Below are 57,671 nucleotides of genomic sequence, written 5' to 3' on the forward strand. Positions count from 1 at the left end.
TTTTCGGCAGTTGATTCAGACCATTTGTCTGGGCCGGCATCATGACCATCGAAACACCAATCATAAGGAGGGTATGCATGACGATTACCATAATGATCGTCGTTTCAGTCGTTACGTTCGTCAAAGTCCATAACATGACAATCATGATAATGAAGCCTGGGATCACTAACCCTCTTGGCCCGAACTTATCAAAAATGCTCCCAGTGACTGGAGACATGATACCATTAAGCACTCCACCCGGCAATAGTACCAGCCCAGCAGAAAACGCAGCTAATGCAAGACCGGTTTGCAAGTATAATGGTAAGAGAATCATGGATGACATGATGATCATGAAGGTAATGAAGACGGTTATTAACCCTAACGTGAACATCGGGTATTTAAAAACGCGCAAATCAATCATCGGTTTATCCATGTTGAATTGCCTCACAGCAAACAGGAATAGCGCTATAAGTCCAACAATGATCGAAGATAGAACGATCGCATTGCTCCAACCTTGTTCTCCGACAATACTAAATCCATAAACAATTCCCCCAAAACCGATGGTCGATAAAATAATGGAAGGTACATCGATTTTAGGTTTGGTGATTGTTGAAACGTTTTGCATATACTTGAGACCGAATAGTAAAGCAATCACAAAGAACGGCAAAGACACCCAGAAAATGTAATTCCACTTTAGGTTTTCGATAATCAAACCTGAAACCGTCGGTCCGATGGCCGGGGCAAACATGATCACCAGCCCCATCAATCCCATTGTCGCTCCCCTTTTATGAATAGGGAAAATCACTAAAATGGTATTGAACATGAGAGGTAATAAAAGACCCGTTCCTATTGCCTGGATGACACGGGCTAGCATCAAGATGCCGAACCCAGGTGCAATTGCTGCAATGAGCGTCCCAATGATGGAGAACACCATTGAGGCAATGAATAATTGACGAGTATTGAACCACTGAATCAAGAGCCCCGACACGGGAACCAATATCCCCAATGTTAATAGGTAACCCGTTGTCAGCCATTGCACAGTGGACGGACTTGCATTGAATTCTTGTATTAGATCCCCCAGCGCCATGTTTAATGCCGTCTCGCTGAATAACCCAATGAACCCTGCAATTAAAAATGCAATTAATATAGGGGTCGTTCTAATGGCTGGGTTTTGTTGCTGTGTTGCATCTGCAGACATAAAATAATTCCTCCAATTACTAACTGTTCGACCTAAGCTTAAGATAATTTTTCCGCATGACTTATTTATTTATCAGCAATAATGGGATCTGTTCCGCAATGGCTTGGAGAGGTTCCCCGTTTTTCGCCGTTAAGGATAAAAGGATACCGCCTTCAATTAAAGCATTAATTACGATACTCAATTCTTTTGCCCGTTTCTCACTGAATTCCGCCTCGAGCAATTTTTTCACATATATGGATTGCCAATCTTCTATCGCTTCTTGACAGGCCGTTCTTATCTGCTCACTCGTCGTATATGTTTCCGCTGCAATCGTCCCGATTGGCAGTCCTAATAGATTTTCACTATCACCAAAAACCTCGGATAAATGAAAAATATGAGACTGAATGGCTTTGATGGGGTCATCGATTTCATCAAAGCCCCGTTTAATTTCATCTATCACGAATTCCTTCGTATGAATTATCGCCTCAATCGCCAATTCTTCCTTGCCTTTCGGAAAATAATGATACAGCGAACCTTTTGGGATACCACTTTCCTCAATAATGTCCTTGAGCCCTACACCGTAATATCCACGTATCCGAAAAAGTCGGGAAGCAGCTTCAATAAGAATGTCTTTCGAGTTTCGTTTTTCCGCCATAGCTGGATCACTCCTTGAAATTATATCAACCGGTCTATTAGAGACTATACTCGTATATCATTGTTTTGTCAAAAATGACAAAGCCTATAAATGGAATATGCGATTGAACTGATTGTAAACAAAAAGAACACCTCATGATGGTGTTCTCTGCAAGTTTTAAAAATCGAGGACTCAATACTTACAATCCGCTATTTTTTTTAAAACGCTTCCATTAATAATCGAAATGATCCGCCGGCCATCATTATCTTCAAGGATTCTTGTCATGATTTTTGAAATCAAGAATAGCAATTACAAACATGCCAAAGCTTAGCATTAGGGAAATAACTTCGAAAGTACCCATTCATACATCGCCTCCTTATATCCAGCTTTTCCTGATCAGAGATTGTCCTATACAAGAAAAAGATGGAGCAGTGGCTTTTAAACAAAAAAAGGCAAACCCAATCAGGGTCTGCCCTCGTACTTCCTTCTTATGATTGATCGTTGAACTTCAGGGACCGATTACTTTTTAATAGCCAAGTTTTTTTTCCACAACGTTCATTAGTGGTTTACCGTCAGAATAAAGCTTTAAATTTTTCAGGAATACTTCCATCACACGATCTATGTGTTTGGAAGAGTTGTAAGCATTATGCGGGGAAATCATGACATTTTCCAGCTGCCAGAAAGGGTGGTCCTTAGGTAAAGGTTCTACTTCAAATACATCCAGAGCCGCTCCTGCTATGTGCCCATTGCTTAAGCAATCGATTAAATCTTCATCCACAATCGTATTGCCGCGGCCGACATTAATTACATAGCTGCCTTTTTTCATTTTATTTAAGCGTTCTTTATTAAAAAAGTATGAAGTATCCTTTGTATACGGGAGTGCCAAGATGACAAAATCGGACCTGGAAAGGACTTCATCCACTTGATCCATGCCCATTATCAAATCAGCAGGTTCATATTCTATGTTCCTCTTGGAGGGATTCCGGCGGCACCCGATAACGGTCATGCCTAGTGCTTTACATCTCTTCGCTATTTCATAGCCGATATCACCATACCCAATAATCCCCACTGTCGCATTCTCAAGATCTTTCACAGGAATTTCAACCCAGGTTTTGTTTATTTGATTTCTGATCATTGTCGGTATGCCTCTTGCTAGCGAAGACAGCATCGCAATTGTATGCTCGGCTATCGGGACAGATGTACAGCCTTTGACATTGGTGATGATGACATCGCTGTTTTGTATTTCTTCGTTCAGCATGGCCTCCACTCCAGCACTGTCTGAATGGACCCATTTAACCTTAGGAGCTTTTTTTATTATGTTTAGATTATCATGAAGCCCAAGCGTATAAAGGACATCAAACTTTGATAAATCAACCGTTGGCTCTGGTTCAGGTTTGCCGAATTCCCAAGGCTCGACAACAACGTCTGAACAAATCTCCTTGAACTCATTGATGTATTTTTCCGGTATATCGACCCTGATATAAAGTGAAGGTGCTATTTTCTTAGAACCAGTCATTATAAAACCTCCTCAAGACCCTCCGATTCCCTTTTCCCTCTTTTATGGGAAGGCAATCCGTTGCGATTATACCATGCCGTGCAATATGATCACTTCAAGAAATCCGGTTGTTCTTTTCTGATTCTGTCCCAAAGAGGCTGAAAACTCAGCCATCCCTCATATTCCGTTCCCGTTTGTTCTGCCGTTAACTTTGCATACTCTTCTTCTATAAAAATCGGCTTACCAACAGATTCAGCCATTATCTGTGCTTGACATGAACGTTCCATCGTTATGAACCACCAAGCAGCTGAGTCTACAGATTGGCCGACCGTTAACAATCCATGATTGCGGAGGATGACAGCTTTGTATTGACCTAAAGCCTTAGCAATGCGCTTTCCTTCTTCGGATGCATAAACCACACCGGTAAAATCATCAAATAATGCATGGTCATTGTAAAATTGGCAGGCATCTTGCGTAATCGGATCTAACAGCCTCCCTAAGGAAGACCATGTCTTTCCATAGACCGAATGTGCATGTGCCGCTGCAATCGCATCCGGTCGCGCTTTATGGATTTCAGAATGAATGGCGAAGGCAGCACCATTCACGGAATGTTCACCCTCTACAATATCACCTTTATGATTGACCAATATAAGATCCGAAACGGAAATTTGACTAAAATGCATGCCAAAAGGATTGACCCAGAAATGGTCTGTATATTCAGGATCACGGACCGTAATATGGCCAGCAACCCCTTCATCGAAACCGAACTTTGAAAAAAGGCGGAATGAAGCTGCCAAACGTTCCTTCCTGTGATTGCGTTCCTCTTCCATTGTATTGAATGTTGCGGGCTGCAGGGAAATCGTCTTTGTCATTTTTACTTTCCTCCTCGGTTTTTCTTTTTTTTTGCCGGACCTTTAATTAACCATGGTGTCCATGTCAGCTTTACCCTTTACATCTTGCTTTACTTCACTTTCGTTCTTGTGGTCATTCTTGGAACTTAGGAAGGTAATCGCAGTGATGACGACAAAACTAGTAGCAAGACCGTACAGAATTGGTTGAGTGGAGGAAGGTCCTTTAACCACCAATCCCGCAATAATAACGATCATGCTGGCCAGAATGGAGTAAAATGCCGCTGTGGCCGTGACCCTTTTCCAAAAGAAACCAAGGATGATCGGAAAGAACACAGCACCGGATAAAATTGCGTAAGCTACATCCAATGCAACTAAAATATCTTGAATCCATATCGAAACGATTATGGTCAATACACCAATCGTTAAAGTTGTAATTCGGGATGTTTTTAAAAATTGTCGTTCACTCATTTTTGGACCCATATATTTTTTAATGATGTCATTAACGACTAAAGTGGACGAAGCAAGCAAAGTTCCTGAAGCTGTGGACATTAGGGCAGATACCACACTTGCAATGACAACCCCCAATAGACCAGCAGGTAAAGTTACCAACGCTATGCTGGTAAATGCATTTTGTGGATCGCCTAAATCGGGAAGGATTATAAAAGCGCACATTCCAATGATACTGATTGCAATCGCATAAAAAACACTATAAAGTCCCGCTCCAACCGTTCCGCCACGTGAAACAGCTTTGGTTCGCGCGGTAAAAAGTCGCTGCCAAATATCTTGTCCAACAATCACCCCTAAAGTAAACAATAGGAAATATTGAAAAATTGTCTCACCGCCAATGTTGCCTAACTCGAAATGTGAAGCAGGGAGACTTTCTTTAAGCGAACCCCATCCGCCTGCCTTGGAGATGCTCATCGGAAGCATGATAAAGAAAATACCAATCGTCATGATGACGAATTGCACGACATCAGTCATGGTGACTGACCACATACCTCCTAATATCGTATAAAATAAAACGATTCCACCTCCGACTATCATGGAAACCGTTAAGTTCCAGCCAGCCAAAACATGTAAAATCGTCCCCATCCCGATCACTTGCGTTACTGTCAGCATGAATGTATAGATAACAGAGACAAGGGCACTGATCAATCTAGTCTGAGAATTGTAGCGCTTCTCAAGCATTTCACTGATCGTCAATACTTTTAAACTAAATATCTTATTTGTTAAAAACAACCCGATAGCGATAATGCCGAGACCGATCATCACCACTAGCCAAATACCGGATATCCCAAACTGATAACCTAACTTTGCTGTTCCTAGAGTAGAAGCCCCCCCTAATATCACAGCAGCTAAACAGGATAAATACATAAAATGACCAAGATTGCGTCCTGCCACAATGAAATCATCTGCCGTTTTTGCCCGTTTCGATCCGATTACTCCCACAATGATTAAAACAGAAAAATATAGAATCATGATCGATATATCCAAAATATGCATTTACACATCTCCTTTTGGGCTTATTCTGTTCTTATCGCGTTGTAAAGAAGGAAGGGATTTCACTAATACCTTCCTTCTTCACAGTAAAAAATGAGGAAATTAATTGTTAAGCTGGGTCTCTAAATCTTCGAATCTCTCTTTTTTCTCCAGTTTCCCTTTTTTTGCGAGAGCGATGAGTGTGATGAATTCATAGACAATATTAGCGGCTGCGGCAGCCGTGATTTGTCCGTGATCGTATGATGGTAAAACCTCAACAAGATCGAATCCAACAAAATCTATATCCGTCAATCCCCTCACTAATGCTAAAGCATCATCAATGCTGGCTCCGGAAACTTCAGGGGTACCCGTTCCTGGAGCATAGACCGGATCTAAAAAATCTATGTCAAAAGATAAAAACACCGGACCATCCGCAATACGCTCATGAATGACCCTTAGCATCTTTTCGACCCCGATACGTTTATAATCGTTTGTCGTATAAACGTCCAAACCTAAATCCCGGGCATCCTGAAGATCTTCCGGTCCATACAGACCGCCCCTCATACCAATTTGAAGAGATCGTGATACATCGATGAGACCCTCTTCTATCGCGCGGCGAAAAACGGTTCCATGATTATACTTTTGATCAAAATAACTATCCCAAGTATCAGAGTGAGCATCGAATTGAAGCAGGGCAACTGGACCATGTTTTTTTACGATCGCACGTAACTCCCCTAGCGTAATGGAATGATCGCCCCCCAATGAAATGGGAATGATTCCTTTTTCAATGACTGGGGTAAGTTCTTCTTCGATCTTTTTATATGTTTCAGAAATATACCCCGGAATGATCGGAATATCCCCATAATCAATTCCTGATATATAGTCAAAAATATTAATATCTTGTTCTGGATTATAAGGACGTAATAGGATTGAAAAATCGCGAATCGCTTCCGGTCCGAATCTCGCACCCGTTCTAAATGATTGCCCGGAATCAAAAGGAACTCCCGTAATGACAAAATCCATATGTTCATCTACCCGTTCAACAAATGGGAGCCGCATAAACGTACGCACTCCACAAAAACGGGGTGATTTGAATGAGTCTTTCGGTTGATACTTCATCATGTAACATCCTCCTAAATTCTATTTTGCTATTATTTTTCAATACACTGCGATGGCAGATGTCATACAAACTTCCATCTTTTCAAATAGAATGGACATATATAACACCATGTTTGGAAATTCTCTTCTTACCTTTTACATAAGCAAGATTCAGGCCAAGTATTTCGCTGCGGTATATAGAGCTTTTCATTAATTTTTTTCATCAAATGATTAAAGACTTAATCATTTTCTTGTTTTTTAATTTAATTTTTGATTATTTAGACTATTTGATTTATATTTTAATTAAATAGCATCCCAAAACAGAAAGGAGCGGAACTTATGTACGACGATATGCTGGAGGAAGAACTAAATAAGATCATTGAAACATCGAATAATAACATTCTCATTACCGATCAAGATGGAATCATTTTATATTCCAACCCAAAGCTTTGGGAGATTTATGGTATGAAAAGTGACTCTTATATCGGTACCTCCGTCTATCAATTAGAAAGCGAGGGCCTTCTCGCACCTTCAATCAATGCGATTGTTTTAAAAGAAAAGAAAGCAAAGCGCATAATGCAAGAAACGAAGACGGGTCATGTTGTCATGTCGACTGGCTATCCCATTTTTAATAAGGAAGGACTTCTCGTCAGGGTAATCAGCTATGGTCAGGATCAAACCGAGATTCTGCAATTGCAGGATCAATTTGAGCAATTGCAACGTAAAGTAAAAGGCTATCAAACGGAAGTCGAGGATTTAAGGGAAAAGGAAATGGATTACCATTATATGATTGCGAGAAGTAATGAAACGAAGCATATTTTAAAAACGATCCATAATGTTTCAAAAACCGATGCCACGATTCTCTTATTAGGACCTTCCGGGGTAGGGAAAAGCACTTTTGCCCGTGCTGTTCATGACCAAAGCAATCGAAAGAAAGAACCTTTCATCGAAGTGAATTGCAGCACGATACCTGAAAGTTTGTTTGAATCGGAAATATTCGGCTATGAACCGGGATCATTTACAGGGGCAAATAAACAAGGGAGGCAAGGCCTGATTGAGCAGGCTGACAGCGGAACTCTTTTCTTGGATGAAATCGGGGAACTCCCACTTGCCATGCAAGCTAAATTACTGAAAGTATTACAGGAAAAAAAGATAAAACGCATCGGTGGAAAAAAAGAAAACCATATTAACTTCCGCCTGGTTGCAGCAACTAATCAAGATTTGAAGGAGATGGTAAGTGAAGGTAAGTTTAGATTGGACTTATTTTATCGATTGAATGTGATTCCCATCCAAATTCCGGCATTACATGAACGAAAAGAAGATATCCCTCTCTTAATTCAGCATTACTTACAGAAAACCAGTGATAAATACCAGAAATTCAAAAAAATCCATCCATCGACTTATGAAGTTTTGACTCATTATCATTGGCCCGGAAATATACGGGAATTGGAAAACTTGATTGAACGGTTAATCCTGACCATCGAAGAACCAATTATATTTCCCGAACACCTTCCGCAATCCATTACAGGGCAAATCGAACAGCCTGAAGACTCCACCTTCCTTGCAATCGAACAGGATTGTGAAGAAAATTTCGATTTAAAGAAGACACTGGAAAAGGTTGAAAGGCAACTGATTGCAAAAGCATGGAAAAAGTGTAAAACCACATACGAAATGGCAGAACATTTGGGCATCAGCCAGCCAACAGTCATCTATAAATTAAAGAAATACAAAAAGTATTTATAAATTCCTCTGGACTGGAATCCACTAAAAGTGAAATCTTTGAATCGAAAATAAGGAAAATTATAAAGCCCTAAACATTCAATCAAAAAATCCACATTCAAGATGAATGGGATTCATAACTATCATTTACGTTTTCATATTATTAAGGCTAAAGCTAATTAATCAAACGAATGATCGTCTGTAACACCTGTTAGCGACCATTCACAGGAACGGTAAACACAGTGTTGGCTCCATTCACTGTGAATGATCCTGGAATTTGGTTACTTATAAGCAGAAACCGGTTGCCCCTACTATTCCTGTTGGACCGGTTTCACCTGTTATTCCTATCGCTCCTGTTTTCCTTGCTTTAGACTAATAACTGGAAAAACCCTCTTGGTATGCTTTGTCCCGAATATGGTTTTTTCACATCTTAGCCGACATGCAAAAAGGCTCCCATATAAGGAAGCCCTTCACTTACTAACATAGCGATCTTGCCAAACATTTTAATGTTTTCAAGGTTCTTTCCAATTTGGAACCGCAAGATTCACGGATGGTGAACACCTAACCTGGCTCACGAATCTTCATCTAAATCCCAGTTGGGACCGTTCTTGGTTTCGGATAAACGACCACTACTTTAAAGACATCATAATGATAGTTTTAAATATAATACCTCTAAACTTAATTGACTCTATCTTCAGGAACTTCCTGCTCTCCCACTCTCACTTTTCCATAAAAGTCACCAATTCTAAAATAATATTTTACTATATCATCAGAATAGGAATAACGTAAACCAATGTTTAGATGATCCCATAAACAAAAAGAGGCACCCATAATGGGAGCCTGAATTTTAGTGAAGGTAAGCTATTGTATGTGAACGGCACCCATTCCGCATCCCTATGCGACGCGATAGTTGAGAAATGGGATATTCCACCCAGTAACTTAACTTTTCTGATGTACGGAATGTAAAAAAAGGCCAGTCCGTTATTTCACTGCCTTTTTAATAGCCTTCACTTCATATAATGATCCTTCCGAATTGACGATATATTCAGGCTTTGGCTTACCCAGGTTTGCTTTATGTCCTGCGATATGGGCTTCACTCTTTTCCCACTGCTTCCAATACGCCTCCGACTCCCAATTGATCATAATGATGACCTCTTCATCGCCGCGTCGCACTTTTTTCACCATCACACTTAAATCGATGAACCCCTCCTGCTTTTCAATGATCCCTTCCCCACTGAACCGATTTACTACTTGTTCTGCATTTCCTTCTTTTACAACCATTTTTCTCATCTGAACGAACAATATGAACAACTCCAATCGATATACTAATAATGAATCATTTTAGTCGATAACGATTCTCATTGTCAATTATTACGCCTTTGACTTGAGTGCCTCAGAACTCCAAATCCCGAAAAACAAAATAAAAAATGAATCAGGAAGTCATGCAGATCTTCCTGACCCATTTTCTATTGTCATTCACCTTTTATCTTTAAGACTTTTGGGAACATAGTCATTCAGTTTGTTAAATAAAGAAGTAATGTAGGAGCTTAGTTCAAATCGATCCTCCTGAACAAATTCAATTAACGACACTCCATCCTTTTTCATGTCTTTTCCCCCTTTTAGTCATTATCCCGGTGCATGAACATTTCAGTCACTAATACCTATACCTGTGTATCTGCATTCGTTCACTTCCATCTACTCTCCATCGTTTTCTTTATTCGATTATACAAGAAAGCGCTTACAATGTAAAATATTATAATCCTATAGATTGCTATTTAATTAGATTGTTCCAGTTTTATAAAGCTCCCTCTTCGTCATATTTAAATTTTCAAGCCATGCTGGCTTTTATGTGCACTTTCAATATCATCACTACTTGTCTTTTCCACAGTGAATGGAATTTCATGAAATGCCCTTCAATATTTCAGTTAAACGAAGGAACTCATCCTTATCTCGATTTCTTAATGAGTCATCGATTTCTTTTTCGATTTGTGCTCTCCGGTAATCACTAAGGGCCTTTTTTAGTACCATTTCAGCCATCTCTTCAGGTTCAAGCGATGTTCCTGGCAATTGCTTCTCCATACGAAACCAACTCCTTAACCTTTTTTCTATTATACTAAATAACTTGGAGATTATTATTATTTCTTGAAATCTTATCCTTTCTTCTTTTTCATTTCCTTATCCACATGATTGCCACTTTGCCACTCCTCTATACATAAAAAATTCTAAATGTTTTGAGTTTTATCCCTCCTAAGTTAAAACTTTTCATTTGACCCGGTAAGATTAAATCCTTATTCCCATTACTTTAGAATGAATTATAGGCCAATACAGGTGATGAGAGCTAAGTTATTCGCTTCATTTTTTCAGAAAAATCAGAAATATATTGACCAGTATGGATAAGGCCTCTAAAATAATCTAAATAATCCATTTTTTTACTTATATTCCTGAAGCATCATTTTTGTTCATTTCAGCTTTATTTATTGCTGTTAACAATTTTGATGAAATACTACGCATTAGAGGAGCATTTCCATGAAAAAAAGTCGAGTTCTTTTCGCTAGTTTAGCTGGTTCCGTTATTGAGTGGTATGATTTCTATTTATACGGGACAGCAACAGGCCTAGTTTTTACAACTCTATTCTTTCCCAATCATGATCCTGCGATTTCACTTCTGCTCGCCTTTGTCACTTTCGGGGCTGGTTACGCTGCCCGTCCAATCGGAAGTATCCTATTCGGTCATATGGGTGATCGCATCGGACGGAAAGCAGCACTCATGTTCACCCTTATTGGTATGGGAGGGAGTTCAATGCTTATCGGTGTTCTGCCCACATATGCCCAGGTTGGGCTGGCCGCCCCAGCCATCTTGGTGTTGCTGAGGTTGATCCAAGGAATTTCCTTGGGAGGTGAATGGGGCGGAGCCATCCTATTGGCAACGGAATCTGCTCCAAAGGGTGTCCGTGGGTTATATGGATCCATTCCCCAACTAGGGGTCCCCATCGGTTTGGTTGCCGGTTCGTTCAGCCTAACCCTTATCAGTTCCTTGACAACCGATGCCCAATTTTTAGCTTGGGGTTGGCGGATTCCATTCCTTTTAAGCGGTGTACTGATCGCATTGGCGATCTGGGTAAGGAGCGGCATTGAAGAAACGCCGGAGTTCCAGCAGCAGAAAGCTAGCGGCGATCTTGCGAAAGTTCCCATTATTGAAACATTGAAACACGATTGGAGAAGTGTGCTGCAAGTGATCGGACTAAAAATCGGGGACGGGTTCTTCAATGTATTCATCATGTCCTATGTGCTCGTCTTTACTACACTGTATTTCGGTTATTCCCAAGATACAGCCCTTACCGGTTTAACGATTGGATGCGCTACAATGCTAATTACCATCCCTGCCATTGGTTACATTTCAGATTTCATCGATCGGAAAATCATCTATTTTGGGGGCCTGATTCTCCTTTTCATCTTGGCCATCCCATATTTCACAATGATTGGGCATGGGGCCGGCTGGTTCTACATTATGCAGGCAGTTGTACTCGGCGTCATCTGGGGAGCCATTTTTTCTACACAAGGAACATTATTCTCGGAGCTCTTTCCAGCCAAGGTCCGTTATACTGGATTATCTGTCGGTTATCAGGTCGCGGCAGCCATTGCAGGTTTCGGTCCGCTCATCTGGACTGCCATGGCGGAATCATATGGCCCATCCCCTTTGGTATTTGGCGGATTCATGATGGCAGGTCTCGCAATTTCAATGGCTCTTTGTATAGTATCATCGCATTTCAGCAGAAGGATTGAAAAGGATCAAACACTCAAATCACATGAGCTGGATTTAAACTGATTTTAAAATCCCTGGCATGAGTAATAACAGAGGCTGCACGTCCTATCACTCGGACGAGCTGCCTCTGTTTTTTAGAACGCTTATACCTCACTATACTTCCTTGCTTCCTACAATCTCCAAAAGATCAGTGAGCGCCCGGATTTCATAGGTGGGCTCAATTCCCAGATTATTATCCTTTAGATGGGGATTGTACCAGCATGTATCCATTCCATAATTCAAACCACCCTGTATATCTGATGTCAAGGAATCACCCACCATCAACACTTTCGATTTATCCGTGATCTTTAGCTTGGAACATGCATAATCAAAAATCCCTTTATCAGGCTTCTGAAACCCAGCCTCTTGGGAAATTATCAAAGTCTCAAAAGTATTGCAAAGGGGTGACCCCCCGATTCTTTCTGTCTGCACTTTCGTGAAGCCATTTGTTATAATGGCGAGCCGGCATCCTCCAAGCTTCTCGCAAACCTCTAAAGCCCCGGGCAGAAGATGTATTTCCTTTCCCAAATGTCCAAGGTACGCACGGCTGAATGCATCCGCATCAATATCAAGTCCATGCTTCAGGAACAGACGATTGAACCTTTCCACTCCCAGATTTGTTAAATCAATAAGCCCCTGTTCCAAATCCCTCCATAATACCTGACTGATTTCTTGGTAGCATCCCGCATAATCCTCCGCCCCTGTGGGTAAACCGAACTCCAGAAAGACTTCATGCAGTGCCTTTTTTTCCGATATTCCAAAGTCTAGCAATGTATCATCAACATCAAATAAGATAATCTCGTATTTCATCGCTGCCTCCATAATCATTTTAGTCCAACTTAACACATTTCCTTTGATTACGTATTGATTATGCAAATTCATGGTAAATATATAAAAAAGGATAGCATCAAATGCTATCCTTTTTTGTATGGTTCTTTAAGTACACCCCAATTCTTTATCGATAGTCATAGAAGATCTAAGCGAATAGGACGGTTTCTAAAAGACCGCGCTTCCTTTGATCAAGATGTGATTATTCGTTTAACCGGCTCTTCTTCCTGAATCATTTGTTGGTCTTTTCTTGTGAAAGCACTTACAGCCAGCATGACGATAAGATTAAAGGTAATGGCGACGATTCCTATGTCAAGATCCTGGATGAAATGTGGTGCCTTCGGTAATATAGTTGCCATTGTTGCCTCTGTCAGAGTAAAGTAGGCGACCAAAACCACCCCTAAAATCATCCCTGCAGCGGCACCCGCTTTACTTACCGGATTTCTCTTAAGCAAGCTGAATACTAAAGGAGGGAAAAGTTGCAGGACAAAACTGTAAGCCATGGTCAGTAATGCAATCATCGTATTACCTCCATAGAATGTAAAGATTACGGAGACCAAAGATACGATTGGAACAAATATACGGGTTAGTTTGGCAAGCTGTTCATTCGATGTGCCAGGCTTGACGGCTTTAAAAATATTCTTTGATAAAATCGTCGCTGCCGTCAAAATCAACATCGAGCATGGTACAAGGGCTGCAAGCATGCCTGCTGCCCCGACAACGCCAACAATCCAGGGCGGGAAAGCATCTTTCGCGATTTTAAATAAGGCAAGGTCCGTATCTCCGCCTTGTAGATTCGGTATCTGCAAAACCGCCGTAAAACCGATGAAAAGAATGAAAACCAGAATGATTTGATACAGAGGTAAAATGGCAGAATTTTTCCTGAGAGCTGATTCATTTTGGGAAGATAAACTCGCTCCAAAGCAATGCGGCCACATATATTGGCCCAATGCGATGGTCAGGCAAAGAGAAATATACCAAGAGATGCTAAACCCTTCATCCGGAAGCAATAAGAATCCCGGTTTTGTTGCATCTAGCGTTTCGAACATTGGTTGTATTCCGCCGAAGTAATGTATTGGCAAATAAATGCCCAAAAACACAATTACGACAAGAATGAGGATATCTTTCAATACTGCCGTCCAAGCCGAACCGTGAATACCTGACACATATACAAAAACAGTTACGCAGAGCATTCCGATCCAAACAGCAACCGTTGGGGGAATCAACCCATATGATGCTTCGGAAACGATGATTTGAAAGCCTTTTAATTGTAATACGATATAGGGGATCATTGATAGGACCCCAATAACAGCAACCAGAAGTCCCAATGGCTTACTATTATACTTTTTTGTGAAAAAGTCAGATTGCGTCAGCACATTATGCTTTTTCGCATAGCGCCAAATAGGGGGTAAAATCCAGAAAGGAACGATGTAAGTAAGAGCGCAAAATATATAGATAGTGGGACCGCCCATACGGTATGCCGCTCCGCTGGCGCCAAGAAACACAAAAGTCGAAAACATCTCCCCTGCCATCAGAACGAACATGATTAAAGAACCGAAGTTCCTTCCCCCGACTGCCCACTGGTCAAGCTTCATTTCGCGCCCCTTTTTTGCGCGGATACCTAAGTAAAAAGCCAAAACAAGAGTCATGGTGATGATTAATATGGAACTGTTCATTTATTCTCCTCCTGTCTATCACAGATCACACTGCTAATATAAAGGCAGATGGATGTCAAAATAAGCCATGCTGTGGACCAAAAGATAATGAAAGGCAAACCGAATATATATGGCTCCACACGGTTAATCACAGATAATGAGCCAATCGCGGGTATGATACTGAGCAGCACAATGATTTTCTTCAAATTGAAGTCCCCCTCTTAATAAAACTGTTAATGAAACGACTGTGAAAGCGCTAAAAAAATGGGTCATGCACCTTGTTCCTTAACCACCTTAACTTCACTACTAACTTCAAAAAAATAATAATATTGTAAATTTTCGAACTACTATTTTCATTTTCCTTCTAATTAAGGTTACAGGTCGGATTCCAGTGTAATCACCTTTCCTTGGCTTACATATAGCATAAGAGACAAAATTATGCATCATCTGTTATGTCATTTCCTTATGCCAGGAATCTATTATAATGGATGAACTTAACCCCCTTCCTTTTATTATTTGCAAGAGTTATGCCAATCGCTTTTATTCATAACCATCCATCCTATAACCTATTAATGCTAGTGATTTAAGAATCCCAATGGCCTTATCATTTTGTTTTTTTAATATTGATCATCTGATTCCCGAGTTTTAATCACCTCACCTGAATTGTTTTTAACTCATTAAACAGGTGACAATGTTGAAAACCAAACATAAGAAAGTCTCCTCCCTGCAGTTATCATCATTTTTCAATGCTAGGAATGATTGGCAATATAATGTGAGAAGGAAATTCCCTGCTATGATAAATCGTTTGTCTGGCCGTTTTTGCTTCACTGCTTTCAATCATTGATTTCCCTGTATTCGGGTTGGGGGCATATTGTGGGAAACTGCTTGATGAAATTTCAAGCAGGATTCGATGATCTGGAAGAAAGACATTGCTTGTAGCCCACAAGTTAATTTCGTATTCAACGATTTCCCCATTCAGTTCTTTTTCAGCTCGATGGCCGTTCCGGTATTTTGCGTTGACGATTCCCTCGGTTAAAATAATCGCTGTGCCATCCGGTGATTCATCCACAAGCTTTGCAGTAAAATCAGTATCCGCTGCGTCAGTTGATGCGAATAACTTCACTTTAACCGGGCCTGTTACTTCAAGTGCTTCTTTCAATGGCTCAGAAGTATAAACAAGCACGTCGTTCCGTTTTTCGATTTCGCTCTGATCATACGGCCCCATTGTAAGTGGGCCTGAAAAAAGTGTAGCTCCACCCTTTGTCGGTACAGGGTTTTGGGGATCATATATATATGAATCCGTCTTTTCGCCCTCCTGCTCATTTCTGCTTAAGCGCCCATCACCCATTTTCGTATTCGCTTTTCCATTACTGTGCAAATAATAACTCGTATATTCAGTCCGTTCAAGCGGCCATTCCATTTCATCACGCCATACATTAATCCCCATTACAAATATTTTTACGGGTGGTTCCTTCTCAATGCCATTATCGATGCCTTTCAGCCAGTGATTAAACCAGCGAATATGAAGGTTGGTAATATCTTCTCCAAGGTTAATCCAATCCCCGGACGCGTGCACTCCAAAAGAGCGTTCACCCTGAACTGCGGAGAAAAGGCCATGGCTCCATGGACCAACAATTAGTTTTTGAGTATTGTTCAGTTGGCCATTCACTTTGTTCATTTCCACGTAATTTTCCAGAGTGGGGCCGATAAAACAATCATACCAACCGCCCAAATGAAAAGCAGGCAGCTGAATTCCATCAAATTTTCCAGTAATACTTGAGTTCTGCCAAAAGGTTTCGTCCTCGATTGGGTGATTCAAATGTTCAAAGAAAAAGTTATCTTCGTCCAGAACCTTTAATGGCGGCCAAGCATTGATAGGTGCATATGCATACCATTCCTTAATATTGTTAAGGGAGTCAGCAAGCATTCGAAATGCTGAAATTCTTCTTTCCTTATTTTTTTCATACTTCCGCTTCAGCAAATCAGGCACAATCGATTCCAATGTCCATGTTTCAAAAAGGCCGAGAGCAAAAGCCCCATTACGATAAACCGTTCCATTTCTTTGGTCATTCAGCGTCATTGCCGGAAAAATGGCGATTAAGTGTGGAGGTTTTTTTTCTGCTGCAAGCAGCTGCGTATATCCATAATAGGATAGGCCAAACATGCCCACTTTCCCCGTGGAATACGGGAGTGAAGCCGCCCATTCCACTGTATCGTATCCATCATCCGCTTCCTGGCTGAATGGCCGGAATTCTCCTTCTGACTGAAATCGTCCTCTCACATCCTGAATGATGACAACGAATCCATTTTCAACAAGACGATTGGTGTCCAGATAACGATGGGAATAAAGCGGTAAGTCCTTACTGTAAGGAAGCCTGGTCAATAACACCGGAAAACGCCCAGTCAACTTAGGTCTGTATACATCCGCATAAAGTACGGTGCCGTCCCTCATCGTGCATGGGACATTTTTTTCGACAACTATTTCAACTTTTTTCATCATGACCGCTCCTCTTAGCTATACCATTGATTTGAGTTACTTTTGACTTTGAATGAATGATTCCCCTTCCGTATTCCTTTCTTAAAAACAAAGAGACCAAGCGCTTTTCTTTCCAAGCCTTGGCCTCTTCCTTTTTTATAAACGATTGGCTTAACACTTGGGTGCATCATATATTCCAATGACCATTCAGTATATTGAATGATCCTTTATCAATTCACATCAGACCTTGGATAAAATGATTGACTCGATGATATCCGTTACCCGGTCCCCCACCTCGGAAGTGGATGCCGTGCCATTCATATCGGGTGTGAGCACCCGGGCTTCCAACAACAGTTGCTCAATCGCATCAAGAACAACCTTACCATGTGATTCATAGCCAAAAAAGTCGAGCATTTGGCTTGCTGACCAAATGGAGGCAAGTGGATTTCCGATACCTCTGCCTGCAATGTCAGGAGCTGAGCCATGAATTGGTTCGAACATCGATGGGAATTCCCTTTCAGGATTAATGTTGGCACCGGCAGCAAGGCCGATTCCTCCAGCAAGCGCAGCTCCTAAGTCTGTTAAAATATCACCGAACAGGTTCGAAGTGACAACGACCTCAAAGCGCTTCGGGTCTTTGATCATCAGCATTGCCGCTGCGTCGACAAGGTATGAAGCCGTTTCGACTTCGGGATATTCCTTGCTGACTTCTTCGAATACTTGATCCCAGAAAACCATTGAATAATTCAGGGCGTTGGCTTTAGAAATGCTCGTGAGCGATCTGCCTTCTTTTTTCGCGGTTTCAAAAGCATAACGGATGATCCTTTCCGTCCCTTTACGGGAAAACACCCCGTTTTGCAGAACAACTTCATGTTCCTGCCCTTTAAACAGCCAATCTCCTGCGCCTGAATATTCACCTTCACTGTTTTCGCGAATGAACAGCATATCAATATCTTCGCGTTTCACATCAACGAGAGGCAAATGAGCCCCTTTTAATAATGTCACGGGCCGGATATTGACATACTGATCAAAACTTTTACGGATTTTCAATAATAGCTCCCATAGTGAAATATGGTCCGGAACACCCGGAAACCCGACTGCTCCCAAATAAATCGCGTCAAACGCTTTCAGCTTTTCGATTCCATCATCATCCATCATTCTACCATTTTCGGCATAGAATTCGCAGCCCCATGGGAAGTATGTGAAATCCAATTGAAAACCTGAATCCAGTTCAGCCACCTTTTTTAATACCTTTATGCCTTCATTAATCACTTCAGGGCCAATGCCATCTCCTGCGATGACCGCAATTTTGAATTGGTTCATAAATGATCTCCTCGTTTTTCAGTCTTGGTTCCAAACGACCAGCTTCATTTCGGTCATTTCTTCCACAGCGTATTTAATGCCTTCACGACCAGTCCCGCTTTCTTTGACTCCGCCGTATGGCATTTGGTCGACACGATAGGTCGGCACATCATTGATGATCACACCGCCTACATGCAATTCCCGTGATGCGTACAATGCGTTTTTCACATTGTTTGTGTATATCCCTGCCTGCAAGCCAAAACGGGAATCATTCACTAGGTCAATCGCTTCTTTCACTGAACCCACTTTATTTACAATGACAACCGGAGCAAATGCTTCCTGGCATGAAACTTTTAGCGTATGATCCGCTTCTGTAATGATTGTCGGTTCAAGAATGTCACCCTGCAATTTCCCTCCAGCTGCAATCGTTGCCCTACTGCCTTTAGTTTCCTCAATCCAGCCCAATACACGGGCCGCTTCCCCTTTGGAGATTAAAGCGGAAATATACGTATCCGGATCCAATGGATCGCCAATTCTAAGGTTTTTGGCCGCAGCAGTGAATTTTTCGACAAACTTTTCATACACCTCTTCATGTGCATATACACGTTGCAAAGAAATACATACCTGCCCCTGATTGGAGAAAGCACCCATGATGCAACGATCGATAATTTTATCGATATCTATATCTTTATCAATAATTAAAGCCGAGTTCGAGCCAAGTTCAAGCGTGGTCTTTTTCAGACCTGCTTTGTTGCGGATTCCGATTCCAACGCTTGGGCTGCCTGTGAATGTAATCATGCTCACCCGATCGTCTTCTACAATCGCTTCTCCGACCGTGCTGCCCGGGCCTGTCACTACATTTAATACGCCAGAAGGGAGTCCCGCCTTTTCAAAAATTTCTGCGATGAAAAGTGCGGACAGCGGAGTTTGCGAAGCTGGCTTCAAAACAATGGTGTTCCCCGCAGCTATTGCCGGTCCGACTTTATGCGCCACTAAATTCATCGGGAAGTTAAATGGGGTGATAGCACCAATGACCCCGATCGGCTCTCTTAGCGTATAACCAATTCGGCCAACACCGCCTATCGCTGCATCAAAAGGAATTGTTTCACCGTGAATCCTTTTAGCCTCTTCAGCCGAGAACTTATACGTTTCGATGGTCCTTCCAACTTCCGCTTTTGCGAACATGATCGGTTTGGCTGATTCACGGGAAATGATTTCTGCAGCTTCATCTGCATTTTCCATTAATAACGCGACTGCCTTCTCCAATATATCCGCCCTTTGATAAGCGGGCATTTTTGCCATGACTTCACGCGCATCGTAGGCGGCTGCAATCGCCTTTTCTGTCAGCTCTTTATCCGCCATGGCAATTTGGGCGATTTCTTCTCCGGAAAAAGGAGAATATAGCGGGGCATAGTTTTCCGTTTCGACTTTTTCGCCATTGATCATCAGATATTGTTTCATCGATTTAAATTGATTCGCTAATTTACTCATTTAGGGCCTCCAATACCATTTCATGAAATTGAACAATTGCTTTTTCCGAAGAAGAATATCTACCTTTGTTAAAGGCACGGGAGCGGAAACCGATTTGTTCCAGCTCCACAAGTTCCACATCTTCTTGTCGGACTTGTTCGGCAAACGTAACTAGATCTTTCTCTTCCTGAGTCAAATTCTCATCGCGGAAATAATATGTGTAAACAGCCAAAGTCGTTTCGTGATCAATCGGAACCATTTGAATGGTTGCCATATTTCCGGGACCTGGATAAATGGTCAACATCAAGTTAGGCCAAAGCCAGAAAAAGGATCCCCCCTGCATTTCCGCCTGATTTAAATCGACCGTTCCGTAATTTTTGTCCGGTTTAACGATTGAACCTTGCAGTGAATAGTTATCGCAGGTAATGATTTGGTAATCATCCATATCGAGCGCCGCCACAAAGCTTGGATGTGCTACATGGCAATGGTCACATTCTAAATAGTTATCTATGAACGCTTTCCAGTTTGCCTTAATCACCCTCGTTTTTTGACTGGTTCTTTTTAACTCACTTAAAAACGGATATTTACTTAAACGGTCAAAGAAATCGCCGTAGGATTCGCTAAGCGGTTTTGCATGATCATCCAAGTTTACAAAAATTAAAGATTCCAAGATTTCCATGCGAACGGAGCGTAAACAGGCATCTTGTACACAAGCTTCATCTTCTCCTTTAAAATTCGGCGCTTTGTTCAATTTCCCATCCAATTTGAATGTCCATCCATGGTAACTGCATTGTAAAATTTTCTTCTTGCCTGATTCACTTTTTTCAAGCTTAGTGGCACGATGCGGACAAACGTTATAAAAAGCGCGAATCACCTCATCCTGGCCGCGGTTCACTATGATTGGCTCGTTGGCTACTTCTGTCGTAAAGAATGATCCCACTTTTTCCAATTGGCTGACATGACCGACAAGCTGCCAAGATTTAGAGAATACTAGATCGATTTCCTTTTCGAGAACTTTCGGATCCGTGTATTTGTCATATGTCAATGTTCTTTCAAATGTACGATTTGTTACATTTTCCACCTTGTTATAAGCCATCTTCATTTCCCCCTAAAAAATGATTACTAGCATCCCTGCCATGCTAGCTATTAAAATTTGATATGTTTTAATTGACCAGACCTTCCGCTTCAACCGGCTGACACTGGTATATTGGCGAAAGGTTCCTTCGCCAACTTAATAGAATCTGTCGGACAACCATCAAATGCATCTTCCAAGTCTTCCTCCAGGTCTTCGGAAACTTCAGTTGTTCCTGTGTTGGCATCCAGGATTGAAAAGGCGATTCCTTCATCGTTATAATCGAAAATCTCCGGTGCAGTCGCTCCGCATGCCCCGCAAGCGATACATGTCTCCTGGTCAACCATTGTGTAAGTAGCCATGCGGTTTCCCTCCCCCTTCACATAATTAAACGGACGCTGTGCTTTTCTCTTTTCCTCCCATTGTGCTCGTGCTGTGCAGCGGCTGAACTTTCGCACTTGGGTCGATATGAACTTTTGCATTACTCACTGCTGTTGGAGCTTCACCGAACCCGCTGGCAATCAGCTTCACCTTACCTTCGTACGTGCAAATATCTCCTGCTGCAAATATGCCTTTGATATTCGTCTCCATTTTGGAATTGACGACGATGGAATTGTTTTCGATTTCAAGACCCCAATCCTTTATTGGCCCTATTGATGATACAAATCCGTAATTGACAAGAACGTCATCGACGCCCAATTCAAACAGTTTTCCACTCTTCGCATCCGTCACAATCACTTTTTCTATCTTTTCATCCCCGATCAGTTCGACTGGGAGATAAGGAGTCAAGACCTCCACCTTTGATTGTTTCAAACGCTCTACACTGTGTTCATGGGCACGAAATTTATCCCTGCGGTGGATGAGTGTCACTTTTTTGGCTATCGGTTCAAGCATTAGCGACCAATCGACCGCCGAATCACCGCCGCCGAACACAACCACTTTCTTATCAGCGAATTGACTCATATTCTGGACGAAATAATGTAGGTTGGCACTTTCAAATCTTGCCTCGCCTTCGATTTTTAGTTTCCGAGGCTGGAATGCCCCGTTTCCAGCAGTTATGATTATCGCTTTCGTGTAATGTGTTTCTTCGGAAGTCGTAATGGCAAACATCCCATCCGAAGTACGAACAATGGTCTCTACAGATTGATTAAGACAAATATCCGTTTTGAATTGACCCATTTGTTCCAGTAAACGATCGATGAGCTCTTGGGCCTGGATTTTCGGGAAACCTGCAATATCATAAATGTATTTTTCAGGGTACAAAGCAGATAGCTGTCCCCCCAATTGAGGGAGACTTTCAATGATTTTCACTGAAGCTTGGCGCATCCCCGCATAAAAAGCGGTGAACAAACCAACCGGTCCTCCCCCGATAATAGTGATGTCAGTGACTTCATACTTTTCTTCCAAATTCATTCCTCCCTAGATGTCTTTCCGCTATGTTCAGATGTCGATTCATGCAATAATTAATGACATGTAAACCTAGCGCTTCGTCAATTTCACGAATTGATAATTTAATATAATGCAATATCCGTGCCAGCCTCGAGAAGCACCCATAATAAACAAAATATTTAGAATTCACTTTGAAAACGCTGTCACACCGAGTTATAATTAACTCAAAATTGATAAAACGTTATTCGGAAATCACTCATTCCCTTTTGAAAAGAGAGGATTAACTTATGAAAAGCACGGATTCTACTGAAAGTGTGGAGATGACGCTCCAAACTCTATTAAAAATTCTTGATCATTCCTCAGATGAGATTTTCGTCCTTGACGGCGAAAAGCGAATTCTTTACGTCAACAAGGCATGTGAGCGTCATTATGGACTGAAACCTACTGATGTCATCGGCAAATATAATGTGGACTTATTTGAAAAAGGGTACTGGAAGCCCTCCATCGTGCCTGAAGTATTTAAAAGGAAGAAGCCTTGCTACATGAAACTGCAAACGTATATTGGGACTGAATTGATGACATCTGCGATTCCAATTTTAAATGATGCAGGGGAAATTGAACTGGTCGTCACTACATCCACAGAAACCCAAACCTATAAAATGCTAAAAGCAAATGAAGCAAGTGGTGAGTCAAAAATCACTCATGACGATGATGAAACGGGGAGATTCATAACTAATAGCGGTAAAATCAACCGCATCCTCACTTTTTGTGAAAAGGTGGCACCGACTGATTCCACGATTTTGATCCAGGGGGAATCTGGGACGGGAAAAGGTGTGCTTGCCCATTTCATCCACCGGATCAGTAAGCGGAAAAGCAAACCTTTCCTGACAATCAACTGTGCAGCCATTCCGGAAGAACTGCTCGAATCCGAACTATTCGGCTATTCAAAAGGTGCCTTTACAGGTGCAAATAAAACTGGAAAACGAGGATTGATTGAATCCGCAGACGGCGGCACTGTTTTTCTTGATGAAATTGGGGAAATCCCCCTCTCTCTGCAGGCTAAGCTTCTCCAAGTAATCCAGGACAAACAATTCATTCCCGTCGGCGGCAGTGAATTGAAAAAAGTCGACATCCGCATCGTCGCTGCAACAAACCAGAACTTAATAGAAATGGTCAATGATAAAAGATTCCGGGAAGATTTATTTTACCGTTTGAATGTGATCGATATTCAATTGCCTCCATTGCGAGAACGTAAAGAAGATATCATTCCCCTTACGTACAATTTTTTAAATAAGTTCAATGAAAGATATCATGAAAATAAAGTCATTTCGGAAGAGTGCTTGAACCTATTAATCCATTATTCATGGCCTGGCAATGTACGCCAGCTCGAAAACTTGATTGAAAGGTTGGTCTTAATAAGTGACTCCGTTATCCTGATGTCCGACTTGCCTGAGATGATAACAGAGAACGTTGAACAGGTCACACAGATTGATCTCCCCACTTCTCTCGATAAAGCGATCGATGAAACGAAACGGATATTGATCAGGAAATCTTACCAAACATATAAATCATCAAGGAAAGTCGCGAAGGACCTTTCCATCAGCCAAACGAAAGCCTCAGCATTGATCCGGGAATACTGTGGGGACTTAATGAATAAATAGGTACCATGAAGTCAACATGCTTGTTATTCGTTGCTAGTGTGATGGTAAACACTATTCCAATTGATGTGGGCTTCCGTTGTAAATCGCAACTTCTTCTTGTTTAAATCACTTGGCTATTCATTTCAGGTCCGAACAGAAAATAAGAGACTTCCCCTTTGCGGGAAGTCTCTTATTTTTAAGATCCTACTATTTTTTCACCTCTCGGCTTTGTACTATTTGAATCTGGTTCTCTTGTGATGCCAATTTGATTGAATTTATCATTACTGGACAGTTTGTATGTCAAGGATCCTGTACCGGCTTCATCAGGCTTGAAAGTACCTGCATTTGTCCGTTTTCCATCTTTCAGCAACCACACCTGATACACCTCGGACTCTTGAAGGCTAGGCAAATTCTGAAGATGAACGATTAGCTTTCTTTCTTCACCTTGCTGTAAAATGTATGCAGCACCGTCCGTATTCATATTTACCGCAGTCTTATCGGCAGGCTGCAAAGATAGCGACGTTTTAACCTCCATTGGCAGATTGTTAGCTGCAAGTTCTTTTTTCAGTTGAATATTGGAATATAACAACACAAACGCCAAAACCAGTGCGCCCAGCAAGAGACCTGAAGTGACTGGTGTAAACTGCTTAAAGAAAAAACTACTCCAATTCTTTTCCCTTTTCACCTGAACTTCATCATCAGTCTCAAAGACAAAATTCATAACCTCTGATTTCAGGGAAGAAGAAGGTTCTATTTCTTCGAAATCCCATTTCAATGAATTCCAGGCTTCTGTCATTTGTTCATACTCCCTAGTGCATTCAGAGCATTGCATTAAGTGTTCCGTGAATGCTTTTTTTTCTTTTTCTCCCAGTTCACCCGATAAAAATGAAAGCAGGTTAGCGCACTCTGTATTCATTTACAAACCACCTACTTCCAAATACTTTTTCAACAATTTAAGCGACTGGTGAAGTCTGCTCTTGATGGTACCAATCGGTTCATTTTCAATTTTGGCAATTTCCGTTAACGAGTACCCTTTCCAATACAGTAAATCAATCAGCCTTTTTTGCGGCTTGCTTAACTTACTTTTTGCATTGGCAATTTCACTGTGTAAAAGCCCATTTTCTATATCATTAATAGGATCTTCTATGTCCATTGGATGACTCATGTCCATGTGTTTGTTATTCCGGATATGAACGCTGTCTTTACGGACATAATCCACACACACATTTCGTGTAACGGTCAAAAGCCAGCTAACAAAGTGCCCCTTTTCGGAATTGTAACTGCTTTTTGTGGTCCAGAGCTTTAAAAAGACCAACTGCACAATTTCCCTAGTTTTTTCAGCATTTCCATTTGTGAACTTAAAAATATAACCATAAATTAATTTAATATGCCGGTCATAAAGTTCTTCCAGAGCAGGACGATGCTTTTTGATTACTAATGCCATCAATTCCTTATCAAGTTTTTCTTTCAATCGCACCTGCAACTCCTCACAAGTAAATTTGGAAAAAACGTATAACGGGAACGACCATAAGCGGTCGTCCCTTTATTCTTATTTTGGAAAAACTGTCTTGTTATTTACAATATACCAAACATTTTTAACACCTTCGCCATTGACATCTCCGGCTGCCTTATCATTCACAAAATAATAAAGTGGAAATCCTTTGTAGGTTACCTGCTCTTCCCCTGTATCTTCCCTTTTAATGGTTCCAAAATCTTTTTCCTCAAATCCTTTAGGGACGGTAAAATCCCTTTCCATGAACGGAGGCCATTTATCGAGACAATCACCCATGCAATTGCTTTTTCCTGATTTATCATTCTTGAAAAAGTAAAGTGCCTTTCCCTTGGAATCAGCCAGGTATTCGCCTGTCTTTTCACTTTCCAATAATTTTAGGGACACTGCTTTTTCATCGGCAGTACCACTAACCACTTGATCATTTCGAGGTGAATCATCAGCTTCATTTCCACATGCCGCCAAAATCAGGACCATCATAAATACTGAAAATACCATCCACTTTTTCATATACTCTCACTCCTCATAAATTTTACTTCCAGCCCCATTTTTGAAATACTTGATGGGATTTTTCCGTTTTAAGATAATCAATGAACTGTTTTGCTTGTTTCTTGTTTTCACTCATGCTTGTTATGCTTACCGGGGTCCCTCTATAGAGCTTGTCTTCTTCAGGAAGTTGAACCAGGTCCGTCACATCCGCCAGACGGTAATGCCAGGATGCATATGTAATCCAGGCATCCAATTCAGAATTTGCCTTCCATAGATCGATAGCTTCTGCACTGGACTTCACTGAAATGGCAATGTTCCTGCTAATTCCAGGGATCAATCCTTTTCTTCCGGCCAAATCTTCCCATAGCCCCAATTGCCCGGCCCCATTAACATCTACAATCTTTACGCCCTTCTTCGTTAAATCCTCCAATGACTGGATATTTTTTGGGTTTCCTTTTCTAACCAGAATTCCTGCTGACCGTGCATACAATTCTGTACGTTTTTTTTCATCAAGGACCTCCGGATGATCATGCATGAATTCAGTCAGCATATACTCGGACCCTCCATAAATGATATCCGCATCCTGTTTGGCTTGATCAATCCATTTTTCTTCTGGTCCCGCTGTAACTTCAACTTTTATCCCCGTTTCTTTGGTGAATCGTTCCGCCACTTCCTTGATGGGTCCAAGAGGGCCGCCTGGACCGTATACTTTTACGACATCGTTGACAGCTTGTCCCCGTTTCGAACCCATTTCCGGTGAAAACCCTAACAAGACTGCCATCAATGATATCAATCCGACAAAAATGACCTTTTTCAAGTCTTTCTTCTCTCCCTTCTAAAAAGCCTTTGTACTATAGATAACGGGACAAACTTCCAAACGGTTTGAAAAAAGTCGTGAATTATTTTAAACTTTCTGCAAATTATATCTGATGAAATCCAGTTATTTACTTTTTCTCATAACAAAAAAACCATTCGAAAATGGAATGGCTGCAGACTTTGGACAAACTCCATAATAATTGAGTTTGTCTACTATTTGGCTTTTAAAATTTGACGTTTTGGAACGTAGGGGCACTTGCTTTCCACGGGCGGTCCTCCCTTGGTCACGCTTTCCCTCAGAAGTCTCGTACACTTCGTTCCAATCCACTTTGTTTTACAATTAAAATAGAACTCCTTCTACCTGGTTTTATGCATATACTCTTTCAAGTTCCTTAAACCAAGTGGAAGAAAAGATTAGCTTGATTTGCTTCCACTTCTCTGACTATTTCTTTTACTAATCATGGCAATCACCAACAATAACAAAGGAATGATCGTTTGCATCAAAATTCCTTGTATGGGGAAGACGTTGATACTATTACGATTGACTTCCATAGAGCTAGGCATTGACCACAAACTGAATATCACAATCAAAATACCTATCGGCCATACAACAGGACGATAGTCGGAGAGATTCAGCCACTGCGCTGTACCTAAAGCAGATGCATAATAAAAAACGGAAATTTTCACAAACGCCCCCACTATCCATACCGCCATGACGGCGGACTCCACATGTTCAAAAAAGTCGGCCAAACTGATGTTTCGAGATACACTCATCAAGGGGTAAAGCTTTGTGGATGTTGTTGACCCGAGTACAAAAAGAACTATAAGATTCACCACAATTAACGTCATCATTACGGCAAACACAGTCATCATCCCGGATTTCATCCCTTTTTTCATATCGGTTAAAAAAGGGAGGAGAAAAATGATCAGGAAAAACTCGCTGAACCATCCAGCCGGTACAATCGAACCCTTGATTGGAGGCATGATTCCATTCCCCAATATCGGGAATATATTCTTAAATTCAAGATCAGGGATCAGTAAAAGGATTAAGATAAAGATCGGGAAAATGAAAACAGGTACAAACAATTCGGCAGCTCTTCCCAACATCTCAATCCCTCCGCGTACGATAAATGCACAGAGGAGTGTCATCGATGCCATGATCACACTAATCGGGGTACGGACCAGAAAAGAGCCGACAACAAATTCTGCGTAGGCTCTTAGGATTAGCCCCGTGTTCTGGATATAAAAAAACAAGAGTAAAAAACCGAAAATCCCCCCCGGAATCCGACCAATGATCTTTTCACTGAATTGGATGACCGTTTGTTTTGGATAAAGTTGGTGCAGTTTATAAGTGATATACACCGTCAGAAACCCTATGATCGCAGCAAAAATTGGGGATAGCCATAAATCAGTTTTGGCATATTTCGCTGTGATGCTGGGAACCCCGAGAATAGCTGTTGCCACAATCGTCGGATACATCATGAATGCCATCTGTAAAGCTGAAATTTTACCTTTCTCCATCATCTTCCTCCTTTCTGTGATCGTATGTAAATTTAAAATCACGCAGCCCACTGATAGATTTACTTTTTCATAAACTCTTCACGTCTAAAAAAAGAGATGCAATCCCTTCAGTTGGTTTCGGTTCCTTTACGATTTCTTTTCCTTACAACAGCAATCACCAACAATATCAGAGGAATGATCGTTTGCATCAAAACTCCATGAAAAGGGAAGGCGATGATATCATATCGACTGACATCCATAGCGTTAGGATACGACCAAAAGCTGAATTCTACAATCAATATACCTATCGGCCAAACAACAGGACGATAGTCGGAGAGATTCAGCCACTGCGCGGTACCTAATGCAGCCGCATAATAAAACACGGAAATTTTGACAAACGCCCCTACTATCCATACCGCCATGATGGCGGACTCCAAATGTTCAAAAAAGTCGGCCAAACTGATGTACCGAGATACATTCATAACAGGATAATTCTTCGTTGATGTTGTTGACCCGAGTACAAAAAGAACCAAAAGATTCACCACAACTAACGTCATCATCACGGTAAAAACAGACATCATCCCGTATTTCATCCCTTTTTTCATATCGGTTAAAAAAGGGAGGAGAAAAATCATCAGAAAAAACTCGCTGAACCATCCACCCGGTACAATTGAACCCTTGATTGGAGGCATAATTCCGTTCCCCAATATCGGGAATATATTCTTAAATTCAAGATCAGGGCCCAGCAAGACGATTAAAAGGAAGATTGGAAAGATAAAAAAAGGAACCAATAATTGGGCAGCTCTCCCCAACACCTCTATCCCTCCGCGTACGATAAAGGCACAGAGGAGAACCATCGATGCCATGATCACGCTAATCGGGGTTTTGACCAGAAAAGAATCGACAATAAAATCTCCGTAACTTCTTAGGATTTGCCCTGTGATCGGGATATAAAAGAACAAGAATAAAAAACCGAGAATTTTCCCCGGAATCCGACCGATAATCTGTTCGCTGAATTGGATAACGGTTTGTTGCGGATAAAGTTTGTGCAGTTTATAAGCGATATACACCGTCGCATACCCGATGAGTGACGCCAAAATGGGGGAAAGCCATAAATCTGTTTTGGCATATTTGGCTGTGATGCTGGGAACCCCGAGAATGGCCGTTGCCACAATCGTCGGATACATCATGAATGCCATCTGTAAAGCTGAAATTTTCCCTTTCTCCATCATCTTCCTCCTTTCTGTGATAGTATGGAAATTTGAAAACACGCAACCCACTGGTAGATTTACTTTTTCTTAAACTTTTCAAACTTATTTACAAAGAGATTCAATCCATTCAGTTGGTCCTGCCCTTTGGACGAGTTCTTTTCCTTACAACAGCAATCACCAACAATAACAGAGGAATGATCGTTTGCATCAAAATACTTTGTAAAGGGAAGACGTTGACATCATTACGACTGACATCCACAGAGTTAGGCAACGACCACAAACTGAATATGACAATCAAAATCCCTATCGGCCATACAACAGGACGATAGTCGGAAAGATTCAGCCACTGCGCTGTACCTAAAGCGGATGCATAATAAAAAACGGAAATTTTCACAAACGCCCCCACTATCCATACCGCCATGGCGGCGGATTCTACATGTTCAAAAAAGTCGGCCACACTGATGTATCGAGATACATTCATCAAGGGATAAAGCTTTGTGGATGTTGTTGACCCAAGTACAAAAAGAACCGTAAGATTCACCACAATTAACGTCATCATCACGGCAAACACAGACATCATACCGGATTTCATCCCTTTTTTCATATCCGCCAAAAAAGGAAGAAGAAAAATGATCAGGAAAAACTCGCTGAACCATCCACCCGGTACAATCGCACCCTTGATTGGAGGCATCATACCATCCGCCAATACCGGAAATATATTCTTGAATTCAAGATCAGGAATCAGCAAAAGGATTAAGATACAGAGTGGAAAAATGAAAACAGGTACAAACAATTCTGCAGCTCGCCCCAACACTTCTATTCCCCCGCGTACGATGAACGCACACAGAAGCACCATCGATGCCATGATCACACTAATCGGGGTACGTACCAGAAAAGAGCCGACAACAAATTCTGCGTAGCCTCTAACGATTAGCCCCGTGTTCTGGATATAAAAAAACATGAGTAAGAAACCGAAAATTTTCCCCGGAATCCGACCAATGATCTTTTCAGTGAATTGGATGACCGTTTGTTTTGGATAAAGTTGGTACAGTTTATAAGCGATATACACCGTCAGATACCCTATTAGCGCAGCAAAAATTGGGGAAAGCCATAAATCTGTTTTGGCATATTTCGCTGTGATGCCGGGAACCCCGATAATAGCCGTTGCCACAATCGTCGGATACATCATGAATGCCATCTGTAATGATGAAATTTTCCCTTTCTCCATCTGCTTCCTCCTTTCTTTATTAGTATGGATTTAATCCCGTAACACCCACTAATAGACTCACTTTTCCATAAACTCTCCAAATGGCCTGAAAAGAGTTTCCACCCATTGAGTGGGTCCTGACATCTGTGGGAGATTGAACATGGACAGGACCAAGCCAGCGAGGAGCAGTGTAAGAAATGCCACTTTATCTTTTTTAGGATTTTGTTTCATTTTCGGCCATTCAAACAAAATGATTAAAGCTACGATCACGGTTGTACAAATAAAGGCCCCCCATCTCACTTGTCCTTCACCTCTTTTTCAGACAAACCCGCCGGTTTGTTTATATAGCCCTGTCTTCGAATATGAGCCGCAACATCAACTTCCACTTCCATTTCCGCGAATATCTCATCCCAGTGGTTACCTACCTTATTAAACTGTTTAGGATATTTCCTATAGAAATCTTTACCCAACCCTAAAATGTCCGCTTTCTTATCCTGAGTATGCAGAAAAGTCATCTCGATGCGTTTTTCTATATCTTTTTGATATTCTCGTTCTGCAGCTTTTAGAGATTTTGGATCTGAAAGGTTTAAATTCGTTCCATTTTGTATAACAGCTCCGTCTGTATTTATCTTCACCAACATTTTCCATTCACCGTTGATAATTTGCGGAATGATCTTGACTTTGGCTGACACAGGACTTAAAGATATCTCCCCTTTCACCCCTGCGGGTTTTATGGTCACGGTGTATGATTCCACTTCATCCCTTAACCACAATAGCCCTCTCGTTTCCTTTTCCGTCATCGTTCCAGTCATTTTATCTTTTTTGAACACGGCTGTTCCGACAATGTAAGGAATTCCCTGTAATTTCGTTTGCCCTTTTTCTGGTGGCAATATTTTAACGACTGGAAGTGCGGCAGCTTGAGGCCTACCGGTTAACATTTCATCTAAATCCTGTAGTGTGACCAGCATCCCAATATGTAAATCAGATAGTTCTCTAAGCACTTCCCCTGAATAGTTTTCAAGGGGTGGCAAAGATTCAAGGATCGGCTTTGCTTCCCCTTTGCTGACATACACATTTGCTTTCTCTCTTGGCTGGGGATGGCGCAGCAAAAAATCCAGCTGCTCTTGAATTCCTTCTTTTGCTAACTTTTCTCCGAATACAAATACTTTACAATGTCCCCAAAATACTTTTCGCGGAAGCTTGCTTTGAAGCTTAGACAATGCATCTGAAATATTGGAGCCTTTTTCATGTCTCACCATTGTCGTAACCCCGCTCCCCCCTTGACTGCTCCCTCCTTGACCGCCTCCACTGCTTATTGAACTTGGAATAAAGACTTGGACGGAAAGTTCGATTTGATTATTACCCTTCTTATCGATGGCAGCAGCTGTGACAATCGCTAAATCAGTGATTTCAATTCGATCCCAACAACCGCTTAGAAAAGGGGTCGTTCCACAAATAACGAGCAAAAGAAGGACGCTTTTCATGAAATGATGCCTCTTTCCTTTCTCCAATATCCTTTTTCGCCTCCAGCTATTATTCACTCCGTTTCACTCCCCCTCTTTGGATTTGGTCTCTGTTCCTGGGCTTGACGGTATACATTAGAATCCCCTGTGAGACGCGGGCGTGCATTCATCTTCCACCAAGGTGCTCTCCACAGCACATCTTTCAGCTCTTTACCTTTTAACGGTGCCAGTGGCGTTAAGTATGGAACGCCAAAGGAACGTAAGCTGCATAGATGAATGACTATGGCGATGATTCCCATCATGATGCCAAGCAGCCCTAATGTACCGGCAAGCAGCATCATCGGAAAACGCAGCATCCGGAAAGCAATTCCAGCAATATAACGAGGCATCATAAAAGAAGCAATTCCCGTAATCGCAACCACAATGACCATTGGCGCTGAAACCAACCCCGCTTGTACGGAAGCTTGACCAATCACTAGCGCTCCAACAATGCTGACGGCAGAGCCTACCTGCTTCGGCAAGCGAACCCCTGCCTCTCTTAGTGCTTCAAACGTAATTTCCATAGCCAATGCCTCTACTATTGCAGGAAAAGGGACCGATTCCCGGGATGCTGCTACGCTTAGCAGGAGTGCAGTTGGGACCGCCTCATGATGGAACGTTAAAATAGCAACATAAAGTGAAGGAAGCAAAAGAGATAATCCCATAAAAAAATAACGTAACCAACGGATAAAAGTGCCTGCCATGAAACGTTGGGCATAATCCTCTTGTGATTGAATCAAAGAAAAGAAGGATATTGGTGCGATTAAAGTAAAAGGGGTTCCTTCTACAAGAATGACAGCCCGTCCCTCCAGCAAGCTGGCACAGGCTACATCCGGCCGTTCTGTTGACATGATCTGAGGGAAAGGAGAAAATGGATTGTCCTCGATCATTTCCTCGATGTACTCGCTTTCTAAAATACCGTCTATTTTAATTCGTTCCAACCGAGTTGTAATCTCTTCAATCAGTGTTTTATCCGCAAGTCCATCAATATAAGCAATTGAAACATTCGTCCTGGTAAGCGTTCCGATCTTCATCGATTTTATTTTAAGGGCAGGACTTTTAATAATGCGTCGCAATTGTGACGTATTTACCTCTAAAGATTCAATAAATCCCTCTCGTGACCCCCTAACTCCCCCCTCTGCAACAGGTTCTTCAATCGCACGCTTTTCCCATTTGGACAATCCTAAAGAAAATCCATCGCTTCCCCCCTCATATAGAAGGATCGGGTTTCCAGAGGAAATAGATTCAATGCAATCCGCCAACAAATTCACTTTTACCACTTTAGGAACGGGCATTTTATGTTCAATAAACTCATTTAATGGGTGTGGTTCTTTTAATGACTCTTGCATGAGTGGAGATAGCACATATTGCTCTATCGCCTCGATGTCTGAAAGTCCCGCAATGTAAATGAGCATCGCCCGCGTCTTTCCGAAAAGAAGGAAAGAGCGGAACATGACATCCGAGCAATCATCATAAACAGAACGAAGTGTTTCTACATTTTGACTGAAATTCGCATCAAGTGAATCCGCAGGCATGGAATCTAGGTAATCATTTTGTACCAGGGATTTTTTTTCTTTCTTTTTTCTTAACAATTTGCCAACATTACGAATCAAGCTGGTTACCCCCATTTTTTTGCCTGTCGCTCTTACTCCATTTTTCTATGTTTCTTCATTAAGGGTATTTTATACAGAAAATCCTGATCCCGGCATAAACTTAGTTTTCATCTAAGCAGTTGATTAAAACGTAAACATTTGTGAAATCCTGTTTGTATTTACTGGCTATGGGGTATATCAAAAACCGAGGCTACAGGTTCGTCGAAAATATCGTCTCTCTATTTATTTATATTGACCAAGATATGCAAGGCCATAAAGTAGGGGATACTTTTTAAAGGATGGATATTCGCTTTAAAATACCTCTGCTTTTTTATCTTTTTCATAGAAGTTTCATGGGCAATCCGACTAAAACATTAGCAGATAAGGGAGATTCTATGTCATTCTTAATCACATTGCTCGGATTATTAGTTTCCACAATAATCGCTACAATATTAAATGCCAAATGGACTCGTATTCCACTACCGATATATCAGATATCCATGGGGGCAGTGCTTTCATTATTGCCATTTCAATTATCGTTGGATTTTCATTCAGAATTATTCATGATCTGCGTCATTGCCCCGCTGCTCTTTACAGAAGGAAAAAATACGTCCCGTAAAGAAATGCTTGAATTACGTAAACCTATTCTGTTATTGGCGTTTGGGTTAGTATTTGTGACCGTTTTCGCAGGAGGATTTTTCATCCACTGGTTAATACCCGATATGCCGATGGCTGTTGCTTTTGCTTTAGCAGCCACGATTACCCCTACGGATGCCGTAGCGGTACAATCCATTACAAAAGGGTTGAAATTGCCCGGAAATATGATGCCCATCCTTGAAGGTGAATCACTTTTCAATGATGCTGCCGGGATCGTTGCCTTTAAAGTTGCCCTTACAGCTGCCATAACTGGAGTATTTTCTATAAAAGATGCTTCGCTAAATTTTATATTTGTAGCTTTAGGCGGTATCTTTATAGGTATCCTATTGGGCTATTTAATCGTTAAATTACGGTTATTTTTACGGGTTCATGGACTTGAAGAAATCTCCATGTCCATTGTTATTGAATTGATCACGCCTTTTGCCATATATATGGTAGCTGAGGAATTCCATGTATCCGGAATCTTGGCAGTGGTTGCTGCAGGTGTAATTCATGGCATCGAGCGGGACCGCCTTCAGAGTTCCACAACTAAATTGCAAATTGTATCAACCAATACATGGTCTGTATTAGGTTATGTTTTGAATGGGCTTGTATTTGCTTTATTGGGATTCATGTTGCCGAGTGTTTATAAGGAGATTGAGTCCGACTTAAATAGGGGTAATCTTTTTGGGATAAGTGTTTTGATTGTTCTTTTATTATTGGTGATCCGTTTTATTTGGGTATACATTTTGCATGATACTTTTACGAAAAACAGGGTGAATCCATTAGAGCAATTCATCATGTCAAGGGTTCACCCCGAAGATAGCAATGACACCGATGAGGAGAATGTTTCACGATCACGATTTGCATTTTTAACATCCGTTAGCGGCATTCATGGTACCATTACATTGGCTACAGCTTTATCCATACCATATTTCATGCCAGATGACACTTTATTCCCGATGCGTAATACAGTCTTGTTTATCGCAGCTTGCGTCATATTGTTAAGCGTCCTATTGGCTACGGTTCTCTTGCCATTACTTGTAAAGACACCCGTTGAATTCAAAGATGAACGCCTAACACCTGAAGAGGCTTATAAAATTGTTTTAAATAAAACGATCGAGCAGCTGAGCAAAGAAGCAACCATCGATAATCAGAAAGCTGTCCATCAAGTTATGGAGGATTTAAATGAACAGCTGATAGATTTGGAACGGGGAATAACGAATAGACCGGATAATCGGACAATACGCGATTTAGTGGAGCTAGGTGCCAACAAGGAGTTGGAGGTCGTTTCTGGACTAGTCGAAAAAGGGACTATATCGGAAACAGCCTTTGAACTTTATAAAGTATATATTTCAAGAACCTTGAATTATATGCAAAAATCTTCGCTGAAAAGGGCTTGGATCAATTTGCAGGCCATTCTTTTCAAGAAAAAGATCAATGTAAAATGGGATAAGAAATGGGAAGCGAAATTAAAGGACTCCATCGTTAAAAATGCTGACCTGATACGGGAGTTCCGTAACGCACAAAAGGAAGCTTCAAAGGAAGCTATTTCATTGATCAAACAACAAACTACACCTGAAAACCGTCATGAAGTCATGCTTGTCATCCAAAGATATAATCGTTATTTGAATCCATTCGGAACATTAAGTGAAAAAGAAGCTAATCGCTTTGAAGAGATGGTGAATCATTTTCAGTTGAATGCGAAGCAAATCGAACGTGATATCATCCAGCAGATGGTTGAAGATGAGCAAATATCCATGCAAACAGCGACTGAACTTAGACAACATTTAATCTACGATGAAATGTTAATGATAGAAAGACGATAAAATATAAGGAGACACCGATACAACAGGGGCGGTGTCTCTTTATTTAAATCCAAAGGGGAGCAAACAACTGGGGGAATACACAAGAAAAAGGATAATAAGGGCTTTCATGGAAAATAGAAGACTTTAGTTGTTGGTACGGTATCTTCATGGCGTTTGTTCCCATTATCTTTTTGGTGTTCTTGATGGTCAAATGGTAAGTTAATCGTTTTGCAGCTTTAACGTTTGTTTCAATTGAACCTACTGCAGTTCATGCAAACATCATGAAGCCTGTGGGTTATTTGAAAATGCCTTTCCTGACGGTTTATTATTTTCTTGCGGTTCAGCTTCACACCACTCTAACTGATAATCCGCGCTCAATTCCTTCTTTCATCAAGTCCATCATTCAATATTTTCATTTGGAAGCGAAAGTAGAGATAGAATATTGTCCAAATGATCATATAAAATGGTATAAAAACCCCAATTCCTATGGCTAATCCTTTTAAACTGAATGGAATCCAGCCAACAAAGAAGGATAATAGGAAGTAAAGAATGCTGACAGTCAGGAAGTGCAGAATGGTTTGAGCTGACAAACTCCATTTTTCATTTTCAAAGAAGAGTGTTGCCGTGCTGAAGAACCAGCCACATAATAGGCAGCCTATCGCATTTTTCACAAATATTCCACTGTCCAATGAACCCCCAAAAGCAATCACCCCAGCTACATGCCACTTTATAGCGATAACATGCTTGAAAAGGTTACTCAGATACACTAAATAACCGTCCAAATAATTGGACGGTCCTTTGATATAAATCTAATTCCAATTTTAAATGCGTTTACATTGATTAAGATCACTCTTTGCTCGTAAAAGTACTTGGCATCACAACAGCGATTACCTCTCCACGGGCACAAAGTTTATCGATGGCAAATACCTCTGTTTCGATTCTCCATTTCTTAGGATGAATCTCATGAACCGTCCCAACGGCTATTAATGGCACATCATTTGGGGTTGGCTTTACGAACTCCACTTTCAATGAAGCTGTCACGAACCTGGGAGGCTCCACTCCATCTCCAACTTCATGACCATTTTTACGATGCAATGCAATAGCAGCTGAACCAGTTCCATGACAATCAATTAAAGATGCAATCAAGCCTCCATAAACAAATCCTGGAATTGCGATATGCTCTGGACGCGGTGTATAAATTGTCTTTGTTTGCCCGCCTTGCCAACCCGTTCGAAAATGGTGACCATCTTTGTTTAAGCGGCCACATCCATAACACCATGCAAATTCATCTGGATAATCATCTTGAATGGCTTTTAGCACATTCTCCTCCATCATCCCGCCTCCCTTTTCAGAATATTATAACACCATTAAAGGATAATCGGTCTATTTGGGTAATTGCTGAAAGATTAGCTTTTTTGTAAATTCGAGATTCTTTAGTAAGTTTTAATTTTCATGGAATAGTAAATTGATTCAGCTATATATATACACTTTGGAAATTCACAACATGCATAAAAAGTTTGTAAGGATCCCTTCCTTTCACTCTATAAAAATGGCAAAAGCCCTGTAAACATGCAGCAATCAGGAGCTTTCCTTGGACTAATCTATCATTAAGAAGTGTCTGCCATTGCCTTATTAGAAATTAAGCCTTTTTCTTAAATCCCAATACTTGAATGTCATTTTACCCATTTTCGATTTCGAAAGTGAATCATATTTACGTCCAAGTGCTAGGTTTTGTTTTTCTAGCTTAGCAATTTGTTTAAGCTGAACTGTGTTCAGTTTTTTTAATTGCTTTACTTCTTTAACCAATTCTTTATTTTTCACTTTAGTTTCATTGTTTTTATTATTGACAATTGCCCGTTCTTTTATTGAAATTTCCACATCTTTTGGTTTTAATTTAGGATGGCCATTGGTTTCGAATCCTATGGTTTTTAAATATGGCATGTTATTTTGAAAATTTTGTTCAAAGTTTCCATTACTTTTATGAATGTGGAGAAATGTATAACATCCAGCTTTTTCCGCTGAAATGATTTGACCATACCCAGACAGTTTAAACATTTTTTCAACTCGTTTTATTTCTTCGGGTATGTTTTTGACAATATAGGTGAAAATTTCGTCAACATTAAACTCTGCAGGCAATTTTTTCACTTTTTTTGATGGTGCACGCTTATTCAGTTCATCAAAGTCATCTTCATCAATATAAAATATATTCGCCCTTTCATTTACATAATCTGTAATACGCTTACTCCATAATAGTCCTTGCAATTTTTTTATTGCTTCCGAAAATAAAAATTGCCTGCTAACTTGATACATTCGTTGTGCCGCAAACTCATATATATCCTTATTACATAGGGCTAATTTGACAGCGTCACGGAAATCCTTCTCAGTAACAGCATATAACGGGTAATCTTCGCCAAAAAGCTTTATATGCATTTCGGTTGGATTCATTATTACAGCCTTCCTTAGGATCCCATACTCCAATAGCTTTGTGGACAATTCCAGACTGCTGTCCATTTCCTCACTTCTCCAGGTTATCCCAATATCACTGTTCACGATCAATTGTTGGGCATTCTCCCTTGTCAATGCCCCGTACCATGTAAGCCCAACTGTATTTTTAAGGAGGTATGCCGCTTCTTCCTTAAACTGAGAATCATCTTTAACCCATTTGAATTTATCCCCCGCTACATCAAGTGATAGATTCGGAATCTCGCGTTTTAATTCTTTAAAAGCAGTAATGATAGGAATTGTCTTCCAATCCGGATCGAATTTCCCTGTATAAACAAGTTTGTTTTTTAACAGGGTCTGCCCTTCTGCCGATTCAACGTTCGGTATCATCGGTGTAAGCAGGGAAACTTTGTTATTTTCTTTATTCAAATTAAGAATCTCAATGACAAATTCGCACATCTCTTCTGTTTGACATAAGAAATATGCACACTGATCATATATATTTTTGATGCTCTCGAATTTTTCTTCATTAACATCCTGACCTATGTGAGTCAAGCCTGTAGCATAAACTAATGTATTCTTTATGATATGCTTATGCTTTGCTATTTTTTCAACAGTCTCAATGCTTCTTACAAATAGCCAATCATATCCCTTTTGACTCCAATAATGAGAAATGAGCATTTCAGCTATATCAAAATCTATGACACCTTTTTTTACCCATTCATTATCGTTTGCTTCAAAAAAAGGATCAACAAAAGGATTGAGAATGGTTATATTATCAAATTTCTCAAGAGGCTGAATTAAGATATCACGTTTGACCGGGCTAGCTAAAAGTAAGTCAACTTCGATGTTGGAATCTAACGCAATGGTCGATGCTAAGGAAGATAAAAATACTGCAGATCCATCCATTGAATTCATGTCAATAAAGCCAAATAGAAGCACCTTCATTTTTTTGTTTTCAATTAGTTCATGTGAATTCAAAGTTTTCACTCCAATGACTGAAATCTGATCTGAATCTTTATTTTTTTATTTGTTCTTTAATAGATGATTTAAGCGCAAGATATTTTAACGTGAATTTGCCTGCATATGTAACGTTGAATTTGTGTTCTAATAACTTAAGTCTTCGCATTTCTTTGTTAAGCTTAATATTTTCTATTTGGGCAAGCTTACTTTTTTCCAACTCTTCCCGCAGCATAATATTTTCTTTTGTAATATGCTCAATTAGCTTTTGTTTTTCAGCGCCATTTCCCTCTATGAGCTCCAATGTCATGGACATCATGTCTTTCATTTGTAATTCAAGTTCCTCATACATAGTTTTCCAATATTCGTTTCGTTCGTCCATATTGAAAAAACTCCCCTCATTTAACCTTGGATAATCTCCAATTCTCTTTTAATAACAACATCCACTGCGCATTTTTCACGAATCGACTGAGAAGCTTGTTTTGACACTCTTAAAAATACGTCCGAGTTGTAATATAAGCGCTCTATTGCATCGGCAATTTCGATAGGAGATTCAGGTTTTGTTAGAAGGCCAGAAACGTCGTGTTTTACGAATTCCGGGATTGCCGTAATATCTGTTGAAATCGGCACGAGCCCACTCGACATTGCCTCACACATAGAAACCCCTTGAGAATCCAAACGAGTCGGGCAAAGGAAAATTCCATACTCCTTATGTAATGCAGCGATTTGCTCCTGAGATAGGAAACCTTTATGAATCGTTACATTCTCAAAATCCCGGATTGGCTCAACGGTTTGATCGAACAATTTTCCATCACCATAAAATGCAAATTCCAACTTATCGAAATATGGTCTCTTCGACAGTTCCAGCACCGCTTTCACCGATAAATCATTTGCGTATTTTCGTGAAGCGTATGGTCTGATTGACAGGACTTTTGTCCGCTTTTCAACGGGCTTTTCCATAAAGGTAAACAGATTATCATCTATTACATTAGGAATGATTACTGAATTTTTCGATTCCGCCCTTGCGTCACATTCCGCAATATGTTCTTTGAACCATTTGGAAATATGAACAAAGGTTGTATCCAATTCATTCGTTTGATAAAACCAATTCATAAAAGAAAGCTGTTCTACATAATAGTCGTCCGACATTTCAAGTATCTTCCTCAAGCTTTCAGGGCTTTCAAGAAAATTAAACCATCTTCTATGCCATGCCTCCGTTTCAAATCCATGTATCCAGGTGATAATCGGTAAATCTGTGTTCGTTTCTTTTATCGCTTGTACCATTTTGGGATTAACAAAATGAATGAGCGCTTTTTTATGTGCTTTATGATTTAAGAAAATGCGCAGATGATGTTCAGTTCCTCGATAAACAGGCACATCTTCATACGTATACTTTTCTGCCTTTTTATAGGCAGGATGCAAAACAAAGACATCAACCTTCAAACCCTCATCCAGATAGGCCTTGACTCTTCGGTGGATAAACCCATTCCGATATAACTGATCTTCATGTGGATAAGCATTCGTAATGATTACATATCTATCTTTTTCACTAAATGTAAGCTCATATAGATTTATAGATTCCTCCATTTTTGTTCACTCCTACTATTCAGTCATCTTCAATCAGCCTGCTACTTATCTATAAATGAAGGATTATTAGAAGACCCTTTTCCAATCACTTTTAAAACCGTCAATCGATTATAACAAACATGTATTACTGAACATTGACGTCAATATGAGGATTCTGTAAATAAAAGTAAAGTTTTCATGAACTTTTATATGTTTTTGTTAAGTTTCAGTAATGACATAACTGGGAGGATCAGCATTCTTATAATCGCCCTTCTTCCATATAAACGAGTGTATTAGTGCAGAGCATAAAACCCAAAGCTTGGACTTGATTATCTATTATATCCTTTATGGTTTAGGGACCAATCAGTAAACTTTTTCTGCCTTCAAGAATTATTCAAGCATGTTTTTGTAAGAATAGAATAGAATCGAAAAAAGACCAATTTGCTGAAGAGAGTGATATAGATGGAACCAATTACCTTTAAAGCATGTGCAATCACTAATGAAATTGATTTGAACAAAATCGCCATTCATTGCGGCATCCCTAAAAAGTTCACATGGGAAGAGCCTTTAATCCTTAAAGGCGATATTCTAAGTTCCATCCTTCATAAAAATGTGGATGTTTCGCAACAGGTGCTGGTTTTTTCCTTTGGCAGCATTGTCTTCATCAATTACTCACACGCGGATGAGATTAAGGAATTTTCATCCTTTATCCATTCTTTCGAGCCGGACATTGATCTCGTTAATGTGGATAGATATACAGACGATTACAGCCTTCACTTCAGTGAAACTGAAAACATCAATTTGACAGACGAATTTGTAGTTGTGCCTAAATATGAATTTTTCTACCCTGAATTAATTTCCACTATTCTCGCAAAATCGGTGGCACTTGAAAAAACTGAGGAACAGCTCGGAAAAATCCACGACAAGCTCGAATCCATGATAGACCGATTGGAAAAAGGCAAGCTGAGAATCGGCAACAAGGAACTAGCGAGGACGACGGCAAAAATCGTACGTCACGAGTACAATACCCTAGCGTATATCATGATTCTGGATAAACCTGATATTACATGGACAAGCAGCATTGCCGGCGAATTTTATGACCGCATGCTTGATTTTTTTGAATTGAATGATCGTTATAAAATCTTGAAAAGTAAAACCGAAATTTTATATAACATCATGGATGGGTTTTCTAACATCAGCCATTCGATCAGGGGACTATTCGTTGAATGGATCATTGTGATTCTCATTGTCTTTGAGATTGTTCTCACGATTTTAGAAATTGTAGGATGGATACCATGAATTCTGAACATAGAGTTCCCAAATTAATGATGAAAGTATTCCAGCATGGTAGGTTGGATGGATTAACCTTTCCAAAAAAATAAGCATCATTAAGATGCTTATTTTGCGTTTAACCACTCTTTCATTTTCCAACTCGTTCCACTGCGCTCTATACACCCCGGAAGTTATCTAAAGCTCCCTTAATCCAGAGCGAAATGGAAAATAAATTCCTCCCCTTCTTCCCCGTTAAATCTGTATCCTTTGTCAACGAAACCAGCCTTTTTATATAAATTTATCGCTGGAACGTTCGAATGATGCACGGTTAGAATAATTTCATTTTTTTCTGGATGACTTAGTTTGATCATCTCAGGCAACACTTTTAAAGTCTTAAAAGCCAGCCCCTTTTTTTGATGGCGTAAATCCAAGGAGAATGATTTAAAAAGAACCGCATTCTCATTACTTGTATATCGATTTCCCGCTTTATCCGTATATAAGGCAAAACAACCAACCAAATCCTCATCCAAATAAATGACCATGGGGAGGTTATATTCATCCTTCCTGAAATCTTCGATAACTTTCAAGGGTAAAGAAGTATAGATTGCTTGCTCTATAGGTAAACAATAGTTACTCAGCGCCTCATGGTCATTTTCGATAAAAGGTCTAATGGTTAATCCAGTCACCATACTTGAACCCCTTTTCACATTTTGATAAATCCATATTAACAGATACTAAAGTTTTACAATCCACTACAAACAATAATCTTCAAGAAAGTTTATTCACACAAAAAAGGAATGGCTTTTTTGCCATTCCTTCAGACTATAGATAAACTCGAAGAATGCGAGTTGTTTAATAAAATCATGAAGTTCAATCATTCAGACGCTGATAATTCACTTTCCGTTACCCATTTATGGTTCTTCACTTTTTCTCCCCCCGTAGTCGGCGTGAAATCGACCATATAAACAGTCGTTTTTTCAGCAGATTCAACTTCAGCGACTGTCCCGTTCATTCCTTCCATATGTGAAGCATTTACTGTGACCTCCGCTCCGGGTTCATACGTCTTCTTATCTGCATTTTTGATTTCTTCATGTATGATCCATTTATGATTTCCCACTTTTTCTCCGCCAGTTTCAGGCGTATACGAAATTGCATAAGCAGTCGTATCATATGCACCCACTATTGTTGCTTTCGCCCCCTTCATGCCTTCCATATGACCTGATTCGATAATCGCTTGACTTCCAACTTCATAGGTTGGATTTTCTGCAGCCTTTAAACCTTCTGGAACATCACCCGAGCTGGAATGGTTCATATCCATTTCACTATGGTCCATGTCTTCTTTACCTTCTTCGTTTTTATCATCGCTGTTGGAACATGCGCCAAGGACTAAAAACAGCGCTGCTACTAATGATAGGATGAAAGGCAATTTTGTTCTTTTTTTCATATTGAATAAAACCTCCTTTATGATTGCAAACATCATAGCAATTAAATATGCAGAAAATATGGAGTAACTCATGGCAAAAGAAACGGTGCCCCATACATTTTTTGTAATAGTCCCGTGCCTGAATTTAGCCTGATAGCATTAATATGAAAGGTCTGAAAAAAGAAGACCCTTTTCTGCAGATAGACAAGTTACCTTTCTTTGGCTAAGCAGATTATTTAGCCACCACAATCGCTACTTTTATCGCTATTCGACTTTTCTTGCAGAAACTTTTTGAATTGTTCTTTTGTAACATCCGATTTCATTGCCAATGTTACTAATTCCAGCCATTCGGCAGGAAGATTTTCATCAAAATCCTTTAAATCATCATCTCTTTCTTGTTATTTTCAGTTTATCGTAAGGTGCAAATTTTTTTCGATAGTTGTAAAACTATATTCGGAATATCATTATAGTTTATCCCAATCATCCATAGCTGCATTTTAGTGTAAATTTAATAAGTCTTAACATGTAAATCAAGCAAGAAGGACTTTGTCAAAAGTCCTTCTTATTTCTAGTCTAACCAAAGTTGATTGTTCGATTTTTTGTATGATATGTGAAAGGTACATGGAGACATGTTTTTTATAATCCATGCCTATCGAATTGAATAACCCTTTCGCTATACCTATTAACATGGTTTTGGTATGTCCATGCGAAATAATGGATGTTTTAGACGTAGACAAGCTCGTTTTAGAAATCGCTTCCTTTCCGCTAGCCTCTTCGCCGTTATTCATAAAAAAGACTGTCAGAGATGGACAGTCTTTTTTGAATGGGTGACTTTAATATTCAGTCCCTTTTTTCACTATCTATCGAAGTGCTGTTTCATTAACTCTTTGAATCGCGTTCCATCTATTTCTTCTTTCGTCACTTTCCCATCTTCCCACTCTGTAAAGGATGTATCAGTTAAAGTGATGTTCCCGCTGTTTGTCAAACGGGTGATTAATGGATGCTTATTAAATGGCGATTCGGGATTTTCCCTGATGATCGTTTGGACCTCATTAAGTTCCGCTACATTTCCTACCGGTTTTGACGAATCGAAGGCATACCCTATTCTCCAATCGCGATCTTTATGTTTCAGTTTTAATTCAAGGATGTGGTCTCCATGGTCGGTATTTTCTTTTTTTATCCTGAATTCACCATTTTGGGAAACGACCGTTTCTCCGTTCAACGGAACTGGTTTTAAAGGCAGATTCCCGCCAAAACCTGTATCGATCAAATAGGTTCGGCCCTCATGGTTCAATAGAATGGTGACATGGGTCCTTCCTATGGTCATCCACCCCTGATTATAGATGACACCCCGTATCAGGAATACATCAAAGTCATTTTCCTTCAGGAAAAAATAAAGGGCTGCATTCAATTCATAGCATAATCCACCCTCATTCCTCACGAGGACTTTGTTCATGATATTCGCTTTATTGATATGACTCAGATGGGATGCCATGATCGATAAGTTTTCAAAAGGAATGGTTTTCGCTGTCTTTTCCAGAATTTCATCTAATTTCTCAAATGTCAGTTTCACATCTTCCTGGAGCCCTATTCTTTTCCTGAATAATGCATTCAGTTCATTCATTAAGATTCCCCCTTTAGACAGATACCGACGAAGAGTAAATTGATTTTGTATATATTCATTATACTTTGTCCATATTTCATTCTTCAATCAATCTGCCATTAGCTCCTTTTCCTGGCATGGGTTTGGTAAACCCACTTCTTACTATTTAAATGAGTGACCTTCCTTTAAAATGGCATTTTGATAAAGGAATCTATGCTACTCAAAAAAATCCACAAGCAAATAATCAGATTTTGTTAACAGAAAAAAACGATGTCCCTTTAGGGGCCATCGAGTTTTTTGAAAAGTTACTATTACCATTTATTAAGCGATTGACTTCTATCCAAGTCATGATGCAATTGTGCTACCGGAACCTTTGGGTTAGGAATCTGTCCTTTCGCAACTGGTTCAGCTACATAAACAAAATCTCCTGTACCATCCGGGGCCCTTCCCGTTGCCCACAGGCCGTCTGCTGATTCATTACCTTCTGACAAGTTCCAGAATTCGTAAGCTTCCGGTTGGGATTCCATTTCCGCTTCCGGCGGGAATGATGCGGGAACGACAACACCATTTTTTTCTTCAAGTTCTGCAATGGCCGCCATCCATTGATATTGGTGGTAGCGATCACGGGCCAACATTTTACGGAAGGTAGCACGTACCCCTTCATCTTTGGTCATATGATATAAACGGGCCACTTGAAGGCGTCCTTGGCTTTCAGCATGCAAATTCGATCGCATGTCTGCTAATAGATTTCCGCTCGCTACAATATAAGATCCGTTCCAAGGCACCCCATTCGAGTTGGTTGGCAGTCCGCCAAGTCCGCTTACGAGCAAATGCTGGGGATTAATCCCACCCATGATCGCTGCTGTAGCAGGATCTTTTGCGGATTCTGCCTGATCTTCCGGAGAAGCGCCATCAAGTAATTGACTAATGAGCGAACAAAGCATCTCTACATGTCCAATTTCCTCTGTACCAATATCCATCAGCATATCTTTGTATTTTTCTTCCCCACGGCAGTTAAATCCCTGAAAAAGATATTGCATCATGACAGTCATTTCCCCGAACTGTCCACCTAACACTTCCTGAATTTGACGTGCAAGCATTAAATCTGGCCGCTCTACCTTAACTTAAATTGCAATTCTTTTTGATGACGAAACCTATAACTCCTCCTTTTATAATTGGTTGCTTTCTAAGATTTTTATTACCCGCCTGTCCATGCTTGAAACATGGATCCAGTCATAATGAACAATAATTAGAAAAATCTTACATGCATTTAACAATGAACTAAAAATCCAAGGATTATCTTAGGAGCATGAATGGATCACTAATAAGATTTATAAAAGATCCATTTACCTGTCTATAACTTTACAATACAGGGTAAAGTAGAAAGAACCATATATAGGAAAGTCAACCACATATAGAAACTTAAAAGGAGGATGGAAAATGGATTTCAGGCCCCGAAATCAAAAAAATCAATCCATTTCAGAATTACGATATACTTATTCCGCTCGTAATCTATGGTCCGGTTTTCTATTCGGGATCGGATTGGTGGCATTCATCGATGAGGCCATCTTTCATCAACTATTACATTGGCACCATTTCTATGACAAATCCACATCCAGCATCGGGCTTGTCTCGGATGGATTTTTTCATGCCCTAAGCTGGTTCGCAACAGTCGGGTCTCTGTTCATGTTCGCTGACCTTCGCCGCCGAAAGGGATTATGGATGAAAAGGTGGATAGGGGGAGTTTTGTTTGGGGCAGGTTCTTTTCAGTTATATGACGGGACCATCCAGCACAAACTCATGCGTCTCCATCAAATCCGTTACAATGTCGATATTCTTCCATACGACTTGATTTGGAACATTGCAGCCGCAATCATGATACTGATCGGCCTTACCATCGTCATTCAAACAAGGAGCAGCTTACTTAAAATGAAAGAAGACGGCCGCAATGCACAGTAATGGACATATTCACGATAATGGAACTGGTTTTGAACCGATTTTATTGATTCTTATCTCGCTTGTTATCGTTATTTATATCGCAGCTGTCGTAATTTCGAATCGCCGCTATAAAAAATGGCCCTTATACCGTACGTTCTTTTGGATTCTTGGCACCATCTGTGCAGCCTCCGCAATTATAGGCCCCATCGCCAATCGCGCACATATGGACTTCACCGCGCACATGGTTGGTCATTTACTGCTTGGAATGATTGCCCCAATCCTACTCGTGTTTGCTGCACCTATCACTCTTGCACTGCGAACACTTGATGTAAAATCAGCAAGACACCTTTCAAAGTTATTGAAAAGTTGGCCGCTGCGCATTTTAAGTAATCCATTCACTGCTTCCGTGCTTAATATTGGGGGACTCTGGATACTTTATACGACTGGGTTATATGGGTTAATGCATCAGCATGCCCTTCTACATTCATTGGTGCATTTTCACGTATTCATGGCGGGCTATCTATTCACTGCATCGATGATTTATATCGACCCTACGCCCCACAGGTTCAGCTTCATGTTTCGGGCTATCGTATTTACTATTTCACTGGCCGGCCATGATATCCTTTCTAAATATATTTTTGCCCATCCGCCAAGCGGAGTCACAAAGGTACAAGCGGAAAATGGAGGAATGTTAATGTACTATGCCGGTGATGCCATTGATGTTGCACTTATATGCATCCTTTGCTATCAATGGTTCAAAGCCATCCGGCCCAAGGGATCACTTGCCCTGTATGAAGCCGGCTCCAAGATTACTTAGGTAAACTCCTATGTTTCTGTTTAATCGTCCACTATTTAGCTCATACTAATTTTTGATGAAAAAAATTTAGGATGGAGCTGAATGGAAAATGGAATTTGAAGCTAACAATTCTACTGAAAATGCTCTTCGTGATTATAAAGCTGGAATCGGTGTCTTTACGCATAAAATGCCTGATCTTGCAGAGAAATTCAATTCGTTTACGGAAGAGTGCTTTAAAGAAGGTGAATTATCCCAGAAAGATAAACAGCTAATCGCACTAGGAATAAGCTTATATTCACAAGATGAATACTGTATTATCTATCATACAAAAGGATGTCTTGACCAAGGCTGTTCCGAACAGGAAATTCTTGAAGCTATCGGTGTGACCGCGGCATTCGGCGGAGGAGCCGCCATGAGTCAGGCTGTAACCCTCGTCCAGGAATGCATCCAGGAAATAAATCAAATGAAACAGTAATAAAGAAGGGATAGGACAAATTGTCCTATCCCTTCTTTGTTCTTGGCAAATGCCTTTAATGACTCATGTTGTTATTTCTTTGTGCGGGTGCATACGCGTTCATCATTTGCAGCATATCCTGCTGTGCAAGCTGTGGAACTTGATAGTAATGATGTTTGTTTTGATATAACGAAATCTCATATGCCATTTCAATGCAGTTCGGAACGGAATCAGCAAATACCCGGCGAACGACAGGATTCGTTATTTCAAGCGCTGTCATCGCTTTCATGGATGCTGCAGACTTGACAGCTCCAAGCATCAAGCCTGAAATGCATTCATCCGTAATTTCAGAGACGGATTGCAAAGGTTTCTTTGGCTGAGTTGGTGTCAATCCATATATAAAATCGTTACCTTGATTCATTTTATAGCTTTGGGTCGGTTTAGAAGGATCCTGGCCTGATTGGAAGCACTCCAATGAAATATTATATTCTTCTTGGATGAACTGATATTGACGATCCAGAATGTCGAGCAATTCCTTATCCTGGATATGCTGACGCAAAAGAGTATATGTGTTTAAAGTACCAATCGTTCCCGACAACACTTCATGTACATCGAATACTTCGTGACCACCGTGATTCATTTGTGGGGGAATGGCACCTGTTTGCATGTTCTGGTGTACTTGACCTTGTTGATTTTGGTTTTGCATCGTATTTCCTCCTCTTTTTATCAATGATGCGAACAAGTTTAGTATGGTAAACCCCAACAGGATTATTCAATCTAAACTCTTCCAAGTAGACCAATAAGCTGCTATACCATGTTTTCTATATAAAAAAACCATGATGTTTCAACTATAAACACTTTTTATTATGGGAGGATTTTTAATGACACATAAATGCTTCTATTGTAGTGATGACACGGAAGAAAAGAAAATCCATGTCGTAACATTTCAAGTTACTGACACGGATAGGAATGAAATGCTCTGTGATGAATGTTATCAAGAATGGCTACAAGGAATAAAAGGTTAAACCTAAAAGCCATCTATCTTTTCAATCAACAACGATGCATACATGGATGAATTGAGGGTAACTTAAATGCGTTGAATAGAGAAATTTAGGAGGATGGGTATGGGGTTTTTAAGCGGTAATCCGAAAGAAGAGCCTATGCATTACGGAGAAGCATTTGGAACATGGGCATTTTTAACAACTACAAAAGGCTTTATTGCCTGTCATTAAACTATGCTTAATCATACTGGTGGAGACAAGGATTTGCATAAATTACTTGTTGAAGTGATCAATCAAGGGAAACAGGAACATGACCAACTTGAATCATTATTAAAAGAAAATAACGTAGGACTGCCTCCGTCACCACCTGAAAGGCCTAAAGCTAATTTGGAGGATATTCCTGGAGGGGCACGTTTTCAAGATCCTGAAATCTCTGCTTCAGTATCAATCGATATAAATGCAGGATTAGTTGCTTGCAGCCAAATCATGGGTCAATGCATCCGCGAAGATATTGCACAGATGTTCGCACAATTCCATACCAATAAAGCTGCAATGGGTGCTGACTTCCTAAGATTGAATAAGGAAAAAGGATGGCTTGTCCCTCCTCCTCTTCATATTAATAAAACAAGCATGTAAATAGTAATGAAATATCCCCCAATCATGGTGACATTGTGATTGATGCCCAACATGATTAAGGGATTAATTTCGATAATGAAGACGATTACGGAATCACTACCATTGCAGGCTTTCAATTAAGTGGCACTTTATACATTGTTGACTATAATCAGTTTTTACAAATTCATGATTACAATTCTCGCGAAAAATGTTCAGCTCCCTTTTCAGCTGTTCCAATTGAGCTTCCAACTGTTTCATTTCAACTTTTATTTGGATTACCCGATTCATCGAATTCTCCCTCTCGTCGGAATCATTGATAGATTTCCCCGTCCGTTTTCCTGAATTCATCCGCTTTTTCTTTCAGACCTTCATCGATTACCGAATCAAAACCCAGACCCTTTTCCTTCGCCAAATCACGGATATCCTGGGAAATCCTCATACTGCAGAATTTCGGGCCGCACATTGAACAGAAATGGGCTGTTTTGGCACCCTCTGCCGGAAGTGTTTCATCATGATATTCAACCGCCCTTTCAGGATCGAGGGAAAGATTGAATTGATCTCTCCAACGAAATTCGAATCTAGCCTTTGAAAGGGCATCATCCCGCTTTCTTGCCTGCGGATGGCCTTTAGCAAGATCTGCTGCATGGGCCGCAATTTTATAAGTAATGACCCCTACACGAACATCTTCTTTATTCGGAAGTCCCAGATGCTCTTTCGGTGTCACATAACACAGCATGGCAGTTCCAAACCATCCAATCATGGCAGCACCAATCGCAGAAGTGATATGATCGTATCCAGGAGCTATATCCGTTGTCAATGGTCCCAGGGTATAGAATGGTGCTTCTTGACAGACTTCAAGCTGCTTATCCATATTTTCTTTAATCAAATGCATCGGTACGTGACCGGGTCCCTCCACCATGACTTGAACATCGTGCTTCCAAGCAATCTTCGTCAATTCCCCAAGTGTCTCCAATTCAGCAAATTGAGCCTCATCGTTTGCATCTGCAATGGATCCAGGACGGAGGCCGTCACCTAATGAGAATGAGACATCATACGCCTTCATGATTTCACAAATCTCTTCAAAGTGGGTATAGAGAAAACTTTCTTGGTGGTGGGCCAAGCACCATTGTGCCATGATCGAGCCCCCTCGGGACACGATTCCCGTAACTCGTTTTGCTGTCATGGGAATGTAACGCAAAAGCACACCGGCGTGTATGGTGAAGTAATCGACACCTTGCTCAGCCTGCTCGATTAATGTATCCCGGAAAACTTCCCAATTTAAATCTTCCGCGACTCCATTCACTTTTTCCAATGCTTGATAGATCGGAACCGTCCCGACTGGCACAGGTGAATTCCTGATAATCCATTCCCGTGTCGTGTGAATGTTCTTTCCGGTGGAAAGATCCATTATATTGTCTGCACCCCAACGTGTAGCCCAAGTCATTTTCTCCACTTCAGCTTCGATCGATGAACTAACAGCGGAATTTCCTATATTCGCATTTATTTTCACATGAAAATTACGCCCGATGATCATGGGCTCACTTTCAGGATGGTTAATATTTGCCGGAATGATCGCCCGCCCGCTAGCTACCTCTTCTCTTACGAACTCAGGGGTAACATTTTCCCTGATCGAAATGAACTCCATTTCCGGGGTAATGATACCTTTTCGGGCATAATGGAGCTGGGTTACGTTTTTCCCTTTCACTGCACGCAATGGTTTTCTTTTCAATCCCGGAAAAACTTCTGCTTTGGTTTGTGACTCTTTTTTATACCCGTTATCTTCGGGCTTTATTTCACGTCCTTCATACTCTTCAACATCTTCCCTTTCAAGGACCCAGCTTCGTCTAATCGGGGCAAGACCTTTACGAATATCAATGGGATATTCTGAATCCGTATAAAAACCGCTTGTGTCATAAACTCGTAAAGGCGGATTCTCCTCTTCGCCGAATGACCCTGTAGTCGGACTTAGCTTAATCTCACGCATAGGTACTTTAATATCGGGTCTAGATCCCTCAACATACACTTTTTTACTCCCGGCAAAGCTGGACATGATTGAAACGTTCATGTCATTTACTGAATTACTCATCATGATTTCATTTCTCCTTTTTAAGTTATTTAAAAAGGACAAAATCCAATCCATTTCGCACGAAAAAGCCAGATCTCCTATTTAAGACCTGGCTAACGTTAGTATGGCTACAGAAATGACCAATTGAAATGTCATTGTTTAGTAGATTCTAACTTCCCCACGCTGGTATGAACCAGATCAGGTCCTGAGGGTTAAGAAGCTAAAGCGCTTCTCTCTCAGCCCAACTTTTATTGGACACCCCTAGTCTGAATAATTTAATTGATTACAGGGTTACTATATCTCACCCTTTTCATTCTGTAAATAATTTGAAAGACCTAATATTTTCATTACAATTCTCCAAAATTTGTTATTTGGAGAGGACCGTCATTTAATTCCTCAGGTTCTCAATGATTGGGTAAAGCTCCTCTAAATGCTTGATTTCATAGGTTGGAATCACTTCATTCCGTTCCTTATCATGGCGATTTATCCAAACCGACTTTATGCCTACGCGTGATGCTCCAAGGATATCGGTCATTAAATTATCTCCGACCATCAATACTTCATCCTTACCAAGCTCCATGATTTCCAAAGCATGCTCAAAAATGGAGGCATCCGGTTTACCTCGTCCAAATGCGCCTGAAATCACGATTTGGTCGAAATAAGGAACCAGTTCAGGCGTAATTTCAAGTTTGGTATTTTGCAGTTCAGGAGATCCATTCGTAAGCAATAGCAATTTATATTTCCCTTTTAATTCATCCAGAACACGGAATGTTTCTTCATAGATAAATGGTTTTTTGCGCCTCTCGGCAGGGAAACGTTCTGCCAGTTCAAGCCCAAATTCCGGGTCATCGATCCCTAATGCCAATAACCCTTTCGTCCACGCTTCTTTCCGATAACCTGGTGCAATCCCGGCCATCTTTCGGAATTCATCATGATCATCCCGAAAATTACCCCATAGTCCCTCAAATGGGTTGATTCCGATCATTTGTGTGAATGCATATGTATCGTAAGAAGAATAAAGCTCGCGCGCTTCCTTCCGCACCGCTTCTTCAAACTCCTCGACATTCAGATCATATTTCTCCTTGGCCACTTCACATGTGGCCACAAAAGCCTCTTTTACACTTTTCTGATCCCATAGTAATGTATCATCTAAATCAAAAAAAACTGCCTTCAGCAAAATGTCCACCCCTCTTTCCCTATTATTGAATTCGTAAAAATTATACTATTACAATAATAAACCACAACCAATAAAAAAAGAATAACTATTCGGAAAATGCCTTACCCTTTCTGGTGGGAAACCCGATATTTTCCTTTTATCACCTTTCAAATACATAAAGCTTTCCATTACTGGCAATCTTGAATTTTGGACCGGTGAACCCCCGTCGTATCAGCTCTTTCCTCATATATACCATGAGGGCGGCATGACTCACGATCAGAACATCCCTTTCTCCCTTTGCTAAGACTTCATCCAATACTTTATTGATCCTTCGCTCTGCAATCTTAATTTCCGCCCTTGTCTGCTTGTTGATTACCGAGCAGCAGCGAATCCAGATGGCCCAAAGGATGAACGGCAGCTTAACTTTTCCTTTAAGTGGGGGGGAGGGAATTTCCCGCAGCTCCTCCATACGATGAACCGTACCTGGATAGATATGTTCCGCTGTCTTGACAGCTCTCGACATATCACTGCTATAGCATTCCTGCCATTCTTCCACACCAAATAAAGTCGTTCCGTAAATGATATCCGCTGCATCATAATCCTCGAACCATTGCTTCATATCATCCGCCGTCACCGGTCTCCCAGTGGGAAATTCATGTGCCACCTTAAAATGCCGTACCAAACCAATTTTCATATCTTCTCCTTTTTATCTTTTAACATATACATTTCACTTTCTAGTAAAAGCCCTTATCAATATATTACCCTATGTAAACCCATAAAAAAATGTATGTTGAAACCATAAAAACCTACTGATCCCTAGACAATGTGTATGTTAAAAATCTTACGGATTGTGTCCCTATAAGCATTTGATTATGATAGCATCGAAAAAAAGAGAAAGCATTTCGCCTTCTCCTGTTTGGTTTATTCCATGAATTGAAGTTCCGTTATCGTACATCTTTTCCTGAATTTATATTTTCCGCTCAAATCACTGAATTGATAATCATTGAGTGATTTCCCCAGATGTTCCTTTAGCTTATCCACAGTGGTTGATTCCTCAATCGTTTCTCTCCAATTTTCCTTTCCTATTACCTCTTCGAACGGAATTGTAGTCAGGACTTCATCATATATCTGGATGCTTTGATCGATGCCGAAGCTGCCATAGATACTGCCATTTTCATCAGCAAAGATATGCTCCGATTCCAACTCTTCCACCAGTACTTCTAGATATTCCTTTGACTTAACAGGCTTGATGGCAATCTCTGCTTCCGCCGTTACAGGTCCCAATCTCTTATCGACGATCTCCATCGTCAATTTAACGTGAACGGACGGATATCCAAACCCTTCACAAAGTTCTGCTGCCGAATTAAATACCACTATACATCCTCCTTTGTCACTATCATTATATAATATAAATACTCCATCTTATTATTAAATCAACTCTTCTTTTTAAATCATATGTTCTTGAAGGGTCAGTCGTCATTATTCCGAATTCTCCTGAAACGAAAGCCACCCATTATAGTAAAAAAATCAGGGATAATCCTGATTTCTTCCGTTCAATTATCATTCAATTTCACATCTCCATCCTTATTACACCATTGACTATTTGTGAACCTGGCCAAAAAGTCCAATGCAATTACATGCATTGGACTTTTTATAAGCATCATATTATGGCTTTAACACGACTTTAATGCATTAATCTTCGTGATCGTTAAAGATTTGATAAGCTTCACTAGCTTTTTCGAGAGGGACTTTATGGGATATGATTTCCGTAGGGTCGAACTTTCCAGCCGTGATATCATCAAAAATCTTTGGCATGTAGTGAATGACTGGTGCTTGCCCCATTTTCAGATTAATGTTCCTTTCAAATAAATTGCCTAATGGGAACATGTTATATTTGGATCCGTATACCCCAGTCAATTGGATCGTACCGAATTTACGTACGGCGTTAAGTGCAATCTCGATCGCGCTTAACGTTCCGCCCTGAAGTTTCAGCTTTTGCTCAATTGCCTCAATCGTTGATTTTTTGCCGTCCATCCCCACACAATCTATGACCACATCGGCCCCGCCTGAAGTGATTTCCTTAATGTAGCTGCCCATATCGTTATACTCGTCAAAGTTATACGCCTCAACCTTATTCATCTGTTTTGCCTTATTGAGTCTATAAGGCAGATTGTCGATTGCAATGACCCTTTTTGCGCCTTTCATCCAAGCGAACTTCTGAGCCATCAAGCCAATAGGACCGCAGCCAAGTACCGCTACCGTATCATCTTTCTTGACGCCAGCGTTCTCAACACTCCAATATGCGGTTGGCAGGACATCGGACATGAACAATAGTGCCTCATCTTCAAGTTCACATGACTCTGGTATGACAAACGGCATGAAGTTTCCATATGGGACCCTTAAATATTCTGCCTGCCCGCCTGGATAGTTGCCATACCGTTCCGTGAAGCCAAAGTATCCGCCTGTATCCACCGCTTCATTGGGATTGGAATTATCACATTGGCTCTCCATATCATGTTCACAATAATAACAGTGCCCACAAGAAATGTTAAAAGGCAGGACAACCCTGTCCCCTTTTTTCACCTTCGTTACTTCCGGACCCACTTCTTCAACGATGCCCATCGGTTCATGGCCAATGACATAATCCTTATGTGTGGGTAAAGCACCCTGATATATATGGAGATCGGATCCGCAAATAGCCGTTGAAGTCACTCGGACGATAATATCATCCTTTTGCTGCAGTTTCGGATCTTCAACTTGTTTTACCTGTATCTCTTTTGCTCCTTGAAAAGTGACAGCTTTCATAATCAACCTCCTAAAATATTTTTCATACATTTGATATACCCGTCAAAAAAGTCCGCTAAGCCTAAGACCACCCAATTTACCCTATAATTAAATGTCCTTCCATACAAAAAAAGCCCCGGAAAACCGGGACTCATATATGAAGCACTTATTTAGCAATCTTATAAATTCCCATTTTCATTGTGATTATCCTGCTTGTACTCTCTTAGTACCTCGCTGAATACATCAGGATAGTTAGTGAACAGCCCCGTTGCACCCCATTCAAGAGCCTTTTTCATATCCGCTCTATCATTTACTGTATATGGATGGAATTGAAGGTCATGATTGCGAACCATCTTCACATATTGTCCGTCAACCTTATTGAAGTTCGGGCCAACGCCAATTGCATATTCCTTAACGGATTCCAATTCCGCATCGGAAATGGTTGCTGGGTTTTTATAAGAATAGAGTTGCACAAGCGGTAGCTTTGGATTCATTCCATGAACCTTCATAAGGCTTTCTTTACTGAACGATTGTATTAATACATTCTTGGTACGGCCTTTTGAATCCACCATTTTATATTCTTCCAGAACCTCCAGAAGTTCTTCTTCCATTCCTGGATATACTTCAGGTGACTTTGTTTCAATATAGTAATTGGCTTGCTTTCCGAATTTCTTAAAGACTTCTTCTAGAGTGGGAACCTTCAACCCTTTATATACTTCTTTTGCCAATTGCGGGTATTTTTCATTGAACCATGAACCGGCATCCAGTTTCTTGATTTCTGCAAGCGTTAAATCCTTCACAAGACCTGTACCGTTCGTCGTACGATCCACCTTTTCATCATGCATGGCTATCAATCTTCCATCCTTGGTCATCTGTAGATCGATTTCTATGTAGTCACCTTTCATTTGTTCTCCCAATTGATAAGCCGGAATGGTATGTTCAGGTGCATGACCAGAAGCTCCCCTGTGTGCAATATTCACGATTTTCTTCTCATAAATAGATGAATTGGAATGACTTCCATTTGCAGCCGAGGCCCCCATGGAGGCAGCTTGCAATATAAAGGCCGCACTCATCATACAAAAGCCGAATTTCTTTATATTCGTTTTCATTTTCCCTCTCCCCCTCCTATTATTACCATCATTTTAGAAGGGGAATTTGAATCTACAGCTAATATAATGTAAAGAAATCATATATTGATAAAAATGAGTAAAATAACCTACCAAACAATTACCCATGTGCAATGCATGGATACTGGTAATC

General features: G+C 40.6%; 54 protein-coding genes, 3 pseudogenes and 1 riboswitch (1 of these 58 only partly in view). Of the genes and pseudogenes, 10 read left to right on the plus strand and 47 right to left on the minus strand.

What is annotated here, in order from left to right; genetic code table 11:
• The 7 genes and pseudogenes from ACQKNS_RS08510 to speB all read right to left on the minus strand — a co-directional run.
• Nucleotides 1–1,177, minus strand: the 5' portion of a protein-coding gene (locus ACQKNS_RS08510) for an MDR family MFS transporter (protein WP_427642024.1). The gene continues 251 nt to the left of window position 1, outside the view; only the first 1,177 of its 1,428 coding nucleotides appear in the window; it begins with the start codon at nucleotides 1,175–1,177; its stop codon lies off the left edge, out of view.
• A 61-nt stretch (nucleotides 1,178–1,238) separates the two neighbouring features.
• Complete coding sequence (locus ACQKNS_RS08515; RefSeq protein ID WP_427642025.1) at nucleotides 1,239–1,811, minus strand: TetR/AcrR family transcriptional regulator; 573 nt, start codon at nucleotides 1,809–1,811, stop codon at nucleotides 1,239–1,241.
• A 247-nt stretch (nucleotides 1,812–2,058) separates the two neighbouring features.
• Nucleotides 2,059–2,151, minus strand: a complete 93-nt coding sequence (locus tag ACQKNS_RS08520) for a putative holin-like toxin (protein WP_220126990.1) — start codon at nucleotides 2,149–2,151, stop codon at nucleotides 2,059–2,061.
• 165 nt (nucleotides 2,152–2,316) lie between these two features.
• Nucleotides 2,317–3,306 (minus strand): D-2-hydroxyacid dehydrogenase, encoded by a 990-nt coding sequence (locus ACQKNS_RS08525; protein ID WP_427642026.1) that lies wholly within the window; start codon nucleotides 3,304–3,306, stop codon nucleotides 2,317–2,319.
• A gap of 89 nt (nucleotides 3,307–3,395) precedes the next feature.
• Nucleotides 3,396–4,169 (minus strand): annotated as a pseudogene (locus ACQKNS_RS08530) (class II aldolase/adducin family protein); the annotation flags it as partial.
• Nucleotides 4,170–4,199: 30 nt separating this feature from the next.
• Nucleotides 4,200–5,639: a sodium:solute symporter gene (locus ACQKNS_RS08535; protein ID WP_427642027.1), complete on the minus strand. Its 1,440-nt coding sequence runs from the start codon at nucleotides 5,637–5,639 to the stop codon at nucleotides 4,200–4,202.
• Nucleotides 5,640–5,738: 99 nt separating this feature from the next.
• Nucleotides 5,739–6,737 carry an agmatinase gene (gene speB, locus ACQKNS_RS08540; RefSeq protein WP_427642028.1) on the minus strand — a complete coding sequence of 333 codons (999 nt, stop codon included), beginning with the start codon at nucleotides 6,735–6,737 and terminating at the stop codon, nucleotides 5,739–5,741.
• Between the two features lie 315 nt (nucleotides 6,738–7,052).
• On the opposite strand from speB, the gene ACQKNS_RS08545 reads away from it, so the two are divergent.
• A complete protein-coding gene (locus ACQKNS_RS08545; RefSeq protein WP_427642029.1) occupies nucleotides 7,053–8,456 on the plus strand; it encodes a sigma-54 interaction domain-containing protein in 1,404 nt (467 codons plus the stop codon).
• 957 nt (nucleotides 8,457–9,413) lie between these two features.
• Here the strand turns inward: ACQKNS_RS08545 and ACQKNS_RS08550 are convergent.
• The 3 genes from ACQKNS_RS08550 to ACQKNS_RS08560 all read right to left on the minus strand — a co-directional run bounded on the left by ACQKNS_RS08550 (nucleotide 9,414) and on the right by ACQKNS_RS08560 (nucleotide 10,511).
• On the minus strand, nucleotides 9,414–9,734 hold the full coding sequence (locus ACQKNS_RS08550) for an antibiotic biosynthesis monooxygenase (RefSeq protein ID WP_427642030.1): 321 nt from the start codon (nucleotides 9,732–9,734) through the stop codon (nucleotides 9,414–9,416).
• A gap of 174 nt (nucleotides 9,735–9,908) precedes the next feature.
• Nucleotides 9,909–10,037 (minus strand): hypothetical protein, encoded by a 129-nt coding sequence (locus ACQKNS_RS08555; RefSeq protein ID WP_260287369.1) that lies wholly within the window; start codon nucleotides 10,035–10,037, stop codon nucleotides 9,909–9,911.
• Between the two features lie 294 nt (nucleotides 10,038–10,331).
• A complete protein-coding gene (locus ACQKNS_RS08560) occupies nucleotides 10,332–10,511 on the minus strand; it encodes an IDEAL domain-containing protein (RefSeq protein ID WP_427642031.1) in 180 nt (59 codons plus the stop codon).
• Nucleotides 10,512–10,958: 447 nt separating this feature from the next.
• Between ACQKNS_RS08560 and ACQKNS_RS08565 the strand changes: the two genes are divergently transcribed.
• Entirely contained in the window at nucleotides 10,959–12,257 is a 1,299-nt protein-coding gene (locus ACQKNS_RS08565; RefSeq protein WP_427642032.1) for an MFS transporter, read from the plus strand.
• A gap of 90 nt (nucleotides 12,258–12,347) precedes the next feature.
• Here the strand turns inward: ACQKNS_RS08565 and ACQKNS_RS08570 are convergent, their stop codons facing one another.
• The 9 genes from ACQKNS_RS08570 to ACQKNS_RS08610 form a co-directional block, all read right to left on the minus strand.
• On the minus strand, nucleotides 12,348–13,043 hold the full coding sequence (locus ACQKNS_RS08570) for a YjjG family noncanonical pyrimidine nucleotidase (RefSeq protein WP_427642033.1): 696 nt from the start codon (nucleotides 13,041–13,043) through the stop codon (nucleotides 12,348–12,350).
• Between the two features lie 209 nt (nucleotides 13,044–13,252).
• Nucleotides 13,253–14,737 (minus strand): sodium:solute symporter family protein, encoded by a 1,485-nt coding sequence (locus tag ACQKNS_RS08575; protein ID WP_427642034.1) that lies wholly within the window; start codon nucleotides 14,735–14,737, stop codon nucleotides 13,253–13,255.
• Nucleotides 14,734–14,922: a DUF3311 domain-containing protein gene (locus tag ACQKNS_RS08580; RefSeq protein ID WP_427642035.1), complete on the minus strand. Its 189-nt coding sequence runs from the start codon at nucleotides 14,920–14,922 to the stop codon at nucleotides 14,734–14,736. Before ACQKNS_RS08580 ends, ACQKNS_RS08575 begins: the two co-directional genes overlap by 4 nt.
• A 530-nt stretch (nucleotides 14,923–15,452) precedes the next feature.
• Nucleotides 15,453–17,216, minus strand: a complete 1,764-nt coding sequence (locus ACQKNS_RS08585) for a CocE/NonD family hydrolase (RefSeq protein ID WP_427642036.1) — start codon at nucleotides 17,214–17,216, stop codon at nucleotides 15,453–15,455.
• 216 nt (nucleotides 17,217–17,432) lie between these two features.
• Nucleotides 17,433–18,515, minus strand: a complete 1,083-nt coding sequence (locus ACQKNS_RS08590; protein WP_427642037.1) for a tartrate dehydrogenase — start codon at nucleotides 18,513–18,515, stop codon at nucleotides 17,433–17,435.
• Nucleotides 18,516–18,533: 18 nt separating this feature from the next.
• Complete coding sequence (locus tag ACQKNS_RS08595; protein WP_427642038.1) at nucleotides 18,534–19,985, minus strand: aldehyde dehydrogenase family protein; 1,452 nt, start codon at nucleotides 19,983–19,985, stop codon at nucleotides 18,534–18,536.
• Entirely contained in the window at nucleotides 19,978–21,060 is a 1,083-nt protein-coding gene (locus ACQKNS_RS08600) for an aromatic ring-hydroxylating oxygenase subunit alpha (protein ID WP_063596645.1), read from the minus strand. Before ACQKNS_RS08600 ends, ACQKNS_RS08595 begins: the two co-directional genes overlap by 8 nt.
• A gap of 89 nt (nucleotides 21,061–21,149) precedes the next feature.
• A complete protein-coding gene (locus tag ACQKNS_RS08605; RefSeq protein ID WP_427642039.1) occupies nucleotides 21,150–21,398 on the minus strand; it encodes a ferredoxin in 249 nt (82 codons plus the stop codon).
• A 25-nt stretch (nucleotides 21,399–21,423) separates the two neighbouring features.
• Nucleotides 21,424–22,443, minus strand: coding sequence for an NAD(P)/FAD-dependent oxidoreductase (locus tag ACQKNS_RS08610; RefSeq protein ID WP_427642040.1), 1,020 nt, complete (start codon nucleotides 22,441–22,443; stop codon nucleotides 21,424–21,426).
• A 269-nt stretch (nucleotides 22,444–22,712) separates the two neighbouring features.
• On the opposite strand from ACQKNS_RS08610, the gene ACQKNS_RS08615 reads away from it, so the two are divergent.
• Nucleotides 22,713–24,086 carry a sigma-54 interaction domain-containing protein gene (locus ACQKNS_RS08615; protein ID WP_427642041.1) on the plus strand — a complete coding sequence of 458 codons (1,374 nt, stop codon included), beginning with the start codon at nucleotides 22,713–22,715 and terminating at the stop codon, nucleotides 24,084–24,086.
• A 175-nt stretch (nucleotides 24,087–24,261) separates the two neighbouring features.
• On the opposite strand, the gene ACQKNS_RS08620 is transcribed toward ACQKNS_RS08615, so the two are convergent.
• The 10 genes from ACQKNS_RS08620 to ACQKNS_RS08665 form a co-directional block, all read right to left on the minus strand.
• Nucleotides 24,262–24,981 carry an anti-sigma factor domain-containing protein gene (locus tag ACQKNS_RS08620; protein ID WP_427642042.1) on the minus strand — a complete coding sequence of 240 codons (720 nt, stop codon included), beginning with the start codon at nucleotides 24,979–24,981 and terminating at the stop codon, nucleotides 24,262–24,264.
• Nucleotides 24,982–25,536: an RNA polymerase sigma factor gene (locus tag ACQKNS_RS08625; RefSeq protein WP_427642043.1), complete on the minus strand. Its 555-nt coding sequence runs from the start codon at nucleotides 25,534–25,536 to the stop codon at nucleotides 24,982–24,984.
• Nucleotides 25,537–25,614: 78 nt separating this feature from the next.
• Complete coding sequence (locus ACQKNS_RS08630) at nucleotides 25,615–26,085, minus strand: COG4315 family predicted lipoprotein (RefSeq protein ID WP_427642044.1); 471 nt, start codon at nucleotides 26,083–26,085, stop codon at nucleotides 25,615–25,617.
• A 22-nt stretch (nucleotides 26,086–26,107) separates the two neighbouring features.
• Nucleotides 26,108–26,881 carry an extracellular solute-binding protein gene (locus tag ACQKNS_RS08635; RefSeq protein WP_427642045.1) on the minus strand — a complete coding sequence of 258 codons (774 nt, stop codon included), beginning with the start codon at nucleotides 26,879–26,881 and terminating at the stop codon, nucleotides 26,108–26,110.
• Between the two features lie 413 nt (nucleotides 26,882–27,294).
• The gene (locus ACQKNS_RS08640; RefSeq protein ID WP_427642046.1) at nucleotides 27,295–28,401 is read right to left on the minus strand and encodes a GerAB/ArcD/ProY family transporter; all 1,107 of its coding nucleotides are present in this window, start codon (nucleotides 28,399–28,401) and stop codon (nucleotides 27,295–27,297) included.
• 107 nt (nucleotides 28,402–28,508) lie between these two features.
• A complete protein-coding gene (locus ACQKNS_RS08645; RefSeq protein WP_427642047.1) occupies nucleotides 28,509–29,609 on the minus strand; it encodes a GerAB/ArcD/ProY family transporter in 1,101 nt (366 codons plus the stop codon).
• A 109-nt stretch (nucleotides 29,610–29,718) separates the two neighbouring features.
• Entirely contained in the window at nucleotides 29,719–30,819 is a 1,101-nt protein-coding gene (locus ACQKNS_RS08650; RefSeq protein WP_427642048.1) for a GerAB/ArcD/ProY family transporter, read from the minus strand.
• Nucleotides 30,820–30,876: 57 nt separating this feature from the next.
• On the minus strand, nucleotides 30,877–31,098 hold the full coding sequence (locus tag ACQKNS_RS08655) for a hypothetical protein (RefSeq protein WP_427642049.1): 222 nt from the start codon (nucleotides 31,096–31,098) through the stop codon (nucleotides 30,877–30,879).
• A complete protein-coding gene (locus ACQKNS_RS08660; protein WP_427642050.1) occupies nucleotides 31,095–32,339 on the minus strand; it encodes a Ger(x)C family spore germination protein in 1,245 nt (414 codons plus the stop codon). Before ACQKNS_RS08660 ends, ACQKNS_RS08655 begins: the two co-directional genes overlap by 4 nt.
• Entirely contained in the window at nucleotides 32,336–33,928 is a 1,593-nt protein-coding gene (locus ACQKNS_RS08665) for a spore germination protein (protein ID WP_427642051.1), read from the minus strand. Before ACQKNS_RS08665 ends, ACQKNS_RS08660 begins: the two co-directional genes overlap by 4 nt.
• A 359-nt stretch (nucleotides 33,929–34,287) precedes the next feature.
• On the opposite strand from ACQKNS_RS08665, the gene ACQKNS_RS08670 reads away from it, so the two are divergent.
• Entirely contained in the window at nucleotides 34,288–36,357 is a 2,070-nt protein-coding gene (locus ACQKNS_RS08670; protein ID WP_427642052.1) for a Na+/H+ antiporter, read from the plus strand.
• A gap of 353 nt (nucleotides 36,358–36,710) precedes the next feature.
• On the opposite strand, the gene ACQKNS_RS08675 is transcribed toward ACQKNS_RS08670, so the two are convergent.
• From ACQKNS_RS08675 to ACQKNS_RS08695, 5 genes are all read right to left on the minus strand, one after another.
• A complete protein-coding gene (locus ACQKNS_RS08675) occupies nucleotides 36,711–37,103 on the minus strand; it encodes a DUF3021 domain-containing protein (RefSeq protein WP_427642053.1) in 393 nt (130 codons plus the stop codon).
• A gap of 79 nt (nucleotides 37,104–37,182) precedes the next feature.
• Nucleotides 37,183–37,668 (minus strand): PaaI family thioesterase, encoded by a 486-nt coding sequence (locus ACQKNS_RS08680; protein WP_427642054.1) that lies wholly within the window; start codon nucleotides 37,666–37,668, stop codon nucleotides 37,183–37,185.
• Between the two features lie 300 nt (nucleotides 37,669–37,968).
• Entirely contained in the window at nucleotides 37,969–39,759 is a 1,791-nt protein-coding gene (locus ACQKNS_RS08685) for a hypothetical protein (RefSeq protein ID WP_427642055.1), read from the minus strand.
• Between the two features lie 37 nt (nucleotides 39,760–39,796).
• Complete coding sequence (locus ACQKNS_RS08690) at nucleotides 39,797–40,120, minus strand: hypothetical protein (RefSeq protein WP_427642056.1); 324 nt, start codon at nucleotides 40,118–40,120, stop codon at nucleotides 39,797–39,799.
• A 20-nt stretch (nucleotides 40,121–40,140) separates the two neighbouring features.
• The gene (locus ACQKNS_RS08695) at nucleotides 40,141–41,325 is read right to left on the minus strand and encodes a glycosyltransferase family 4 protein (RefSeq protein ID WP_427642057.1); all 1,185 of its coding nucleotides are present in this window, start codon (nucleotides 41,323–41,325) and stop codon (nucleotides 40,141–40,143) included.
• Between the two features lie 441 nt (nucleotides 41,326–41,766).
• Between ACQKNS_RS08695 and ACQKNS_RS08700 the strand changes: the two genes are divergently transcribed.
• A complete protein-coding gene (locus ACQKNS_RS08700; protein WP_427642058.1) occupies nucleotides 41,767–42,603 on the plus strand; it encodes an RMD1 family protein in 837 nt (278 codons plus the stop codon).
• 179 nt (nucleotides 42,604–42,782) lie between these two features.
• On the opposite strand, the gene ACQKNS_RS08705 is transcribed toward ACQKNS_RS08700, so the two are convergent.
• The 5 genes and pseudogenes from ACQKNS_RS08705 to ACQKNS_RS08725 all read right to left on the minus strand — a co-directional run bounded on the left by ACQKNS_RS08705 (nucleotide 42,783) and on the right by ACQKNS_RS08725 (nucleotide 46,737).
• Nucleotides 42,783–43,265 carry a GNAT family N-acetyltransferase gene (locus ACQKNS_RS08705; protein ID WP_427642059.1) on the minus strand — a complete coding sequence of 161 codons (483 nt, stop codon included), beginning with the start codon at nucleotides 43,263–43,265 and terminating at the stop codon, nucleotides 42,783–42,785.
• Nucleotides 43,266–43,450: 185 nt separating this feature from the next.
• Nucleotides 43,451–44,020, minus strand: coding sequence for a YdhK family protein (locus tag ACQKNS_RS08710; RefSeq protein ID WP_427642060.1), 570 nt, complete (start codon nucleotides 44,018–44,020; stop codon nucleotides 43,451–43,453).
• A 215-nt stretch (nucleotides 44,021–44,235) separates the two neighbouring features.
• Nucleotides 44,236–44,343: a hypothetical protein gene (locus ACQKNS_RS08715; RefSeq protein ID WP_427642181.1), complete on the minus strand. Its 108-nt coding sequence runs from the start codon at nucleotides 44,341–44,343 to the stop codon at nucleotides 44,236–44,238.
• Nucleotides 44,344–44,855: 512 nt separating this feature from the next.
• Nucleotides 44,856–45,623: an arylamine N-acetyltransferase family protein gene (locus tag ACQKNS_RS08720; RefSeq protein ID WP_427642061.1), complete on the minus strand. Its 768-nt coding sequence runs from the start codon at nucleotides 45,621–45,623 to the stop codon at nucleotides 44,856–44,858.
• A 290-nt stretch (nucleotides 45,624–45,913) separates the two neighbouring features.
• A pseudogene (locus ACQKNS_RS08725) lies at nucleotides 45,914–46,737 on the minus strand (manganese catalase family protein).
• A gap of 305 nt (nucleotides 46,738–47,042) precedes the next feature.
• On the opposite strand from ACQKNS_RS08725, the gene ACQKNS_RS08730 reads away from it, so the two are divergent.
• The 3 genes from ACQKNS_RS08730 to ACQKNS_RS08740 all read left to right on the plus strand — a co-directional run bounded on the left by ACQKNS_RS08730 (nucleotide 47,043) and on the right by ACQKNS_RS08740 (nucleotide 48,811).
• Nucleotides 47,043–47,561: a DUF2243 domain-containing protein gene (locus ACQKNS_RS08730; protein ID WP_427642062.1), complete on the plus strand. Its 519-nt coding sequence runs from the start codon at nucleotides 47,043–47,045 to the stop codon at nucleotides 47,559–47,561.
• Entirely contained in the window at nucleotides 47,551–48,357 is an 807-nt protein-coding gene (locus ACQKNS_RS08735) for a cytochrome c oxidase assembly protein (protein WP_427642063.1), read from the plus strand. Before ACQKNS_RS08730 ends, ACQKNS_RS08735 begins: the two co-directional genes overlap by 11 nt.
• An 88-nt stretch (nucleotides 48,358–48,445) precedes the next feature.
• Nucleotides 48,446–48,811 (plus strand): carboxymuconolactone decarboxylase family protein, encoded by a 366-nt coding sequence (locus tag ACQKNS_RS08740; protein ID WP_427642064.1) that lies wholly within the window; start codon nucleotides 48,446–48,448, stop codon nucleotides 48,809–48,811.
• A gap of 55 nt (nucleotides 48,812–48,866) precedes the next feature.
• On the opposite strand, the gene ACQKNS_RS08745 is transcribed toward ACQKNS_RS08740, so the two are convergent.
• A complete protein-coding gene (locus tag ACQKNS_RS08745) occupies nucleotides 48,867–49,496 on the minus strand; it encodes a spore coat protein (protein WP_427642065.1) in 630 nt (209 codons plus the stop codon).
• Nucleotides 49,497–49,671: 175 nt separating this feature from the next.
• On the opposite strand from ACQKNS_RS08745, the gene ACQKNS_RS08750 reads away from it, so the two are divergent.
• Together ACQKNS_RS08750 and ACQKNS_RS08755 are read left to right on the plus strand one after the other, a co-directional pair.
• The gene (locus tag ACQKNS_RS08750) at nucleotides 49,672–49,815 is read left to right on the plus strand and encodes a hypothetical protein (RefSeq protein ID WP_214743170.1); all 144 of its coding nucleotides are present in this window, start codon (nucleotides 49,672–49,674) and stop codon (nucleotides 49,813–49,815) included.
• A 99-nt stretch (nucleotides 49,816–49,914) separates the two neighbouring features.
• Nucleotides 49,915–50,427, plus strand: a pseudogene (locus ACQKNS_RS08755) (DUF3231 family protein).
• 96 nt (nucleotides 50,428–50,523) lie between these two features.
• Here the strand turns inward: ACQKNS_RS08755 and ACQKNS_RS08760 are convergent.
• The 7 genes from ACQKNS_RS08760 to ACQKNS_RS08790 all read right to left on the minus strand — a co-directional run bounded on the left by ACQKNS_RS08760 (nucleotide 50,524) and on the right by ACQKNS_RS08790 (nucleotide 57,520).
• Nucleotides 50,524–50,694 carry a hypothetical protein gene (locus ACQKNS_RS08760; RefSeq protein WP_427642066.1) on the minus strand — a complete coding sequence of 57 codons (171 nt, stop codon included), beginning with the start codon at nucleotides 50,692–50,694 and terminating at the stop codon, nucleotides 50,524–50,526.
• Nucleotides 50,695–50,716: 22 nt separating this feature from the next.
• On the minus strand, nucleotides 50,717–52,495 hold the full coding sequence (gene thiC, locus ACQKNS_RS08765; protein ID WP_427642067.1) for a phosphomethylpyrimidine synthase ThiC: 1,779 nt from the start codon (nucleotides 52,493–52,495) through the stop codon (nucleotides 50,717–50,719).
• Nucleotides 52,496–52,629: 134 nt separating this feature from the next.
• Nucleotides 52,630–52,744, minus strand: a riboswitch (TPP riboswitch).
• 115 nt (nucleotides 52,745–52,859) lie between these two features.
• On the minus strand, nucleotides 52,860–53,648 hold the full coding sequence (locus tag ACQKNS_RS08770; protein WP_427642068.1) for an HAD family hydrolase: 789 nt from the start codon (nucleotides 53,646–53,648) through the stop codon (nucleotides 52,860–52,862).
• A gap of 139 nt (nucleotides 53,649–53,787) precedes the next feature.
• Nucleotides 53,788–54,321: a histidine phosphatase family protein gene (locus ACQKNS_RS08775; protein ID WP_141993753.1), complete on the minus strand. Its 534-nt coding sequence runs from the start codon at nucleotides 54,319–54,321 to the stop codon at nucleotides 53,788–53,790.
• Nucleotides 54,322–54,548: 227 nt separating this feature from the next.
• Complete coding sequence (locus ACQKNS_RS08780; protein ID WP_427642069.1) at nucleotides 54,549–55,001, minus strand: hypothetical protein; 453 nt, start codon at nucleotides 54,999–55,001, stop codon at nucleotides 54,549–54,551.
• Nucleotides 55,002–55,319: 318 nt separating this feature from the next.
• Nucleotides 55,320–56,432, minus strand: a complete 1,113-nt coding sequence (locus ACQKNS_RS08785) for a zinc-dependent alcohol dehydrogenase (protein ID WP_427642070.1) — start codon at nucleotides 56,430–56,432, stop codon at nucleotides 55,320–55,322.
• A gap of 158 nt (nucleotides 56,433–56,590) precedes the next feature.
• Nucleotides 56,591–57,520, minus strand: a complete 930-nt coding sequence (locus ACQKNS_RS08790) for a glycerophosphodiester phosphodiesterase (RefSeq protein ID WP_427642071.1) — start codon at nucleotides 57,518–57,520, stop codon at nucleotides 56,591–56,593.
• Nucleotides 57,521–57,671: the final 151 nt, after the last annotated feature.

The sequence above is a fragment of the Peribacillus sp. NPDC094092 genome (genome assembly GCF_050279365.1).
GTDB lineage: Bacteria > Bacillota > Bacilli > Bacillales > DSM-1321 > Peribacillus.

Excerpts from the sequence above, each read along its gene's own strand:
- ACQKNS_RS08525 (WP_427642026.1), bottom strand. The coding sequence starts at position 3,306 with ATGACTGGTTCTAAGAAAATAGCACCTTCACTTTATATCAGGGTCGAT.
- ACQKNS_RS08760 (WP_427642066.1), bottom strand. The coding sequence starts at position 50,694 with ATGAATCGGGTAATCCAAATAAAAGTTGAAATGAAACAGTTGGAAGCT.
- ACQKNS_RS08695 (WP_427642057.1), bottom strand. The coding sequence starts at position 41,325 with ATGGAGGAATCTATAAATCTATATGAGCTTACATTTAGTGAAAAAGAT.
- ACQKNS_RS08720 (WP_427642061.1), bottom strand. The coding sequence starts at position 45,623 with ATGAATGAACTGAATGCATTATTCAGGAAAAGAATAGGGCTCCAGGAA.
- ACQKNS_RS08665 (WP_427642051.1), bottom strand. The coding sequence starts at position 33,928 with ATGGGGGTAACCAGCTTGATTCGTAATGTTGGCAAATTGTTAAGAAAA.
- ACQKNS_RS08595 (WP_427642038.1), bottom strand. The coding sequence starts at position 19,985 with ATGAGTAAATTAGCGAATCAATTTAAATCGATGAAACAATATCTGATG.
- ACQKNS_RS08590 (WP_427642037.1), bottom strand. The coding sequence starts at position 18,515 with ATGAACCAATTCAAAATTGCGGTCATCGCAGGAGATGGCATTGGCCCT.
- ACQKNS_RS08560 (WP_427642031.1), bottom strand. The coding sequence starts at position 10,511 with ATGGAGAAGCAATTGCCAGGAACATCGCTTGAACCTGAAGAGATGGCT.
- ACQKNS_RS08785 (WP_427642070.1), bottom strand. The coding sequence starts at position 56,432 with ATGAAAGCTGTCACTTTTCAAGGAGCAAAAGAGATACAGGTAAAACAA.
- ACQKNS_RS08650 (WP_427642048.1), bottom strand. The coding sequence starts at position 30,819 with ATGGAGAAAGGGAAAATTTCATCATTACAGATGGCATTCATGATGTAT.
- ACQKNS_RS08620 (WP_427642042.1), bottom strand. The coding sequence starts at position 24,981 with ATGAATACAGAGTGCGCTAACCTGCTTTCATTTTTATCGGGTGAACTG.
- ACQKNS_RS08615 (WP_427642041.1), top strand. The coding sequence starts at position 22,713 with ATGAAAAGCACGGATTCTACTGAAAGTGTGGAGATGACGCTCCAAACT.
- ACQKNS_RS08750 (WP_214743170.1), top strand. The coding sequence starts at position 49,672 with ATGACACATAAATGCTTCTATTGTAGTGATGACACGGAAGAAAAGAAA.
- ACQKNS_RS08740 (WP_427642064.1), top strand. The coding sequence starts at position 48,446 with ATGGAATTTGAAGCTAACAATTCTACTGAAAATGCTCTTCGTGATTAT.
- ACQKNS_RS08705 (WP_427642059.1), bottom strand. The coding sequence starts at position 43,265 with ATGGTGACTGGATTAACCATTAGACCTTTTATCGAAAATGACCATGAG.
- ACQKNS_RS08600 (WP_063596645.1), bottom strand. The coding sequence starts at position 21,060 with ATGGCTTATAACAAGGTGGAAAATGTAACAAATCGTACATTTGAAAGA.
- ACQKNS_RS08515 (WP_427642025.1), bottom strand. The coding sequence starts at position 1,811 with ATGGCGGAAAAACGAAACTCGAAAGACATTCTTATTGAAGCTGCTTCC.
- ACQKNS_RS08730 (WP_427642062.1), top strand. The coding sequence starts at position 47,043 with ATGGATTTCAGGCCCCGAAATCAAAAAAATCAATCCATTTCAGAATTA.
- ACQKNS_RS08585 (WP_427642036.1), bottom strand. The coding sequence starts at position 17,216 with ATGATGAAAAAAGTTGAAATAGTTGTCGAAAAAAATGTCCCATGCACG.
- ACQKNS_RS08680 (WP_427642054.1), bottom strand. The coding sequence starts at position 37,668 with ATGGAGGAGAATGTGCTAAAAGCCATTCAAGATGATTATCCAGATGAA.
- ACQKNS_RS08745 (WP_427642065.1), bottom strand. The coding sequence starts at position 49,496 with ATGCAAAACCAAAATCAACAAGGTCAAGTACACCAGAACATGCAAACA.
- ACQKNS_RS08575 (WP_427642034.1), bottom strand. The coding sequence starts at position 14,737 with ATGAACAGTTCCATATTAATCATCACCATGACTCTTGTTTTGGCTTTT.
- ACQKNS_RS08555 (WP_260287369.1), bottom strand. The coding sequence starts at position 10,037 with ATGAAAAAGGATGGAGTGTCGTTAATTGAATTTGTTCAGGAGGATCGA.
- ACQKNS_RS08520 (WP_220126990.1), bottom strand. The coding sequence starts at position 2,151 with ATGGGTACTTTCGAAGTTATTTCCCTAATGCTAAGCTTTGGCATGTTT.
- speB (WP_427642028.1), bottom strand. The coding sequence starts at position 6,737 with ATGATGAAGTATCAACCGAAAGACTCATTCAAATCACCCCGTTTTTGT.
- ACQKNS_RS08565 (WP_427642032.1), top strand. The coding sequence starts at position 10,959 with ATGAAAAAAAGTCGAGTTCTTTTCGCTAGTTTAGCTGGTTCCGTTATT.
- ACQKNS_RS08775 (WP_141993753.1), bottom strand. The coding sequence starts at position 54,321 with ATGAAAATTGGTTTGGTACGGCATTTTAAGGTGGCACATGAATTTCCC.
- ACQKNS_RS08545 (WP_427642029.1), top strand. The coding sequence starts at position 7,053 with ATGTACGACGATATGCTGGAGGAAGAACTAAATAAGATCATTGAAACA.
- ACQKNS_RS08690 (WP_427642056.1), bottom strand. The coding sequence starts at position 40,120 with ATGGACGAACGAAACGAATATTGGAAAACTATGTATGAGGAACTTGAA.
- ACQKNS_RS08645 (WP_427642047.1), bottom strand. The coding sequence starts at position 29,609 with ATGGAGAAAGGGAAAATTTCAGCTTTACAGATGGCATTCATGATGTAT.
- ACQKNS_RS08735 (WP_427642063.1), top strand. The coding sequence starts at position 47,551 with ATGCACAGTAATGGACATATTCACGATAATGGAACTGGTTTTGAACCG.
- ACQKNS_RS08790 (WP_427642071.1), bottom strand. The coding sequence starts at position 57,520 with ATGAAAACGAATATAAAGAAATTCGGCTTTTGTATGATGAGTGCGGCC.
- ACQKNS_RS08670 (WP_427642052.1), top strand. The coding sequence starts at position 34,288 with ATGTCATTCTTAATCACATTGCTCGGATTATTAGTTTCCACAATAATC.
- ACQKNS_RS08630 (WP_427642044.1), bottom strand. The coding sequence starts at position 26,085 with ATGAAAAAGTGGATGGTATTTTCAGTATTTATGATGGTCCTGATTTTG.
- ACQKNS_RS08535 (WP_427642027.1), bottom strand. The coding sequence starts at position 5,639 with ATGCATATTTTGGATATATCGATCATGATTCTATATTTTTCTGTTTTA.
- ACQKNS_RS08605 (WP_427642039.1), bottom strand. The coding sequence starts at position 21,398 with ATGGCTACTTACACAATGGTTGACCAGGAGACATGTATCGCTTGCGGG.
- ACQKNS_RS08640 (WP_427642046.1), bottom strand. The coding sequence starts at position 28,401 with ATGGAGAAAGGTAAAATTTCAGCTTTACAGATGGCATTCATGATGTAT.
- ACQKNS_RS08710 (WP_427642060.1), bottom strand. The coding sequence starts at position 44,020 with ATGAAAAAAAGAACAAAATTGCCTTTCATCCTATCATTAGTAGCAGCG.
- thiC (WP_427642067.1), bottom strand. The coding sequence starts at position 52,495 with ATGATGAGTAATTCAGTAAATGACATGAACGTTTCAATCATGTCCAGC.
- ACQKNS_RS08570 (WP_427642033.1), bottom strand. The coding sequence starts at position 13,043 with ATGAAATACGAGATTATCTTATTTGATGTTGATGATACATTGCTAGAC.
- ACQKNS_RS08700 (WP_427642058.1), top strand. The coding sequence starts at position 41,767 with ATGGAACCAATTACCTTTAAAGCATGTGCAATCACTAATGAAATTGAT.